The following is a 41,379-nucleotide window of genomic DNA, read 5'->3' as shown; positions in this document are numbered from 1 at the left end:
TTATTTATATTGGCCATAGCTATTACAACCTGTATATAATAATTAATATAATATTTTATTATTTCAATTATATAAAATTATCATTATAAAATTCATGGCCAGCATGTTTTCAGTATAAATGTTTAAGATTTCAAAAATAAGAATTAAAGGCCTAAATAGATTTAGTTGAATTAATATGGAGTTTTTTTTAGAAAAAAAGTTGAACAACGAGCTGACCTCCATAATAATTCAACTAGCCATTACCAAATGAAACCACCCAAATATTTTTGAGTGGCAATAATTAATCTTACTTTAAACATATTTAAAGAAAGTGCGAGAGAGCAGATGATAAGTATTAGTTAATCATCAATGCTGATTTCGGATTATTTTTTTGTCTATGTTTCCAAATATGTTTGGATTATAGTATACTTTTTGGCTTTTTTCAAAATGTTTGTCATATAATTTTATTTTGAATATTCATGTTAAACTTTGGGGTCGTGTTGGATATAGTGAGTTTGCCGTTAATTTTTTCAATACCCATATTTAATTATTTAGAGTTCAATATTGACTTTATTTCATTATATTTAAGTGTAATTATCCTAATTTTTTAAATTAAGGTCATTTGCTTTGAGATTAATCAAAAATTTTATATAATTGGTAGTATATATTAATATATAATATTCCAGTCGGTCGCATCTTAAAAAAATAAGTCGGAGTTGTTATTTAATGTTTAAGGTTTTTATCAGCAGCAATCAAACAGAATTCGCAGAATATCGACAATTGATATATGAAGAATTTGAAAAAGACTTCTTTTTAAAATCATTTTTTAAACCATTCATATTTGAAGAATCACCATCCTTCGGACAGTCTCCAGTAAACACTTATCTTGAAGCGGTCAGAAAATCAGATATCTATATTGGACTGATCGGATCGGAGTACGGAACAATCAAAGAATCCGGATTATCCGCAACCGAAGAGGAATACGATGAATTTCATGCATCCAACCAAAACTCCTTTTTCTATATAAAAAACACTGATAAAAGGGATGAAGAAAGCGAAAAATTCATCTTAAAAATCCGGGATGACAACACCTACTCATTTTTTGATGATGAAACTGAGTTAATTGATGAAATCAAAAAGAGTCTTGTCAAATTCATTGAAATGGGTCAAAAGGAAAATGACAACTTTGACAAAAAGCTTATATTAAACTCCTCAATTGATGATGTTGACAGTGAAGCCTATGATTTGTTTTTTGATTTGTTAAAGGATGATGATTCCTACAATAAACTAAAAGACATGAGCGATAAGTCATTTCCTCTTGAGAGAATCGGTGCAGGTGAAGTGGTAAACGGCGAATTTCATCTAAACAATGCAGGGGCACTGTTCTTTGCCAATGACGTTAACAAATTCCTGTCTCATGAAATTAAAATGGTGAGATTTAAAGGAATCACAAAATTTGATGCAATAGACAGGATAGACCTGCATGCCTCCCTTTTAAAATGCATTAAGGAATTTGAAAAATTCTTCAGAAGGCATACGAATTCAGGATTTTACATTGACGGATTCAATCGTGTAAATGTCGATGAGTATCCGATAAAAGCGGTTCGTGAAGGATTCATCAATGCACTGGCACACAGAAACTATGAGCGAACATCAAGCTTTATCGAATTCTACATCTTCGATGACCGCATAGAAATAATAAGTCCGGGCAAACTCAAATATCCATTAACGATTGAAGACATTAAAAAGGACGAGGGTATTGCCCATAGAAACGAAAGGATATGTGAAATTTTCTATAAGACAAATTACATGGAGCACATCGGCCGTGGAATATCTCAGATGACTGATGAAATGCTTAAATTTGGGTTGGATGAACCTCAATTCAGTGAAGGTAATGATTCGTTTAAGGTAGTGTTTAAACGAAAGGATGGGCAAGAATTATCTTCAGGTACTGACAGTATTGTTAACTTGAAAGATTTTGGATTAAATGCACGTCAAATTGATATTTTAACAAAAATCACTAATGACAATATGGTTTTATCATATGATGATCATCAAAGATTATATGGTAAATCAAGAGCCACTGCTGAGAGAGATTTCACAATACTGATTGAAAACAATTTGATTAAACGCTTTGTTAAGAATAGGAGAGTCTATTATACATCAATAGATTATTAGAAAAATGAGGGATTTCACCACTTTTTGAGGGATTACATGAGGGATATTTAAATTAATTCTATGATTAATATTTCTCATAGATTATCCTTAACTTACTATTTTAATTACTCCTATTTTTAATTAAAATAGGGCAAAATTATTTTTGAGGGATTACGTTTTAAAAAAGAAAAGTAAAATAGTATTAAAAACTATTTTACTATGATTTTTGAACTTGTTGTCTTTGCAGTGTAGTATGCATCCCCTGCAAACTTGGTTGTTGCCTTAAAGGTTCCCTTTTTGGTCAGTTTAACCTTAAAGGTTGCAACACCTTTACTGTTTGTTTTTGCAGTATAGGTTTTACCGTTAACCTTCATGGTGACTTTTTTACCGCTTAAGACTTTACCTGCATTGTCCTTTAAAACAGCAGTCACTTTTTTTGTTGCTGACTTTTTAAAGGTCTTTTTAGCTACAGTAAGTTTGGTTGTCTGTTTTACAATGTTTATAGTGGAAGTTGCCACACTGCCTTTATAACTTGAATCACCGGTAAATGCCATTGTTACAGCATATTTTCCGGCCACATTTGTCGGCAGGCTAAAGCTTACAATTCCATTGCCGTCACTGGTTGCAGTATAGATTTTGCCGTTGAAACTTATGCTTACGCTTTTACTTGCTAAAACTTTACCTGTTGCATCCTTAAGTGTAAACTTATATGCACTGCCTTTGGCACTGATTGCATTAACAGTTAAAGCACCTGCAGAAATGCCGGTGGCTGTTTGTGTTGGACTTGCCTGAATGGTGGTCTGCAGATCACTTTTAATGTATCTGTCGCTTCCTTGAAATTTGGCGGCAATCTTATTTTCACCGCTTAAGCCGTTAATGTATATGTGACCGTACATGTCTGTTTCATCAGTTATTTCATCTCCGCCGTTTACGCGGTAGGTGATTTTCTCGCCGATGATTTCCTTGTCATTAATGTCAAATAATGCAATGATTACACGGCCGTCCTTTACATATGTGACTGTCATGTAAGTATCGGTTTTTGCTTTTGGTATGAGTATTGAGTTATCGCCGCTTTTGATGGATGCAAACTCCAGATGGAAAGTGTCAATGTCACTGATGTCAGTGAAATTGTTGTTTTTGATGACGATATCTCCAATCGGTGAGAGTGAAAGGCTTTCAAGGACTTTGAGATAGTAGAATGTCACGCTTTTTGCGTTCACATTGTCATTTGCTTTAAGGACTGTGTTGTTTGTAATGTTTATTGCTCCGATGCTTGAAGGATAACCATGCTCCTTGTTTTCAGCTTCAGATAAGATGACAATATTGTTGTCCTGCACTGTAAAAGTGTTTCCGATGATTTCAAGATTGTCCGATGCCTTCTGAAGGCTGATGAACGGCAAATCATCATAGTATACCCGGAATGTTTGGCTTAGGTAGCTGCTGTACCAGGTAGTGTTGATGTAACCGCAGGTAATGAAGCGGTTGTTTCTGATTTTGCTTCCTTCAGTTGAGGCGCCACCGTAGAAGATTGCGTATGTGTTGTTTATGAAGGTGTTGTTTTCAACAAGGACGTTGCCTGATGTTGATGCAATGCTCACGCCATCCAGTACTTGACCTTCAAAGGTGTTGTTGATGATTCGGATACCTTTTGATCCCATCAGGTTGATTGCCTTTGTACCGGCTTCTGTTCCTGCTTTTACCGCTGTGGTTGTACCTGTAAAGTAGCAGTTTTTAATTGTTGATGAATCTGTACTTGAAAGGTAGGTTCCAGAAGAGTAGTTAATGAACTTGCAGTCAGTGATTAACAGGTTATTGTTTGCCTGTGAATAGATTGCAAGGCCCTGAATTGTTCCACCATAATCCGGTAAAGGATTTAAGTTATTGAAAGTGATACCGCTGACTGATACGCTATCGGTATATCTGATTTCAACAACATGATTCTGATTAATGCTGTTAATGCTCACATTATTTGCAACAATGTTGATATTTTTGTTTATTGAAATTGTCTCGTTAATCGAGTATTCTTTGTTTTCTCCTAAGTTTACTGTATCTCCATCATTTGCTTTGTTGATTGCGTTTTGAATGGAGACAGTGTCTGTTCCATTTACATCAATGTCTGATGTTAATACATCTGTCTGGTTTTCGGCTGAAACTGCACTTAATGAAATTGTTAATATCACAAGTATGACAAGTATGCCGATTGTTTTTATTTTCATTTTATATAATCTCCGAATAATTTTTATATTAAGAGATTTTTAATATCGATAAGTAATGTTAGGCCTGTTCTCGTTTTGCAAATTCATATCGAGGTGACATTTTCTCTTGCCTACAGTTAATATATTAGTTTAATTGTTCAATATAAAACTTATTATAATCTTTTTTATATTTTTATATGTTAGTGTTGGTGTATTTTAAATGGTTATTGTTATTTTTTGATATTACTTTGTTCAATTTTTATTTAATTTTTAAAATTATATTCATTTATTTAGTGATTAAAAAGTCATTTAAGCACTTTATGAACGCCCTCCCCCGAAAGTGTTCATTTGCAGTATGCTGAATTTTAAGCTCTCAGATGAAAAATTAAAGCGAATATTTTAAATATGCAATTCGAGTTATATAATAAATGATGTGCAGAAATTTTCACATCCATTAAGAAATATTTAATATCGATAAGAAAATAAGTTAAGAGGTAAAATATAAAAAAAATTTAATTTAAAAATGTTAGCAGACATTTTATAATTTTCCTCCTTAATTATGTAAAAAAATCCGAAATGAATTGATAATTCATAATTAAAGTTAGAAAGTTAATTAAAATATAATTTTATATTAAACCTCTACTTCTTTTTTATGGTATTCATTCTTAATAAAAATTATTATTTAAAAAGAGGAATTCCTATGCTAAATAAAAGATTTACTCTAATTTTGGCAATGTTAGTCCTTGTCATTTTCGCAGTGGGTTCAGTATCTGCAGAAGAAAATGTAACAGCTGACATTGATGTACCTACTGAGGAGGTTGTCATCGACGAAGTCGATGTTGACGATGATCCAGTAGATGATGCGGTTGAAAGCGAAAAAGTAGTAGAGCCAACAAGACTTACAACTACTTATAGTATCAATAATTCATATAGTTCTAGTGCTATTGATAACTTAATTGACACTGGAAGTTCTTCAAATAAAGTTATAATTAATTTTGCTAACCAAACCTATAGTAATATTGCTTTAGATTTAACCGGTAATGTTAATGTTGAATTATGGGGTAATGGAGCAACATTAAATGGTGATGGAACACATGACATATTCACAGTAACAAATTCACACAATATAGTAATTAAAGACTTTATAATAAATGTAGACTCAGGTGCAGCAGCAATTTATGGACACCACGTATATGATTCTGTTTACACAAACAACACAATCACTGGTGGAAAAGATGGAATTAACATTTTCCAAATACATGAAAATTTAACAATAACTGATAATAATATCTCTGGATTTACAAGAGATGGAATTTCATTAGTAAACTTTGATACAATGAATGATACTACATGGGCTAATTTTGTAGCATCAAACGTTTCAGGAAATAAAATTACTGGAGGACAATATGGAATGTTCTTTGGTGGAAATTATAAAGGAGTAATTTCTAATAATGATATAACTGGATCTGGTGTTGGTATAGAATTTGCTGGTAAAAAAGCAGCTACTAATGGTAGATTAGATGTGGAATTAAATTATAATACAATTGTTGGTGTAACAACTGGAATTAGTATGAATCACCCTGATGTTATCAGTTTTAAAATGTTAAATAATACTGTTAATTCTACTTCAAACACTACTTTTGCAATTTTAGCAGGTAATAATTTTGATGTTGATGATGATGCGATTATTAGCTTAATTAATAATACATTTTATGGTTATACAAGTTCCGCATTTTATTATGAGATTACAGAGGATATAAATAACACCGGATTAGTTAGATATCCTTAAACTAATTAAATTGATTCAAATGAAACTTAAAATTTCAACATTATTTTTTTTAATTTTTTTATTATTAATTATAATGAATTCTGCTTATGCAGAAAATAACGAATCAATTTTAGATAATCCAAATTTAAGCGATGTTGATGATTTAACTTTAACAGAATCTTATTTGCAAGATGATTTGGAATATAATTTAATTAATGATGAAAATATTGAATTAAATAGTGTTTCAGATGAACCTATTGGAGTCGATGATTCTAGCAGTATTGTTAATCCTGATTTTGAGAATGGTAAGGATGGTTGGGATAGTGATTTTACTGTTGCTTCAACTGCTGCTCATTCAGGTTCTCAGGGTTTGCAAACTACTAAAGCGAATAAATATATTAGTCAAACTTTGAATTTTGATTCTATTTATAGTATTAGTTTTTGGGCATCTTCTGCACAAAATAAAGTTAATTTTAACATTCTTTCTGATGATGTAGTTTTAAAAACTATTACTGATGATGAAGGTATTGGTGATGGAGTGTGGAAACAATTTACTGTAGATACTTCCTCTTTAACTGGAGAACATGTATTTAAATTAGTTAATAATGAAAAACTTCAACTAAGAATAGATGACTTTACAGTAAATACTAATGAACCTACCGATGAAGAAACCGATCCAGTTAATACAACTATTTCAGTAGTTTATCTAAATACCGGTTTTGTTGTTATTTCTCTAAAAGATGAAAATGACAAAGTTATTCCAAATGTTACTATGAATTATAGGGTTGATAACAATGAAATTATTAATGAATCTACTGATATTAATGGTCAAATTATTTTCAGTGCTTTAACTGGTAATTTTTCTGTTTCAGTTAATTTCACAGGAAATGAAAATTATTCTTCTTCCAATAATATAGTTAATTTTTCCAATATTAATTTTGTTGTTAATCCTTTCATTAACTCCGATTTTGAACAAGGAAAGTTAGATACTTATGCTGATGTGTATGGTTGGAATGTAACTGGTGGTGCTGCACATGGCGGCAAACGTCCAGATGGTCAAATATCTATATTTAATGGTACTAGATCATTACTTTTGTCAGGTAATTATTATGGATTTTGGGTTTCTCAATACCTAAACTTTGATTATATTGATAAAGTTACTTTTAAATATTATGCTTTAGATGCAAGTTTAAATTGGTTTAATTACAACCTTACTACATTAATTGGAGGAAATATTATTGAAAATGTCCCTACTGCTGATGAATCATGTTGGCAAGAAGTAACAATTGATACTCATGATATTCAGGGTATTAATTTATTTGAACTGTCCACTGGTGGTCAATTCACTCCTTTAAGATTATATTTAGATGATTTTGCAGTAGTTTATAATAATGAAATAGTTTCAGATTTCACATATAATACTAATGTTGACGGAGAAAATGTAACAGTTAACTTTATAAATACCGCAATTGGTTCAATTAACAAAATATTATGGAGTTTTGATGACAATACTACTAGTAATCTTATAAATCCAACCCATATTTTTAAACCAGGAAATCATAATGTTTCTTTAACTGTTTATAATGGGGAAAATTTTGTTAATCAAACACATACTTTATCATTAAATTTCCCAACAATTGATGGAAAAATGTATGATAGTATCCAAGATGCAATTAATAATGCAACTGATGGTGCAACTATTGAAATTCCAAATGATTCGACTGAAGATTTAACTATTGATAAAAATTTAACTTTAAACTTTAATGGCAATAAGTTAAATGGAAATATTAATGTTAATAATGGTGCAAAAGTTACTGTAAATAATATTGCTGGCGCTAATAGTTTCAGTACTGATGATTCATCTAAATTAACTATCACAGGATCCAACATTGCAGATACTAATATCACTTTAAATGCAGGTAATATTGCACTTGATGGCAATGAATTTAATGGCAGTTTCATAACTGTTACAAATGCTAATGCTGTTATTGCTAACAATAATATTGCTAATGGCGGAATTAAAGTTAATGGTGGTAAATCCAAAATTAACAATAATGTTTTATCAGGAAATGATGTAGCAATCACACAAACTGAAGGAGAAACAAATATTACCAGTAACATAATCACTGACAACAACATTGGTGTAAACGTTACTAACGGTACAGCTAACATTAACTTCAATGTTATCTACAATAACAATAAGGTTTCACTAGCTTACGTGGGTACTGTTGATGCTTCCAATAACTGGTTTGGAGTTATGATGCCATCATTCAGTACAGTTCCTTCTGATGAATATGTTGATGTTTATGCTCCAAATGCTGAACAGCCTGCTTGGTTAGTATTAACTCTCAACTGTAACGAAACAACATTGTCCAGCGCACAAAACTATACTATCGGTGTTGATTTAACACTTAACAGTAAAGGTGAAAACATAAGTGCTTTAGGTGTTTTACCTAAATTTAGTTTACCTGTTTCCACTGAACTAGGAAAAGCTAGTGCAGTCAATGTTGAAAATAGTATTGGGGAGTTCACATTAACAACATCTACATTAACATCAGATGAAGCAATATTTACAATTAATGGTCAAGACTACACATTGGATGTAAACGTATTTAAAGTCGAAGACAGGATTAAAGAGTTAGAAACACAATTAGCTGATGCTCAGGCTAATGCTAGTCAGTTAGCTAGTGAACTTGATGATGCTAATAAGAAAGTTGAGAATTTAACTACTCAGTTAAATGAAACTCAGGCTAATGCCACTAAATTGGCCGAAGATCTTGCAGATGCTAATCAAAAAGCAGATAACTTAACCACACAGTTAAGTGATGCTCAAAAGCAAATCCAAACTTTATCTGCTGAGTTAATTTCCACAACAGTTACTGCAAACAATTTAAATATTAAAGCATTAACTAATGGAAACATCCAAGTAACTCTCAAAGCTAACGGCACAGCTTTAGCAAACAAAACAGTTAAAGTCATCATTAATGGCGTAGTTAAAGAAGGCACAACTGATGAAAACGGTGTTGCTAAAATACCAGTTATATATTCAAGTGCAGGTACATACTATGCTACAGTAACCTTTGCAGGTGATGACACATACAAATCATCCATCAGTACAAGTAAAGTCGTTGTAAGTAAAAAAGCTACCAAGATTACAGCTCCTAAAAAATCTTTCAAAGCTAAAGTAAAAACCAAAAAGGTTAAAATCACTTTAAAATCAGGTAGCACCGTACTTAAAAGTAAAAAGATTACTTTAAAAGTTAATGGTAAAACTTACACAGCTAAAACCAACAGTAAAGGTGTAGCAACAATTAAAGTTACCAAATTAACTAAAAAAGGTACTTTCACCTACACTGTAAAATTCGCAGGTGATAAAGCATACAAAGCAATAACTAAAAAAGGAAAAATGACTATTAAATAAAAAAAGAGAGAATAAATTATTTGAAACACGTATTTATTCATTCTCTTTTTTTCTTTTTTATTTTTTTAATAGTTAGATGGAGTACACAAATAATATTTTTAGGTTTGAGTCCTAAGTACTCCAAAAAATATGATATTTTTTCTTTTTTCAATTTCGTTACGTGAAAAGGAGAAATAGAGAATGATAAACAATGAAAAAAAGTATTTAATATTTTTATTGATATTAATTGCTTTTGTATCTATAGGTGGGGTTTCAGCTAATACTCAAGACAATACAACAAGTATTACAAATACTGATGTTTTAGATGAAACAGTGCTTATGGATGATTCTTATGATAATGATGAACAATCACCAATCTTAGCCAATCCAACAACAGATTTTAACAATACTGTTGTAGTTGAGGATAATCCACAATTATCTAGTCCAGAGGATTCACCTAATTGTTTATTAGATGAGGGTTCTGATTATGTGGTTAATAGTCCGATTGTTAATCCTGATTTTGAAGAAGGTTTAAATGGATGGGATGGTTATGGTGTGAGTATAACTGAGTTCTTTTTTAACTCCAAAAGTGGAACTAAATTCGTTAGTTTATCTGCTGATGGTCACATTTCTCAATTTATTAATTTCGATACAATCGATTCAGTTTCTTTCTGGTATATGTCTAATACAGAAAATGCAACAATTGATATTTATATTGATGATGTGTTTTTAGATAATTATAATATTCAAAATAATATTGGATTAGGTAAGAAACAATGGAAAGAAGTGAGATTAGATTTAGCTAACTTCACAGGTTACCATACACTCAATATTACTCAAAGCTATGGATTAGGATATATAGATTACTTCAATATTATCTACAACAATAATATTGTTGCTAATTTCACTATTGGTTCCTATGAGATTTCTGATGGTAAAATCAGAATTAATTTCACTGATTTGTCTCAGGGTGTGATTAATAAGTATTTATGGGATTTTGGTAATGGAAATTATAGTGATAATCAAAATCCAACACATACTTTCAAAGCAAATAGTTATATAATCACATTAACGGTTTCTAATAATGATATGGAAAGTAGTTATAGTTTTTCATTACCTGTTTCTGTTTGTAAGATTCAAAATACTGATATGGAATTTTCATCCATACAAGATGCAATTGATGTTGCAACTGATGGGGATATAATTGCTATTTTTAGTAATTATTTCACGGATAATCATTTTGAAAATTTAATCATTGATAAATCTGTAACCTTGAATTTCATTAATGCTTCAATTAATCCTAAAAACAGTTCTAAACCAGCAATTAATGTCATTAATGAATCACAAGTTGTTATTAATAATATTTTGATGAGGGATTGTGAAATTATTTTGAAAACAAGTGACGATTCCAGTTTAACAATTCAAAACTCAAATATTACTAATAAAAATATGATTTTGGATGAAGGAAATATATTTTTTGAAAATAATATTTTTGTTAATTCTTTTTTAACTGTTTTACAATCCAATGCAAATATTTTAAAGTGTAATATTTCAAACGGAAGTATTATTGTTAATGGTGGAAAATCAATAATCAATAATTCTAATTTTTCTTCTTGTGATGTCGCCATCAAACAAAATCAAGGAACAACTAACATCATCAATTGTAATTTCTCTTCTTGTGATGTTGCGTATAGTCAAGATTGTGGAAATTCCAAAATCAGTTATTGTAATTTTTCTTCTTGTAATATAGCAATACAACAGGATAATGGTCAGTTAAATCTAACTAGAAATCTTATTGAGGAAAATGATGTTGGTATTAAAGCATTTGGTAATGCAGATATCCATTTTAATAATATTTATTGCAATAATAACTTTTCTTTAATTGCTAATGAAAATGTTGATTATTCCAATAATTGGTGGGGAACTAATAATCCTTCTTATTATTGTAGTTTGATAATACCTAATGAGTATTATGATGTTTATTTTGTTAATGAATCTAGTTCAAAAATGAAACCTTGGCTAATTTTAAATGTTACTCAACATAATTTATCTGTTGATAAATGGATTGGTGGAGTTACTTATTACAATTTAACTATTGATTTGACACATAATAATTTAGGTGAAGATACAAGTAGTTTAGGACATCTTTGGAATAAGAATTACACTTTTACTTTTAATGATGTGGATTTTAATATTTTTCTTGAAGATGGTTTTAAAGAATTGCTTTTTACTTGGGGTTATTTGACTGGTGATGTTAGTCAGATGAATATTAAGTTTGATAATGAGAATTATCAACTTTTCATTGATACCGATAATGTTGCTCCAGTTATTACCTATATCACTCCAACAACATCTTTTGATGATGAAATCGAAGTTATTATTGAGTGTGATGATTCTGAAGCAGTTATATTTTATACTTTGGATGGCAGTAATCCATGTTATAGTAATACCCGTTTAATGTATAAAGAACCATTCACAATTGATAATTCAACTACAGTTCATTATACTGCTATTGATAAAATGGGTAATCGACCACTATTTTCATATGGAACAACTAATCTTTTACTGGTTAGTGAAGCAATTTTTTCAGATGTATTCATTGAATGTTTGCCCAATGGTGAAATTTATTATACTATAGATGGCAGTGCTCCGGATGATAAATCCAATTCTAATCGTGTGAAATATTCACATGTATTTTATGTAAATGAATCTACAAAATTTTTATTCTGTTGCATTGAAAGATATTCTGGAAATTATCCTGTATACGGGGCTGTTACAATAAATACTTACACAGATTCTTTTGCTGTTAATTATCTAAAGAATTGTGAGGTTAATCAAACTTCAAATTCAATTTGGAGTCAATATCAGGGAAATATTAACAATTCTGGAGTTAGTGATTATATTGGTCCTAATACTAATTTAACTAGATGGTCTAGTGATATAATTAGTTCCGGTTCGGCTGTAATTGATAATAAAGGCCATATTTATATTGGAGGGGATGATGGTTATTTATACTGCTTAAATAACCAAGGATTAGTTATTTGGAGATATGGTACCACAAGTAAAATCATTTCCACACCAGCAATAGGCTTGGATGGGAATATTTACTTTAGTAATTGGATGAATAGTACAGTTTATTGTATTTCACCTAATGGAAGTTTGCTTTGGAAATATGTTTTAGGTGATTATAATACTGGTTCTAGTATAAAAATTGCTAATGATGGTAGTGTATATGCAATAACCAGTAGTGATATTTCATCTAACATTTATTCTTTAAAGAATGGAACTTTAATTTGGAATTGCAGTATTCCTTTAATTAGCGGATCCACTCCTGCAATTGGTTCGGATAGTACTATTTATTTAGTTTCTGAAAGTCATGAATTTATAGCCGTGAATCCTGATGGAACCTTAAAATATAAACAGAATTTATTGATGGCTCATGGCATTGATGATGTTTTGAGGCAGTCTAAAGTTTCTGTCAGTATTGATGAGAATGGTATAATTTATGTATGTAATCAACCACATTACGCTACTAATTATCTTGAAAATATTGTTCAATATTTTATTCGAGCATATTATCCTAATGGAACATTGAAATGGAAATGTAATTTATTAGATAAAATTACTGTTTCAGGTACTCCTACTTATTATAAAGGGATATTGTATATTGGTAGTGAAGATAGATTGGTGGCAGTTAATGCTTCTAATGGGGCTATTTTGTGGAGTAAAAATATTAACTATGCATTTTATTCTTCAAGTTCACCATTGATTAGTGGAAATGAAGTTATCTATTTGACTCAGGATAATATTGTTTATGCTTTTAATTTGGATGGTGAGCAGTTGTGGAATTATACGTTAACTGGCAAGTATGGTAATCCTTCTAGTTTATCAAGTCCAACATTGTCTAATGATGGTACTTTGATTGTTACTACAAATCAGGGTATTTTTGCTTTTAATGATGTTGCAGCCCAATTTAAGTGGGAACATGTAAACAATACTGAAACAACTGTCCAGTTCACTGATTTGTCTGTAAAAGGAAATAATAGTTATTTCTGGGATTTTGGTGACGGTTCATATTCTCTTGAGCAGAATCCAATACATGCATATAATAATTCTGGTAAGTATCGTGTTGTTTTGATTGTTGAACATGAAGGCATGAATCTTGCAAGAAACACAACAATCACTGTAATCAAACAGGATATCACTCCGCCTAGTGATGTTGTTGCTTATATTAACAATACTCAAACAGATGGGGGAATTTTCAGTTCCACTCAATTTGTTAGTTTAAATGCTAGTGATGATACAAGCAATGTAACAATTTATTATACTGTTGACGGTTCCAATCCGGTTAATAGCTCAACAAAAAGAGTTTACCATGAAGAGTTTGCGGTTGAATCTGATTGCATTTTAAGTATGGTTGCTGTTGATGAATCCGGTAATGTTGGTAATGTCACTTCAATCAGCTTCATTATTAGTGATGCCATTAATGTTAATGATAAGGTTAATTCTACTTTGATTCAGAAAATCCAGGAACTGTTGGATAATGCTGAAGAAGGTAGTAAATTTGTCTTTGATTATGATGAGCTTTATGGAGCTAATTTCACAGTTAACAAACCATTAAACATCATCACTACAAATAACACTAAACTTATTGGTAATGGTGTTCAACCAGTTCTAACATTTACTGATTTGGCAAATGGTTCTTCTTTAAATGGTTTTGTAATTGAAAACACGAATGCTGAAGGCATTTTAATCAAAGATACTTCAAATGTTACTATTCGAAACACAATTGTTGAAGCAGTTAATTCCACTGGAATTAATGTTTTAAATAGTATTGGCACCTTTATTCAAGACACTACAGTTAATAGTTCAAATGAAGGTATTTTAGTTGATAATTCAATGAACACTATTTTGAATCGTGTTGATGTTGAAAATTGTTATAGTGATGGTATTTGGGTTTATAAATCAGAGAATACTGTTATTTCAAATTCATTAATTGAAAATAATGGTCTTGACCCTTATAAGATGTCTACTGCAACATTTATAACAGATAAGTATGGAAAAACTACTTTCACTAATACAGTTGCTTCAAAAGACAGTAGAGCCAACAATATTTTGATTGATAATTCTAAAAATACTTCAGTCTGTAATAATGTTATTAATTATGGTTATTTTGGTTTGAGGCTGTATCACAATACTGATGGTGTTATTGTTGACAATAACACTTTTTATGAGGGTGTTGGTGATGCGATTCTTTTATCAAACAGATATTCCAATGTGAACATCACTCATAACCTGATTGATGGCTGCTATAATGGAGTTAACTTTATGGGTTATACTCAAAATGTATCCATAATAGAAAACACCATTGAAAACTTACATTCACATGATGGTGACTTGCAGAGTTTTAAATCAGAAGTTGCAATTTATAATTTGGCCGATTATGTTTATGAGTATCATTTTCCACCTGATCAGTTCTTTAATCATTGTTATAATGGTATTCAGATTTCACATGGTGCAAGCAATGTACATGAAGGAAACACTATTATAATCGATAATGTTATAATCAAGCTTCAGCATCGTGCATGGGAAGCTAGAAAGTATCAGGGATATATTGATGGTAGTTGTGAAGGATATGGTTACAATTTGTTGGATGGTTCTGACAGTTACCATGGAAAAGGTGGTGCAACATCTTATCGTGAAGGCAAGGTTGACCTTGTTGTTGATCGTGTCGGTGATTCATCTTTCAGATTAAGATTAATTAATCGTTTGGATGGTCATTATTTATCCAATATTCCTGAGTTTGATGTCACTTTTATTGCTGGTGGCTTTTCACAGACTGTTAAGTTTAAAGACAGTGAAGCCGTTGCAACATTCGATACGTCTTCTGCTATAACTACAGTTGTTGCTAAAATATCTGCTGAGGTTCAAAAATCTGTTGCATTTGATATTCCAATTACAGAAGGTTATTCTTCATCAAATAAAGATAAAGATTCTGGTTATGAAGCTGGTGAAGCTATCAATAATCCTGACCCAGTCATCCCGAGCATTGCTGATGCTATTAAAGAGTTTGAGAGAAGAAATTCTCAGGGCAATGGAAATGGTAATGGCAGTGGAAATGGAAATGGTGATGGTAACGGCAATGGTAATGGTCAAGGAACAGGCACCGGTAACGGTCAGGGTTCAGGTAATGGTCATGGCTCCAGCGGTCATGGCGGTTCCAACATTAACGGCCGTGAAGGTGAAATTGAAGGTAATGCAAACAATCTCATCCAAACCACTGGAGGCACTTCCCCATCTGTAGGTGTGGAAGCTGCAGCCGAAGGTGATTCTGATACTGTTGAAGGTGGTTCTGAGTCTGGTGGTTCATCTGAAGAATCTGTAAACGCATATGAAGTTTCAAAAGTAATTAATATTAAGGAAAACAATTGGCAATCTGTACAAGCTGTCATTTTATTCTCTATCTTCATAATTTTAGGTTATGGATATAGAAGGGGTAAAAAGGATGGTGATGAAATTTAAGCGTAAAGAGAAAGTAAAAAATTTTACTTTCCCAGATTCTCACAACTTGTGGGAATCTGACTGTTGAATTTTACATGGACATTTTTTTAAATGGTTTTTTCTCCTCAATTAATAATAAAATGAGCTGAACATTTTGTTTGGTTTAAAAAATGATGTGAAAATAAAACAAAGGGAAAAAGGTTTTAAAATAAAACTTTTTAAACACGTTATGGGAAATTTTAAGAAACAAAATTCTTTTTTGTTTCTCTTTTTTCTCATTTAAAATAAACAAATTGTGGAGGTGTATATGTTTGGTTTCTTTTCCTGGTGATACTTTAATTTCTTCTGCAATGGATGTTATCTCACAAAGTCTAACAGTACCTGTTTTAATTATTCTTTTAATCATTGTAGTGGCTTCACTATTCCTTTTAGGTGAAATAATAGCTGAGTATTTTAAAAACAAGAAGGTTAAGGTTGGAGATATTTATGATTTGATTTTTAAAATCAGTAATGCAACTTCAATCGAGCATTTGCAGGTTATTGTCAGTCAGTCTGATATTCCTGATTTGCAAAAAAGGATTTTAACTAAAATTTCAGACACTCATTCAATGAAAAAGTCTTCACGTGAAGCGGCAGCAAGACGATTAGTTGAAATGGAAGAAGAACGCATTGACAAGAACTTAAACAAAACTGATATCATTACAAGAATCGGCCCGACACTGGGTTTGATGGGAACATTGATTCCAATGGGTCCGGGACTTGCCGCACTAGGTGCGGGGGATATCAACACTCTTGCAACTTCTCTTACATTGGCGTTTAACACTACTATTGTCGGTATCGGTTCAGGTGCACTGTGCTACGTTTTAGGTAAAATCAGAAAGTCCTGGTATGACAGATACCTTGCTGATTTGGATGCACTGTCTGATGCTGTATTGGATTATATGGATTGATGTGTTATGGTTAGAAGAAAAAGTGCAAGACGTCAAAGAGTAGAAGAAGACCCTATGGCCGGTACTTCCAATTTGGTGGATGCGATGCTTGTAATTGCTGTTGGATTTCTTGTGTTTGTTATTATTTCCTGGAATATGCAGGCGATGATAACTGATGATAATCCTATCCAGCAGTCACAGCAGACCACTGAAATCGATCAGGGTCAACAGTTAGACCAAGCACCTGATACCAGTAACTCTTCAGGTCAGGGTTACACTGAAATGGGTAAGGTGTATAAGGATCCGGCAACGGGAAAATTAATTATGGTTGAGGCGTGACTTCAACCTTTTATTTATTTTATTTTCATGATTAATTATTTTAACACTTAATCATATAATTTATTTTTTAATTAATCACAATTATAATTATTTTAATATTATTTTTAAACTGTAACTTTTTTCACAAGTCAATGTAGATTAACACAACTATTTTCCCTATCTTTTATTTTTCCAAAAGATTAATATATTACTATAGAAATATATTAGTATACAAATATACATTAGATTTTCGGATGTGATTTTGAATGGCAACAACAATTAGGATTAATGAAGAGGTTAAGCAACTTCTGAAATTAAGAAGTGCTGAAACAGGAATAACTCAATTTGATTTGGCAAACAGGTATATTCTAAAAGGCCTTAAAGAAGATGACACCCCAAGCAATATGATGAGCATCAGCGACATTGAAGCAATGCTGTCATTTGACAAACCTGAAGGAGACAAGAACCTGGAAAAGTTGGATGGGGTCTTGCACTCTGATGTGCCGACAAACAGCGTTGAGTTAAAGAAAAACAGCTACAGGTAAAACATGATATTTTTAGACAGCACATATTTAATCGGATTGATGATTGATAACGATGACTATCACGAAAAGGCGCATCAGCTAAGGCCGGTCATCGACAGGGAAAGAAAACTGATAAACAATACCGTGCTGGTTGAGGTACTCAACAGCCTGAAAAAGAACAATCATAAACTTGAACTTGATGAGATAATGGATGCATTACTTGGCTTGGATAAGGTTGTTTTCCTAACAGATGATGATTATGATGAAAGCTTTAAGTTATTTAAGTATTATAATCTAAGCGTTAACTATTCCGATTGCACAATCCTAAAGACAATGATGGACAACAATGTTTCCCTTGTAGTGTCATTCGATTCTGACTTTGACAAAATCAATGGAATAAGAAGAATCTACTTATAAAAAAAATAGCATGGGAAATATTTATTTCCCGATCCTGCTTTTAAGACTGTCAATGTCAAACTTAAGCCTGTCCAACTCCAGCATCAGTTCGTTTTTCTCATTTTCTATTTTTACAAACTCAGGCGATTTGACATGCAGCTTTTTGACTTCAGTGCTGATGGTTACAGCAGACAAATGTTCGATATACTGGTATTTCAAATCTTCAGGGTTTATCATGAAGTATGCCTGATCTGTCTTGTTTTTGGCTTTACCTTGTAGATCATTGACGTCATCGAGACTCATGCCGTCATTATATAGTGCAGATGCGTGGAATTTCCTAAGCATATGGCTTCGGAATCTGTTGTAGGGTCCGATTTTTCCAAGACCCAAATCATCATTGATTCTTTGAAAACTGAGGGTGAAATAGTTGACGCCCATCTTAAAGAGTTTGGATTCGTTGGTTACCTTATCGCTACGTGATAATATATGTGCGTTTATCGCTTTTACTGCCTCTGGACTGCAGTAAGTAGTATAATACTTGTTGGTCTTTTTTCTGCGAATGTTGAAAGTGGGAATGACTGTCTCATCATCCTCAATCAAATCAATAACCTCAAAGATATTCATATCTCTTCGTGGAAGGTATTCTGACAGTGCATCGATGTAATCCTGTATTGTTAAACTTAGTGTTTCTGCTCTTGCACAACCGCTGGATGCAATAAAAAGTATTGCTGCCTTCATGACTGGACTTGCAATGCCCAAGGCCTTTCTGATGATTTCCTTATCCGGCAGATCGCTGAAATAAATCGGCTGAGGTTTCTGGACAGATTTTTCATTGATTTTGGGCAGTTCATAGATTTCCACATCATAGAACTTGTAGAACTTGATGACATTAATCATAACTAATTTAACAGTGTTTAAAGCATAGTTTTCCAAAAGGTATTGTCTGAATTCAAGAAGTCGGGTTTTGATTCTGCGATGTTTCCATTTAACCCCTTTGTTTTCCTCGCTTTCCGCTTCAGTTAAAAGTTCATCCAAGTCCATTTCAAAATAAGTGGAGTATTTCTCCAGTGCATAGACATACAGTCTTTGTGTGCCCGGTGAATGGTTGTAGGTTACAGATATTGCTTTTAAAAGTTCATTGTTTTTCATAGTTTTTCAGCTCCATAAAGTCTTTGTAAAAACATTTTTGAAAAGAGCCAAAACTAACAATTTATGTTAAGTACACTATAATACAAATTTATTGTTTCCATTAAGATATGATTAATATAATCAATAGCTAGCATTTTACTTTCGATTTAATGGAATGGTTCTGACATTAACGGCGACGTTTTTGGTTTTGGTTTTGCTTTTTGAACTGGCGTATATATGCAATGGTTTCTGGATGTGGTTTTTGAATAGTTGATGGTGAGTGTTAATGTTATTTCAGTTTAAATAGTGAATTATCGCAGTCCAAGTACTCTTTCACCCTTTTCGGTTATTATATACATTCTGCCATGTACTTCTTTGGGATTGACACATTCAATAACTCCAAGATCCACTAACTCTTTAATTGCAGCATAAAAGAAATTTCGGCTTATGTGTCTTCCGAATGCAGGATATAATGCATGCATAACATCATCCATATCCCAGTTTTCACGTCCGACCTCACTGTTCCATGTGTAAATCATCTTGCATGTTTTTTCAGAGATTAATCCATTTTCGAGACCCTCTTTAAGATCATCGAATTCAATCACTGAAAACAGATAGCTTTTGGCTGCATATACTCCGTATTTTTGAACTTTTTCTTTTTTGGGAATGCGGCTCATGAAACTTAACGCTTCCTTATTTGTACTCTCCCAGGTCAATCCTGACTTGTCGTTTTCAAGAGTAAAGTCAACTACATACTTATAAATCCAATTTAATAAACTACTGTCGGTTTTATGAATCATTTTTATATGCACCTCCCATGAGTGGGTAATTAATATTTCTTTTATGGAAGGTATTTAAAGAAAATGTGAGAGCATTTGATTAGTAATCATTTTAAAAAAAATTCATAAGATAAATTAGTTTAAATTCCGTATATTCTATTTAACAGTTTTAAAAACTTTGTTTGAAATAACTAAAGCTAATCGTTAATGTAAAAATAAAATAAGTTAACATTAACTGTTAACTTGAATATAAATCTGTGAATATCCATGATGGATCATAAGCTATAAGGTAACCATCATCGCACCAGATGGATCTAACATTACCTGAAGTTGTATCTGCCACCGCAGCCGGATCTCTGTTAATCCAGTTTCCTCCAGTATGTTTTTTATGCTTGAGTCTTAATCTGATATGACCAGTACCACTTACACGGCATTTAACATGGACAAACTGCACGTCATAGCCTAATGATTTAGCTATTCTGTAATACACTTGTCCCCAGTCTACACAATTGGAACCTTTACCTGATTTAGCATCATTAATGGTTTTCTTATCTGTTTTTTGTGAATCGAAATATTTGCTGTATAATTTCTTCTTTGATATAATAGCTAATGCTTCATCTATTGTATTTCCTTTGAAGTCAAATACATTGATAAATAGCTTCATTGTGGAATCATTATAATCAGGAAGTTTAGACATCCTGTATACAATAGCTGGAAGTCTTCCATTTGCTCTAATGTATGCTTCTGTCCTTATGGCCATGTCAACATATTCAGCCTTATCAATCTTCTCTCCATTCTTTAGTATTACATAGTTTGGAAGGAAATCCAAAGACTTGTTGTCTTTAATTAATGCCATTGTATACATTGACACCAGCTTATCGTTTCCTAATTTCTTTGCTTTCTTTTCTATATCTGTGCAGCTGCCTTTCAATGTTAGTATCTGATAAAAGTCACGTTTTTTGTATTTCTTTTTATTTTGAATCAACCAGTAACATATGGAGTTCATGGCCTGACAAAAGCTTGTCCAACTAATATTATCTTTTTTATTATCTGACATATTATATTATTTATATATAATAGCTAATATATTTATTGCAAACTTATTAAAACTATTCAAAATTCATGCAGAAATTTTTAATTTTTGTTCTTAAATCACATGTCCATAGAACCCAATTTCTAAAAAAATAAAAGAAAATTATTAATCATATCAACTTATTGATTTTAATAAGTCCTCACCACATTCAATAGTATTCCTGATTTGATTTTCAAAAGATTCAAAAGCTCCGATAGTAATTTCATAATCTTCAGGTTCCAATTCATATAACAAAAATGCACTATAAGTAACTTTAGGCATTCCCTTTTCAGATAATCTTTTACATTCATCAAATAAATTATCTAATTTACTATTAAATTCAATGACTTTTTTGATTTGAAAATCATCATAAACATCAGGTACAAAGTTTATTAACCTATCCCAATTTTCATGATTTATTATGGGAAACTTGGTTAAATAATAATAAAAATTTGATATATCTTCTAAAGTCCCTGAATCATACAATTCTTTTGTAGTAACATTCAAATATGATTTTTTAAAGTTTTTTATATTGGTAAGATTCAATTCAATTTCAGATTTTAGAATAATTGATGCTCCTTTCTTTTTCTTATAAATTTTATATTCTTCTGTGAAATACGTCAAAGCCCATGCTGAAAAAGCACCTACTAATGCTGCAATAATTGTGGAATCTATTGAAAACATAACAATCAAGATTCTTTTTGAGATTTATAATTTAAAACTCTTTTGTAACAATCAATTGAAAAATATTATAATATTTATCAAATTTATCAAAATTACTTATTTTAATGACACCAACCATTCATTTAATCTAAATGCATCATTGGAACCATTTTTAATTAAAAAATCTAAAATTAAGGAAAGATCATTCTGAATTTTAATATCTTTCATTATATTTTGTGAATTTAAACTAACATATTTTTTAACAAAATGCTCCAAGTTACTAATTGTTCCTTTTTCTACATTATTAAAATCACTTTTACCCAATATGATTTTTATCCAAGTTAACCCTGATAAAATGAACTTATCTTTAATTACTATTTTAGAAATGGAATTTAAAATAAACTCATACTCTCCAAGTTCTTTGCAAACTCTCCTGTAAAACTGTTTTTCTATCTCAACAATATCCTCACTCAACTCAAAATCATTTTCTAGTTGATAATTTATAACAAATTTGGTCAATACCTTTTCTAAATAATATTTCCCCTTATTTTCATGATTCTCCAATATCTTTTCTAAAAACATCCACCAAATATCCCAGAATTCAACAATAACATCATCTCTAACAACACTTACAAATGAATTAAATAATTCATATGCACCTTCACTTATTCTAAACTGATTTAAAAAGGGAGAAATATATTCCTTCAAATTCGATTTATTCATTAGGATTACATTGCAGAATCTCATTAAAAAATCATATCTAACAAAATAATATTTAGAACTATCTAAATGAGAATCCTTATCAAACAAATCATTTGCAAAAAGTTGGGAAACAAACTTAAACAACTCCAAATGCAATTCATCATTTGAGTTTTCAGGAATTGTTTGAAAAATTACATTTGATGAAATTAAATTTAAATTATCAAACTCAAATTCATTATAATCCATAATGAGTTCTAATTCATTTTCATATTTATCTAAAAATTTCTCTACAGCCCATGCAAAAAGATTATGAATATTTGAATTCCTATTTTCTCGTATTATTTTAATATAAATATCATCAAAATCTTTTTTAAACTTAGAGTAACAACATAAAATACTGTTAACACAATTTGAGTGTTGAATGTATAATTTTCTCAAGGCAATAACTGAAAAAGATGAAAAATAATTACTTGCATCAATTTTATTATCATTTAATAAAATCAACAATAAAATTACCATAAACTCTAATCTATCATTTGGAAATATATCAAACAAGTAAACTAAAGCATCGGTTCCAATATCCAATCTATCTGAAATTTGATAAAAATAATGTTCGTCAAACAACGGAACACATATATTATTCATGATGATATTTTTACATAATTCTTTATCATCATCTTTTAACGAATCAGAATAAAATTTCAACAAACAAAATGAAACCCTTACTGGAAGATTATCCACATAAATATTCAATTTTAAGTTATTTTCATTTAAATCAATTATAAATTGATTTAATTCCCCTAAAACATTATTAATATCCTCATCATATTTTAAAAGATTTTCAGGGATAGGCTCATTATTTATTTTTGCATCAACCCAATTACTTAAATCAACATACTTAAAAATATCATTAACCTCCTTGAAAGAATTTTCTGAATCTTTTTTTAAATCTTTATCCTCATTAACATTCTCAAAAGATATTTGAAAACCTTCATCAGTTTCTTGCTTTATTGGTTTAAGATTTCTTCGATCGATTCTAGACAATACTTTTCTATACCTTAAAATATCTTCCTGAGCTAAATTTTTAGAATTTAACTCTTCTAAATTATTATCAATTAACTTTTGTATAGATTCAAGTCTATCTTTAAAAATATCTTCAGAAATGTTTTCACGTCTAATATATTGATATGTGATAATCAAACCTTCCAAATTCATTTTACGAAATTTTTGATTACATGCATCCAATCTTTCTTGAACCAAAAACTGTCTATTAAATGGTGCAATTGTACATAAAAATTTAGCTTCAGATTCTTGAGTCCATCTAATTGTATCATATATAAATAAATCAAGTGTATTAAATAAAATTAATGCAATATCAAAGAAATTATCCGGATATGCTAATACTATACTACTCACAACTGCAGTTAATGATGCAGACTTTGATTTGAGTAAAATTTCCTTCAATATTATTTCAACATCATCAAAATTATTATTTTCACATTCTTTAAGCAAAAATTTCTCTAATGCCATGTGAATGATTTTTAACAATGTAGGAATTACTGGAGAACCAGATCCCCTATAACATTGCCACAGAGAGTTTGAGATGTATTGTTTATTTTTTATTCCATCAATTTCTAATTCAATTTCATTAATACGATATGAATTATCCTTTTCAGTAGGATAGTTTTCAACATGATGGCCAATGGAGTTATTTACAAAATTTATTATAAAATCTATAGTTTTTTGTGAATTATACATTAATAAGTACAAAATAGGAGTTTCTAAAGGACTTGCATAAACATACTCCCAAGTAATATTTTTATCTATCAAAAAACTTCTTTCATATTCTGAAAAATAATATTCCGATTCATTATCATCAATCCAAAATAAATTCGCTAAATTTAATATGGTATCAGGTAAAATTTCACATATATTCCCATAATTTTCCATACTTAATATCCTCATAGACAGCATATAATAAGGATTTCGACTTTTTTTCCAATGATTTGATAATACATTATTTAAAATTTCTTCAAGTTCCTTTTTAATTTCTTTTGAACCTAAAAGGATAATGGAAATACAATCATTTTTAAGTTTATCCACATTGTAGTATTCATTTTCTTCCAAATTTTCATAAAACTTTAATCCAATTAATGAAGATTTTCTGGTAGTATTTCCTTCAGAATAATGTTGATTCCAGTATAATAAATAAGGTACAATTATTTCGATTTGAGATTTGTTCCATTTATCCAAATTATCATATAAAAATAAAATAAAAATACTCCAATAAGCTCCATAAGGTTTGTAAATAATATTATTTGTATGTTCTTTTACCAATTTTGAAAACTCAGAATCACTTTCTTTTCTAAAAATTGTTTGCAACCAATATAATAATCTTTTTAAGATATACTCATTATTTACTATTTGAAATTTATATTTTTTCAAAAGTAATTCAAATTTATTTGAGATTACGACTGTAAAGATAGTTTCATCAATCCATGATTCCCCACATTGCCCATCAAGGATAATAAAATCTAAAAATTCAACAATACTTTCATAATTATTATTTAAACGATACAGTAACCATTTTCTATAACCTACTTTAAATTTAATTGAATCATTGATTTGTTTAAAAAATATTTCATAATCTCCTGTAGATTCATTAAAAGTTTTATTAATTATTCTATCCATACCCCAATCTTCATAGATATCATGACAAAAATAATACTTATCCGAAATATTACTAATAATACCTTCCCTTTGAAAATCATTTAATATTTCCTGACAAATACTGTCAATCTCAAATTTAAAGTATGGATTAATGGATCTTTTTTCAATAAACTTTAGAAAACATTCCTCTCTTTTATTAGAGGCATTCCCATATTCATAATGTGATTTTTTAATTATCAAATCCCATAACACATTTTTAATTTCATTTTCATTATTTAAATCAATACTCCTAATATTAGATAAATATGCATTTAAATAAAACAAATTTTGAAGTGATTTTTTAAATTTAATATTATTTGGTAACTTTAATTTATTATCTTCAAATAATTTATTTAACTCATTTAATGACAATTCTTTTACATTTATTTCATCGACTTTAAAGTTAAAATTTACTTTTAGATTCAATTTTAAACTATTAGAATAATTTATCCTAGAAGTGAAAATAATTTTCCAAGAATCTTGAATCATCAATTTTAAAAACTCATTAATAACAATTTGATTTTTCAAAGTACCTATTAATTCAGCAGAATCTATTAAAATAAATTTTTCATCAAAATCATTGAAAAACTCCCTAAAGTCATTTAAAGACAAATTAAATCTATTAAAAAAGAATTGAATATTATCTACATCAAAATCCTCTGGTTTGAACATTAAAATAGGACTATCCTTTTGTTTTAAATATTCTTTTGCTAAAGCAGATTTGCCACATCCAGGAGTTCCATTTATCAACAAACAATCATTTTCAGATATTTTTTCATCAATTTCATTTATATATGAATCCCTATTAATTTTAATTACATTCTCATTAAGTGTTAAATTGTCTTTAATATTTTCAAACAATGAATTTGAATAAATAATCAACTCTTCAATATAATCCAAAAACGATTTTTCCTTACCAAAAAATTTATCATGAATTCTTTGGTTTTCAGGTTGAAATAGAATCACATCAAACCGGCTCTTTAAATACCATTCAATTTTTACACCTTTTGATTTAGCATAATTTTCCACTTTAATTTGTTCATCAGGTCTATTATCACCATTTTTACGGCCTTGGCCATATTCCTTATTTATATAAAATTCAATTTTAGATAAATCAGGATAATCTCTTTTTGCAAGTCTAATTGATTCTTTTAAATCTGAAGTATGGTCTGACAATTTTGTTTCATAAAACTTTGCTTGAAAACCAATACATTCATCATCCACTTTAATAGGTCTTTTTTCAATTCCCCTTTGATTGAAGTAACCAAAAATCCCTTCTTTTTTATCATATTTTTCACAAAATAAAAGATAAATCATTTCCTCAAAAGCTTTAGATTCATTACCTTCATTTTTTACATTAAATTGAGCCCAGTCAACCATTCAACCACCTTGATAAAAAATTGGAAACATAATAAATAATATATTAATTATTTTATTTAAAATACAACATCAATTATCCTAAAAAAACAAGAGTAAATAAAAATCTGAAAATAAAAGAAAAAAATAATAAAAAATCATAATAAAGTTTCCACTTCATTTATGAATTTTTCAGCCTGTAAAATAAGTTTTTCAGCGTCTTCTTCTGTAAAAGTTTTTGAATAACCATAACTAGAATCGTTTCTAGTCTCACGGGCATCATAAAGGTATCCATAGGTTTCCTTGCTAAGCAATCCTGTTTTGACGTATTCCTTGGCAAGTTGTCTTAAGGTTCCCTCATGGGTTTTTGGGGAAATGCTCTTTTTAAGAAGTAATGCCAGAGCAGAGGAATACATTGCATAATAAGACATGGTGACTGAGTCCCTATATTGTCCGCCTTCATATAACATTTTACTTGAGATTAACTGACTTTTTCCAACATTGATTGCATCTTTTGGATTATCCAATTACTACACCTTCTTTAAGTACGTTAGTTAAGAATGGATAATCTTCTACTTTTTTGAATTCATCTTCTGTCATTAATCTTGGGGATATAACTTCATCTTTTTCTAAAATTATATCCATAGCGATTTTGTGGATTTCCGGTTTGATTTTATCTGCAATTGGAGATACGATTAAGATATCGATGTCTGACTCTTCATTGTCGTCTCCACGAGCTACAGAACCGAATAACATTATTAATTTAATGTCATCTGATTTGATGGTTTCTGCAAACTCCTTGGCTATTTTAATTCTATCATGCACATAAATCACCCAGTACAATAAGTAATATATTATATTAAATTTATTTATAATAAATATATTGCTTGAACAAAACTTCAAAGATTATCCCGAATCATTCAATAGAATGATTATCTAAGTAATTATTTGTTTTATTAAGTATTTAAGTATTTATATATTAAATAAAGCAAATATTACTGGATATTTACAAAATTACAATGTTAAAGCAATACTTATCTTCCAATATTACAAAGGCTTTGAGATAACCTTCACCTTGCCATTTACAATTTTCCAATCATACCTTCGATAAAGCGATACATTGCTCATAACCTTAATATACTCCAGCTTTAAAAAGTCCGGATTGTCCTTGTAATAGCTTTCCCTTGTCTTGTTTTTTCCACGGCCATGCAACAAATCAATACTGTCCATAGCCAAGAGATCACCTTCCAAGGTTCCCTGACTCAGGTATGTTGAGTTGAACTTACGAAGCATGTGGGGGCGAAGCCTTGCATACCCGCCGATCTCTCCAAAGCCCAGATAGTCATTGAGCACTTTGAACTTGTAATTGACATGGTTTAACTCATACTTTAAAAGCGGACTTTCCAAATCGAAGTCCTCCTGCTTTAGCTTCACTTTGGCAATCCTCTGCACGCATTCGGGATTGAGGAATGTGTAGTAGGGCTTATCGGTCTTTTGTCGAAGCAACTTGCAGGTGCATACCACATTGTTTTTTCGTGACAGATATTTCATTGCATCTCTAAAATCGTCTTTTTTGTGATACATCCTTGTTCCTTCAAAGAATGTCAGGTTGGTCATGAATTTGGCCTCACACCTAGTTGTACCTGATGAAATCATCACCAATATCCAGAGCTTCAGATTATCATCTGCAAACTCTAAAGCTAGCCTCAGTTCATCCTTGGTCGGCAAATCATCAAAGCTTATTACATCGTTTCTGGCAACATGTTTACTGTTCAATGGCGGAATAAAAGGTATCTTTACCCTGTTGTAATGGTAGAATGTCTTGATTTTTGATATTGAGTTTGGTATTGTGCTTCCTATATTGTTTTTAATCAGATGGTCTCTAAATGAGATTATCCTGTCATATATGCTTAATCGGTTTTCCGGAATGTTGTTTTCCTGTTCGGTTATTGCTTCTGCCAACAGGTCGCATAGACTCATGTTGTGGAATGTTGTGTATTTGTTGAATGTTGTCTTGTATGATTTTTTAGATCCAACACTATGACCTGATTTTATGTGAAAATCATCTATCAAATCCTGGTCTCTAGTAAAATACATTTTCATAACCTCTAAATTATTTTCGATTGATTAAATATGCATCCAAATGTAAAATGCATTTCGTAATATTCTAGTTATCCACCAAGTATATATAAGTTATGTTACTGTATTGATACCTGAAACAGAAAAAGAAATCAGATACTATCTTTTAAACTTTATAGTTCTTTTAATAGTATCCTTGCCATAAGTCACTTTATAAGTGTATTTTTTACCTGCTTTAAGCTTTTTGTAGACACTTTTTTTAATTGTAAATGCTGCAACGCCTTTACTGTTGGTTTTAACCTTAAATGTCTTCTTGTTGAACTTCAAGGTCACGACCTTGTTTTTAAGGTACTTGCCGTTCACTTTCCTCAAGCTAACTTTGATTTTAACCTTTTTTGATGACTTTTTGACATTGATGTTTTTTGCTTTTATAATGGATTTGACAACAACCTTATTTTTAACAGAAACACCACCATAGCTGGCTGTTATAGCATATGTTCCCGGCTTGAGATTTATTTTAAAAGAGGCGTAACCGTTCTTATCGGTTTTGACACTATACTTTTTACCGGCGATGGTGATTGTCACTTTCACACCTGCCCCAACAGCCTTGCCACTTGAGGTATAAGCTCTGACCTTGAAACACTTGTTTTCACCATAGTTCTGGGTTAAATCATTATTATTCATCAATCTGTTGAATATAAAAATTGAATTGTATGCAATCTCACCTGTTTTTGGGTTGATTGCCTCAATAACATACCTGCCGGGATTCAGGTTGATGTTCAGCCTTGAAATGCCGTTAGGAAGAGTTGTTGCAGTAAATGACCTATCACCAATCCTGAAAGTTACCTTGAAATTGCCTATTGCCTTACCTTCACAGTCAAGGAATACTGCAAAGTATTGGGATGATGTACCATACTGTTTGGTAACGTCAATGCCCGATACGGTTGATTTTACTTCAACGGACACATTCAAATCCTTAAAGCAATACCTTTCAGAGCCATTATACCTTATTGATGCTGTGTAGTTTCCGACATTTAAATTAAGCTTCAGATAAACCTTGCCTTCACCATCAGTTGTAAGCTGATATTCCTCATTGTTTAGTTTAACATGGATGATTTGATTTTCCAACGGGTTGTTGCTTGCATCGGTTAAAAGGACTTCTAGCTTCTGATTTCCTTTATAATACATTGTGATGTTATGTGAAATCAGAGCAACATCAATTATCTCATCAACCCTAAATGAACCACTTGTGCTTTGAGATGTGTAATTTTCATTGCCTTTATAGAATGCCTCATATGAATAGACTCCGATTGGAAGTCTACCAATGACCAGATTGCCTTTGCCGTTGCGTATGACCACATTATATTCTCTAGAATTGAGTTTAACGCTTACAGTACCATTCAAACCCTCATCATTTGAAGTTAATCTAACACTGATGGAAACCCTCTCATTTACCACCACATCCCTGATTTCAACAGATAATCTGGTTTTCTTTTGAGAGATATTGATTATGTAAGTTGTATTTGACGGATTGTAATTGTTATCCCCCGGATAATATGCCTTAACTGTGTATACTCCAGTATCCAATGGTGAAATGTACCACAATGCTATTGCCTCATCAATTTCCTTATCCCTTGAAGTGTAATATCCAGGCATGCTGAATGTAACATGACCTGATGCTTTAGGCGAGAGATAGGCATAAATCAAAACGTTTTCACCAAGTGCAGCATCCGCCTGTATGAAAATTTCAGAATCCGCTTTGGATACTTTAAAGCTGGTGGAATTAGAAGAACTGATATAATATGTATCCCCATTATAAATGACAGTCAGATTGTAAATGCCAGCATTTAAATTATCCAATGACAATAGTGCCTCACCGTCAGCAATTTCTATTGTTTTTGTGATGTCTCCAATTGTAAATGTCACGTTTCCTGTTGCGTTGCTGTCCAGTTTAGCAGAGACATTGAAAGCATCACCATAAGTTATATTAGCCAATTCCAGAATTACCTCGCTTCTTAAATCCTTGATATAAAAAGTGGAATTTAAAGAATTCGGATTATAATTTCTATCACCATCATATGTAATATTGATAATGTGGTTTGCTCCACCGATATTAGGTACAAATAAAACCGCCTGATTATTTTCAATTTCAACAACAGTTGACTGCCCATCCAAAATAAATATTACATTACCATAAGTGTTATCAGACAGCGTCAATGTAATGTTTGCATCCTCACCAGAAATTACATTACTGACCGCCAAATCAAAAATTGAATCAGCCTTATCAACCTTAAACATAACTGATTTGACTGTTGAGTTGAAATAGTCATTAGTATAAAATGCATTTAAACAATAATCATCAGCATCAATATAAGAAACAGTTATTTGTGCTTTTCCATCACTTATATTAACAATTTCACTGAAAACACCATCAACTGTAAAATTAACACATCCTTTGACGTTTTTATCAAAACTTGCAGTAAAAACCAAAGGAGTACCATAAGTCTCATTAGTAGCAGTGAGATTAAACAAGATCTTTTTAACTTCCAGACTATTGGTTATTGTTTGATTTTTATAACTTGCAGTGATTGTATAATTGCCTTCATTTAAGTTTAGCTTAATGTATCCATAACCGTCATCATCGGTAGTGACGTTATACAATATGTTTTTGAAGTTTATTGTTACAACTCTTGACGGCAATGGCACGCCGCTTGGTTCAATCAGTCTGAATGTGTAGTTAAAGTCATTATGTTCATATGAACTTACGTTTTCACTCATCAGTATAAATTCATCAGCAACACCAATTGTAGTGTTCCAGCCAGCATCCGCCCAGTAATCATCACCCTCATAATAGACATAAATATAATTAGTTCCCTTATCGTAATTGACCGGGAAATTAGCCTCACCATTGGTGAGATTCAAGCGATAAACCTTATAATTAATATAAACACTGACTTCACCAGTACAGTTCTTATTACCAGTTTTGACAAGGATGTTTCCTTTAAAAGTGATTTCATTATAATTCACTTTTACATTTAATGTTGTCGGATATTTCAATACACTAAAAGAATGGCTTGAAACGGCTTTTGAAAACTTGGCATCACCGTCAAAAACCAGCTTCAGATTATAATCCCCTGCCCTAAGGTTAGGTATGGTAATGTTTGTAGTAGTGTCATTTAAAAATATCAGATAATTATTGCCGTTAATATTTAATATAGCTTCTCCTCTTAAATCATCCGGATTAACTGTGATTTTAACGGTTTGAGTTTCACCTAACATAATGTCCGGCGCTGTGATATTAAATACCGGTTTGTATTTCTTGATTTTTAAAACACCACTGACATTAGTGCTTTTGAAATAGGCGTTTTCCACATAAGATACTGTAATGTTGTATTCACCTTCACCAAAACCTGTTAAAGCTATCCTATTTTCCTGATTATCATATAAGTATATTACCTTTTTTCTTATGCCGTTAATGTATAGCACTGCAGTTGACTTGGAACCCGCAGGATCTAAATTGACATTGAGATAATAACTTTGATCTATGAAAAACTCAGGAATGGTTAAGTTCATGTATACGCTTCGTTTATTAACAGTGACTTTTGATGAATAGTATGATTTAAAATAATTACTTGATCCATTATATGATACTTCAAGGTTGTAACTTCCAGGATTTAAACCGTGTATTGTATAATTTGCATGACCATTTATGAGTGTAATATTATATACATTACCACTAATAAAAATCAGCACTACACCGTCAGGATTCAGATTATCCTCACCCCTAACACTAACATCAATAATTAAATCATCCATATAACTTAAATTACTGTTTACATTAACATCAATGTTTGTTTTGATTTTTCCCACATCAACCTCAACGATTTTGGAAAAATCATTCAAAACAACAGGAACAAAATACAATCCTTTAACGTGAGTGTCACTGAAAGTATAGGTAAGCTGATTAGCGAAAGTATAATTCTCCTCATTGATTTTAATATCTGTTTCAGGCACTAAATCCAAATTCAAAGTTGCATGTGTATTAGTTATCCAATTAATTTGAATATCACTTGATTTGCCAATGTTTAAAGCAGAATATTGTGGTGTGATGTTTAAAACCAGCCATGAATTTACCTTCTCATCTAAATTTAAGGCACCTGTGGCATATGGGTTTTCATTTGAGCCCCACCAGTTGTTGTCCAATGATATGATTTCACCGCTGGAGATATAAACATCCTTTGACACTCCTTCAAAAGGAGCATTTCCCAAAAAGAGATTATAAGTTAAATTCAATTCACCTGTACTGTAGATTGTTGGTGAACCTCTACTTGGAATTGAATACACGCCAGTGTTGTTTCTAAAAATGTTGCTATATGCTGTGAAGGTTCCTGCATTATAAATGGCACCATAAATATATTGGAAATTAGCTTTGGAGACAACATTATCCTCAACTATGGATCGGATTAATTTGAAGTTGCCTGTATTATATATTACTCCTCCTCGTGATTCCTGTGAAGAGCGGGAATTGGCAATTAAAGTGTTATCAATTGTCAAATCACCATTGTTGGCAATTACACCACCATATGAAAAATCATCACTCAAAGATTTTAAAAATTCTGAATGATTGATTATTAGTTTTCCGTTGTTGTAGATACTTCCACCATAGGAGAACAATCCTGAAGTGGAATGAGCGATATTTGAGATGAATTTTGAGTCTATTACTGTTAAAGTACCACTGTTACTTATTGCACCTCCATAAATGTTTTTATTGTTGTTGCTGTAGTCCAGGACATTGTATTGGAATGTGCAGTTGTCAAGTATGACTTCACCGCTTCTGATTTCAAGAGCAGATCCGTAAACTGAGTCAGGATAATTAATACCGTAAGATTCAGGAGACTTATATGCATTAACAAAGACCATATTTTTAAAAGTGACCTTAGCATTACCTGTAACTGTAAACAAATAGTTTTTGCATTCACCATCAACAACCGTGTTGTTTCCAATGAAATTTACTGATTTATCAATGATTACTCTTGTGTTTTTATCACCGGCATATGTGTCGCTTGTTAAATAGATATCTGAACCGTTATCTGCATTATCAACTGCCTGACTAATTGATTTAACAGGACTTGTAATGTTACCGGTATTTAAATCATTACCTGCTTGATTATCAATATAAATTGATGAATCATGATTTATATCCTCCAATTCCATCGTATCATTCACTTCAGCACTTACTGCTGAAATGCTTAATAATACTGTGAATATGAGGATTATTAGTATTGTTTTTTTGAAAATCTTTAACACCTCAAAATTTATCGCCAATATTTTAAATTATGTTAAAGATGATATATAAAAATATTGAAAAAAAGAAGTATGATTAGTCAAATTTTTTGACTAATCGAAATTTGAATTTTTACGTTTATATCCCGCAATTATTAAAATCAATGCAGCAATCACATAAAATATTGAAGGTATAAACTCACTTTTGGTTAAATCTTCAATTTCATATGCTTTTTTAGAAACACCTGAAGACCCACCACCAGATTGTGACCCTCCGACTAATGATTGAGTGCCTGCATCAGATGGAGTTGCATCAGTATTGTTAGACACTATATCTGATGAAACAGCAGTTGTAGCCTGTGATGATGAATTACTATATGAGTTGGAATTACCATTATCATGGGAAATTCCATTGTCAGCACCATTATTGTTATTGCTACTGCCTTTATCCTCATTAATTTTTCTATCACCATCACTATGTCCTGTTGGATTATCAATAATTGTTTGAGTATACATTTCACTATTCTGTGAAGATGTACCTGGAATTATTGGATTATAAACCGGTTTGTTGTTATTGCTTACAGGATTAATGCCTGATCCATCAATAACATTTGAAATACCCTTATTATTAACAGGAGTAATATAAGAATATTCCTCACCATTGTCCAGATTATTGTTCAGATTTGCAAAGTAATCAAAAGCCCTTATGACCTGATTGTTTTGAAAATTGATATTGTCATGTCTTGACAAATCACCATAACTAAAACCGTCATAGCCGTTTTTTGCATTTTCATTATAAGAGACTAAAAGATTATTCGCCACAGTCGAATCCTTGGAATCCAACAGATACACAGACTTGTAACCGTCACTGAATACAGTATTATTCTGTATACTGTAGGTATGGTCGCCGTCTGTGGACTGGCGGTAACTTACTCCATAAATATTATCGTCAATGTTTACCGGACCGACACTGTGCACTTCAATGATATTGTTTTCAACAGTTGAATTGGAATCCTGGGTTTCCACACCTGCAACCAAAGCCCATTCATGAGTTCCTGCAAGACCTGTAACGTTAATGCGATTATAGGTTATTGACAATTCCGTATTTCCATAGTAGTTTTGAGAGTAAATCCCAATGTTTGGACCGTTGGAAAATGAATACAAATCATTTCTTGTAATGTTCACCTTACTAATTGGTCCTGAAATCTGAATAGGATATGCAGTTCCTGCAGCCAGCCTTCCACCGGTCGTTACAATCGAGATATCATTATTTACTACAGTTAGATTATTTAAATTATAAATATCCATTCCGTATAAATAATTGTCAAGACCAGGATATGTGATAAAATCACTCATATGAATAGAGTTATTAGCTATCAGTGCATTATCACACTTACTGATCAGTAAACCATCTAAAGTAGGATACAATGAATCTTGTCTGTAATTAACCTCTGAAATAATAGTATTGTTTATGAACCTTAATTTATTGCAGTTTTCAACACCTACTGAAAGTACAAAGTCTGAATCCAGGCTAGTGCCATGAGCACCATGATTAACATCCTTTAAAGGCAAGGATGTTGTGATTGTGTTGTTTTCCATTAAAGAATCCTCATAGTTGATTACTTTTATGGCACAATTATAAACATTAATGTCATTGTTGTGGCCTTCAAAGTTGATTTTAGAGTTAGTCAGTCTCAAGTTCCTTGAAGACATCCTGTCGCCAACACCGCAAATCGCATAAGCCTCACAATTATAAGGCACATTATAGTTGATGTCAAGATTATCCAGATATATATTATTAGTATTGAATATTATTACCGCACCATCATTATCGCTTAAATCACAATCCAAATCAAACTTAAGATTTGACATTGAAACATTATCTCTGCAGATATCAAAAACTGTGTTTTTGAAAACCGCCCCATCACCTTTAATAGTGATATTTTGAGCATTGATTGACAACTTACCTAGATTACTGAAAGTGCCCTCAAAGACAAAATCCATATTGTCATAATCATCTTCCAGATTACTGTCTTTGAAATATGTGGCGATATTTTCAGGAGTAATATAGATTGTCTTATTTTGATTTACATCCGGTTCATCAGGCACATCGGGAATATGTGGAACTTCAAGAACAGAATCACTGACATTGACATCTGCCTGAGAATCATCTGAAATATCCTCAAGAGCCAGATTATCAACACTGATACTCTCTTGAGAATCATCAGCCACACCAATATCGCTTGCATGAACCGAAGATAATGCCAACAATAACACCAATCCTAAGATCAATTTCTTCCAGATTACCAAATCACCTCCTAAACTTTTAAATGATTAAATAAACATGATAATATTAAAATAATAGAGGAGTGAAATCCTCTATTTAAATTTTATAGTCTTTTTCACCTTGTCTTTACCGTAAATCACTTGGTACGTGTACTTTTTACCTGCTTTAAGTTTTTTATATATGCTGTTTTTAATGGTAAATGTCACAACGCCTTTACTGTTGGTTTTAGCCTTGAAGGTTTTCTTGTTGAACTTCAAGGTTATGACCTTGTTTTTCAGGTACTTTTTGTTAACTTTACTTAAAGTAACTTTGATTTTAACAGTTTTAGCTGACTTTTTAGCATTGATGTTTTTGGCATTTACAATGCTTTTAACAGTCACGGTATTTTTGGTTACTTTACCATTGTATGATGCTTTTATTGTGTATTTTCCAGGTTTGGCAGCTATCTTAAAGCTTGCAATACCATTGCTGTTGGTTTTGACATTATAGTTGGCTCCATTGAAGTTAATCTTAACTGTTTTACCTGAAAGTGGAATATTGTCTTGTGTAAGTTTTAGTTTATAGTAGGAATTGCTAGTGTATAAAACAGTAATGTCATTTCCTTTTAAAACAGTTAGGGCAGGCTTAACTGTGAAGCTGACAACACTACTGGTTTTATTAAACCTCAAATCACCACTATAAGTAACATTAACATTATAACTGCCTGCAGGCAAATTAGGAATAACTTTAACTATAACCCCCTCTGCAATTGCCTCATTATAAGTAACTCCATTAACAGCAAATGAAACATTGCCTGTTGCCTGGCCATCCAATTTGATAGTGATGAGAGTATCTTTACCTTGAGTGCTGCTTGATACTTTAACATCCAAAGAAGGATTTTTCAAAGTACTCTTAGATAATGCAAAGACTTTATTATCCTCAGAAGTTACATAGATAACACCATTCTTATCCATAACTGGAGAGCCTATGATTTTGGATTTCAAATCTGATTTCCATAAAACATTACCTTCTGATGTGATTTCATAAAAGAGATTATCACAGCCAAAGTATAAAGTAGTATTTAAACCAATTAAAACACCAGAAGTAACGTTTAAATTGGAAACCAGATATTCTTTACCGTTATTTACCAAATCATACTTGTAAAGGTTGCCTTTGGAATTTGTAGCATATAGGAACTCAGAATCTGAAAACAATTGATTGCCGGCACCACCAGTTATCCTGGTTTTCCACAATTGAGTGCCCTGAGGATTATATGCAACAATCACATCACCTAAAACAGCATAAATACTATTATCCTCACCAACCACCGGTCGGACATTTTTAAAATCACCAGTGATAATGGAATTTGATCTTAATGTTTTGGCATCAATTATTCTAAGCCTGCCCTCACTTAAAACGACAATAACATTTTCGTTTAATGTTGGTGAAGCCAGAGGAGTATATTTGCCAAGGTCAATCAAGGTTGGATTTCCTCCACCTTCCCATAACCTATATGGAATCTTAACAAGATTATAAGTTCCCGTTTTTGTTTGATATTCACTTACAATATAAATATTTGCATTGGAATCAATTACCGGAGCATAGACACTTGATCCCTGATACAAGTTGGAAGAGCCATACTTTTCACCGCTGCTTTGGTTAATGAAATACAATGTGTCACCGGATTTAGGTGCAATTACAACATCACGACCAATACATGTTCCTGAAAAACTGCTTTCACGAGTATCCGGAACAAATACATAATTCAACACACCATCTGGAGTGAATGAATAAATATTATCCTTAGTTGCAATGTAAATGTTGCCATTACTGTCGATGGTTAAATCTCCTGCAATTTCCCCATCAATTTGAACACTCCAGATGATTTCACCATTAGTTTGTGATTCATAAATTGTCTGATGAGTGTTTTGTGTGTTTGCTCCATTATCTGCCCATTGAGGGGATTGATATTCACAAACTTTAAATTCAGTTGTATTGGAAACTGTAAAGTAATTATTTCCTTCATAAATTGCAGTGAATGTGTATTCTCCAATTTCCAAATCTTCCATGACATATTCAATATTTCCTGAAATTGGTATTGTGATTGTATCCTCACCGATGGTGAAAGTACCTGTTGTTTTTGCTGGAACAATGATTTTGATAACAGCATCTTGACCAATCATAATATCACTAGCACTAATGGAAAATGTTAAATTGCTTTTAGCAATTGTAAAAACAGATTCCTCTGTTTTATTGAAGTATGTATCATCACCAGTATAGAAAACAGTGATGTTTTTATTAACTCCCGCATCCAGATTAGCTATTGTGATTTGGGCTTTGCCTCCTGTAACACTTGAAGTATTTGATACACCATCAATAGTTACGGTTACATTACCTGTTGCATTAATGTCATATAAATTAACATCAATGACTGTTATTTCACCATAAGTAATGTTATCCACCTTAATATCCATTTTAGCTTCAATATTGTCAACCTCTATTTTAATGGAATCTCTGCTTTGCAAGTATTTATCATTACCATTATAAATTACAGTAATAATGTAGTCTCCACGTTTAATGTTTTTGATAGTGTAATTTACCTTAGACTCATTTAATGCTAAGGTTACAACTTTATTGTTAATGTAAAGTGAAATATTACCTGTTGCATCATCATTTGTTGAAATTGTGATAATTAAGTCTTTGTCAACTTCAATTTCACTTAAATTGACTTTAACAAATGAATCATACTTATTTATAGTAACATTAGTTATTTTTACTTGTGAAGAATACTTCTGATTGCCCTCATAATTGACAATGACATTGTAATTATCTGCACTTAAATTACTGAAAACAAATTTCATGTTTGAAGTTGTGATTTCTTTAACTTGAGTGATATTTCCAACAGTTAATGTCATATTACCAGTTGCATCACGCGGAACAGTAATTTGAATAATTAAATCCTCACCCACCAATATATCAGATGTTTTAATACTGATATTTGGATTGGATTTTAAAAATTCAAAGCTAAGAGAGGTTCTGATATCATTATAACCAGCAATTAATGTTGCATTTTCAAAACTGGTTAAAGTAAATATGACCTTTGAATTTAATGGAGTAATATTAACATTTGTTATTCCATTAATTGGATTTAGATTTAAATTGATTTTTGGTAAACTCAAATATTTAGTAATATTTAAGTAAAAAGCAAATTCTACATTTGCAAATTGATTATTTTCCAATTTACTTTTATCAGATAATGCTTTTAGTATTAACCAGTTGGCAATATTTAAATTAATTGGTTTGATTTGATTTTCCAAAGTGCTACCCCACCAGTTATAATCCAAAACATAATTAGAACTACCTTGAATAACTTCAGTATTGTTTAATAAGATTGAGTCTTGAATGCTGGTAAAACCATTATTCATAACAATAAGATTATTATTTGTAAAAATTGACTTGGAAATTACAATTGAATCCCCTTCAATAAGTCCAGATACTTTATTATGATTGAAAATACAATTCTGAACTGATAAAGTTGAATTATTCCCTTTAATGAAAATATTTCCACTTAAATTAGTGATTTTCAGATTTTTCAATGCGAAATTATTATTAGTTAAAAATGAAGTAGCACCTGTTAATGTTGCATCATTTTCACCTTTTAAAGTTAAATCATACTTTATAGTTAAATCAGATTCATTGTATTGTCCATCCAACAATATTATATTTTTATAGTTTACTGCTAATTCTAATGCTTTTTTAATTGATTTAACTGGAGTATTCCGGGTTAATCCATTGTTATTGTCATTACCTTTATTTTGTGATACAAAAATATACTCGCGAGTACTTGTTATTGTAACTTCATTGGATTTGCAATTAGAGATAGTTGGGATGACATAGACTCGACAAATATCCAAATCACCAAAATCAACCGTGAACTTAGTAGTGTTAACTGTCTTTACATACTCATCATTAACATAAACATCATAACATGTCTTTTCTAGAATGTCTGATTCATAATAACTTGGGTTTGACAATTTGGTAGTGACCTGTAATGTAGCCTGATCATTACCTTGACTAAGAGTTTTTAAACTTAAAGTGGAAAATTCAATAGAATTACCAATATAAGTATTATTAGCAATATTTAAAATTGTACCTATTACACGGACATTTAAAACATCCCCTGCGCGAGTATGATTAATAAAAGTATTATTTACAATGATTACATTAGGAGAACCATACCCCTGCATTTCAAGAGCACAGATAGCAGTACCAATAGACGCAGAATTAGCAACAAATACTGTATTTCTAACTTCTAAGGAACCTTCATCCATAAATGAAATAGCACCGCCACGACCAGTACCCGTAGTAGATAACTCATCTAATCCCCAGCAATTGTTATTGTTATCTTTAAACAAACATCCATCAATATAAATTCTAGGAATTCCACTATATTTACAAGCACCTATTGCACCACCACCATTATTAGTAGTGCAGTTATTGCCTTCAAAAGTGGTATTGTAAATATTTGCTATGTTATAAATATATAGTGCTCCACCATTCCATCCAGCAACATTATCAGTAAAATTACAATTATAAATATTGGTAACACCCTCACCATAAGTTGTTATTCCACCAGCCCATGTAACAGAACGATTCTTGTAAAACTTAGTATTATACATGGTAAGAGTACCCCAGTTCATACCACAAGTCGAATGCTCATAACCATAATTATTGTAAAAATAACAATCTCTCATTATCATTTCCTGATTGCTTGAAACCATAACACAAGCTTTAGGAACATTACAATTAACAAAAGAGCAATTTTTTAAAACTGCTTCCCCTTTTTTAAGATATACAACTGAACCTGCACCCACTACCGTGTCAATAGTATCGAATGTACATCCTTTAATTAAAGTAGTACCTCCACTACATAACTGCATTACAATACTATCAGGTTGTTTAAAAGTATGAATCCATTTGAAAGTAATATTTTCCAAAATAATATCAATAGCAGTACCTTCAGCAAGAATTGGAATATATGTTATGTATCTACTATTGCTTTCATGATATATTCCCCCATCAGGAGTACTATCTCCAATATATGATCCATTACTTCCAATAATTTTTACATTATTGTTAATTTTTATTTGATAATTGGAATCCTTAGGATTAGTT

At 31.2% G+C, this 41,379-nt stretch carries 20 protein-coding genes; 8 read left to right on the top strand and 12 right to left on the bottom strand.

Features of this window, described 5'->3' with window-relative positions; all coding sequences use genetic code 11:
- Nucleotides 1-705: 705 nt before the first annotated feature.
- Nucleotides 706-2,157: an ATP-binding protein gene (locus ACJMML_RS09590; protein WP_405307102.1), complete on the top strand. Its 1,452-nt coding sequence runs from the start codon at nucleotides 706-708 to the stop codon at nucleotides 2,155-2,157.
- Between the two features lie 188 nt (nucleotides 2,158-2,345).
- Here ACJMML_RS09590 and ACJMML_RS09585 read toward each other — a convergent pair whose 3' ends face one another.
- On the bottom strand, nucleotides 2,346-4,352 hold the full coding sequence (locus ACJMML_RS09585) for a right-handed parallel beta-helix repeat-containing protein (protein WP_405307101.1): 2,007 nt from the start codon (nucleotides 4,350-4,352) through the stop codon (nucleotides 2,346-2,348).
- Nucleotides 4,353-4,983: 631 nt separating this feature from the next.
- Between ACJMML_RS09585 and ACJMML_RS09580 the strand changes: the two genes are divergently transcribed.
- From ACJMML_RS09580 to ACJMML_RS09550, 7 genes are all read left to right on the top strand, one after another.
- Nucleotides 4,984-6,120, top strand: a complete 1,137-nt coding sequence (locus ACJMML_RS09580) for a hypothetical protein (RefSeq protein ID WP_405307100.1) — start codon at nucleotides 4,984-4,986, stop codon at nucleotides 6,118-6,120.
- Nucleotides 6,121-6,637: 517 nt separating this feature from the next.
- Nucleotides 6,638-9,520 carry a PKD domain-containing protein gene (locus tag ACJMML_RS09575; RefSeq protein ID WP_405307099.1) on the top strand — a complete coding sequence of 961 codons (2,883 nt, stop codon included), beginning with the start codon at nucleotides 6,638-6,640 and terminating at the stop codon, nucleotides 9,518-9,520.
- Nucleotides 9,521-9,700: 180 nt separating this feature from the next.
- Entirely contained in the window at nucleotides 9,701-16,021 is a 6,321-nt protein-coding gene (locus ACJMML_RS09570) for a chitobiase/beta-hexosaminidase C-terminal domain-containing protein (RefSeq protein ID WP_405307098.1), read from the top strand.
- Nucleotides 16,022-16,311: 290 nt separating this feature from the next.
- Nucleotides 16,312-16,950 (top strand): MotA/TolQ/ExbB proton channel family protein, encoded by a 639-nt coding sequence (locus ACJMML_RS09565; protein WP_405307097.1) that lies wholly within the window; start codon nucleotides 16,312-16,314, stop codon nucleotides 16,948-16,950.
- 6 nt (nucleotides 16,951-16,956) lie between these two features.
- A complete protein-coding gene (locus ACJMML_RS09560; protein ID WP_405307096.1) occupies nucleotides 16,957-17,268 on the top strand; it encodes a DUF2149 domain-containing protein in 312 nt (103 codons plus the stop codon).
- Nucleotides 17,269-17,513: 245 nt separating this feature from the next.
- The gene (locus ACJMML_RS09555) at nucleotides 17,514-17,792 is read left to right on the top strand and encodes a hypothetical protein (protein ID WP_292847652.1); all 279 of its coding nucleotides are present in this window, start codon (nucleotides 17,514-17,516) and stop codon (nucleotides 17,790-17,792) included.
- Nucleotides 17,793-17,795: 3 nt separating this feature from the next.
- On the top strand, nucleotides 17,796-18,188 hold the full coding sequence (locus tag ACJMML_RS09550) for a type II toxin-antitoxin system VapC family toxin (protein ID WP_405307095.1): 393 nt from the start codon (nucleotides 17,796-17,798) through the stop codon (nucleotides 18,186-18,188).
- 21 nt (nucleotides 18,189-18,209) lie between these two features.
- Here the strand turns inward: ACJMML_RS09550 and ACJMML_RS09545 are convergent, their stop codons facing one another.
- From ACJMML_RS09545 to ACJMML_RS09495, 11 genes are all read right to left on the bottom strand, one after another.
- Nucleotides 18,210-19,316, bottom strand: coding sequence for a tyrosine-type recombinase/integrase (locus ACJMML_RS09545; RefSeq protein ID WP_405307094.1), 1,107 nt, complete (start codon nucleotides 19,314-19,316; stop codon nucleotides 18,210-18,212).
- A gap of 290 nt (nucleotides 19,317-19,606) precedes the next feature.
- The gene (locus ACJMML_RS09540; RefSeq protein WP_405307093.1) at nucleotides 19,607-20,095 is read right to left on the bottom strand and encodes a hypothetical protein; all 489 of its coding nucleotides are present in this window, start codon (nucleotides 20,093-20,095) and stop codon (nucleotides 19,607-19,609) included.
- A gap of 217 nt (nucleotides 20,096-20,312) precedes the next feature.
- Nucleotides 20,313-21,131 (bottom strand): pseudomurein-binding repeat-containing protein, encoded by an 819-nt coding sequence (locus ACJMML_RS09535; protein WP_405307092.1) that lies wholly within the window; start codon nucleotides 21,129-21,131, stop codon nucleotides 20,313-20,315.
- A 150-nt stretch (nucleotides 21,132-21,281) separates the two neighbouring features.
- A complete protein-coding gene (locus ACJMML_RS09530; RefSeq protein WP_405307091.1) occupies nucleotides 21,282-21,830 on the bottom strand; it encodes a hypothetical protein in 549 nt (182 codons plus the stop codon).
- A gap of 96 nt (nucleotides 21,831-21,926) precedes the next feature.
- Nucleotides 21,927-26,600 carry an AVAST type 4 anti-phage nuclease Avs4 gene (gene avs4 / locus ACJMML_RS09525; RefSeq protein ID WP_405307090.1) on the bottom strand — a complete coding sequence of 1,558 codons (4,674 nt, stop codon included), beginning with the start codon at nucleotides 26,598-26,600 and terminating at the stop codon, nucleotides 21,927-21,929.
- 134 nt (nucleotides 26,601-26,734) lie between these two features.
- A complete protein-coding gene (locus ACJMML_RS09520) occupies nucleotides 26,735-27,103 on the bottom strand; it encodes a HEPN domain-containing protein (protein WP_405307089.1) in 369 nt (122 codons plus the stop codon).
- Complete coding sequence (locus ACJMML_RS09515) at nucleotides 27,096-27,401, bottom strand: nucleotidyltransferase domain-containing protein (RefSeq protein ID WP_330025219.1); 306 nt, start codon at nucleotides 27,399-27,401, stop codon at nucleotides 27,096-27,098. Before ACJMML_RS09515 ends, ACJMML_RS09520 begins: the two co-directional genes overlap by 8 nt.
- A gap of 222 nt (nucleotides 27,402-27,623) precedes the next feature.
- Nucleotides 27,624-28,673, bottom strand: a complete 1,050-nt coding sequence (locus ACJMML_RS09510; protein WP_405307088.1) for a hypothetical protein — start codon at nucleotides 28,671-28,673, stop codon at nucleotides 27,624-27,626.
- A 141-nt stretch (nucleotides 28,674-28,814) separates the two neighbouring features.
- Nucleotides 28,815-33,881, bottom strand: a complete 5,067-nt coding sequence (locus ACJMML_RS09505) for an Ig-like domain repeat protein (RefSeq protein WP_405307087.1) — start codon at nucleotides 33,879-33,881, stop codon at nucleotides 28,815-28,817.
- A 171-nt stretch (nucleotides 33,882-34,052) separates the two neighbouring features.
- Nucleotides 34,053-36,248 (bottom strand): right-handed parallel beta-helix repeat-containing protein, encoded by a 2,196-nt coding sequence (locus tag ACJMML_RS09500; RefSeq protein ID WP_405307086.1) that lies wholly within the window; start codon nucleotides 36,246-36,248, stop codon nucleotides 34,053-34,055.
- A 69-nt stretch (nucleotides 36,249-36,317) separates the two neighbouring features.
- Nucleotides 36,318-41,379 (bottom strand): Ig-like domain repeat protein (locus ACJMML_RS09495; RefSeq protein ID WP_405307085.1); only part of this gene is annotated, 5,062 nt, incomplete at its 5' end.

The sequence above is a fragment of the Methanobrevibacter sp. genome (genome assembly GCF_045130115.1).
Lineage (GTDB): Archaea > Methanobacteriota > Methanobacteria > Methanobacteriales > Methanobacteriaceae > Methanocatella.
The sequence above is the reverse complement of the archived record's forward strand: the minus strand, read 5'-3'. Positions and strand labels throughout refer to the sequence as shown.

Excerpts from the sequence above, each read along its gene's own strand:
- ACJMML_RS09590 (WP_405307102.1), top strand. The coding sequence starts at position 706 with ATGTTTAAGGTTTTTATCAGCAGCAATCAAACAGAATTCGCAGAATAT.
- ACJMML_RS09585 (WP_405307101.1), bottom strand. The coding sequence starts at position 4,352 with ATGAAAATAAAAACAATCGGCATACTTGTCATACTTGTGATATTAACA.
- ACJMML_RS09580 (WP_405307100.1), top strand. The coding sequence starts at position 4,984 with ATGGTATTCATTCTTAATAAAAATTATTATTTAAAAAGAGGAATTCCT.
- ACJMML_RS09570 (WP_405307098.1), top strand. The coding sequence starts at position 9,701 with ATGATAAACAATGAAAAAAAGTATTTAATATTTTTATTGATATTAATT.
- ACJMML_RS09560 (WP_405307096.1), top strand. The coding sequence starts at position 16,957 with ATGGTTAGAAGAAAAAGTGCAAGACGTCAAAGAGTAGAAGAAGACCCT.
- ACJMML_RS09555 (WP_292847652.1), top strand. The coding sequence starts at position 17,514 with ATGGCAACAACAATTAGGATTAATGAAGAGGTTAAGCAACTTCTGAAA.
- ACJMML_RS09550 (WP_405307095.1), top strand. The coding sequence starts at position 17,796 with ATGATATTTTTAGACAGCACATATTTAATCGGATTGATGATTGATAAC.
- ACJMML_RS09545 (WP_405307094.1), bottom strand. The coding sequence starts at position 19,316 with ATGAAAAACAATGAACTTTTAAAAGCAATATCTGTAACCTACAACCAT.
- ACJMML_RS09540 (WP_405307093.1), bottom strand. The coding sequence starts at position 20,095 with ATGATTCATAAAACCGACAGTAGTTTATTAAATTGGATTTATAAGTAT.
- ACJMML_RS09535 (WP_405307092.1), bottom strand. The coding sequence starts at position 21,131 with ATGTCAGATAATAAAAAAGATAATATTAGTTGGACAAGCTTTTGTCAG.
- ACJMML_RS09530 (WP_405307091.1), bottom strand. The coding sequence starts at position 21,830 with ATGTTTTCAATAGATTCCACAATTATTGCAGCATTAGTAGGTGCTTTT.
- avs4 (WP_405307090.1), bottom strand. The coding sequence starts at position 26,600 with ATGGTTGACTGGGCTCAATTTAATGTAAAAAATGAAGGTAATGAATCT.
- ACJMML_RS09510 (WP_405307088.1), bottom strand. The coding sequence starts at position 28,673 with ATGTATTTTACTAGAGACCAGGATTTGATAGATGATTTTCACATAAAA.